The 57,671-nt window shown below is 38.7% G+C and carries 55 protein-coding genes, 2 pseudogenes and 1 riboswitch (1 of these 58 running past the window's edge); of the genes and pseudogenes, 44 read left to right on the plus strand and 13 right to left on the minus strand.

Features of this window, described 5'->3' with window-relative positions:
* The 3 genes and pseudogenes from ADH81_RS06175 to ADH81_RS06185 form a co-directional block, all read left to right on the plus strand.
* Nucleotides 1-543: pseudogene (locus tag ADH81_RS06175) on the plus strand (TIGR02206 family membrane protein); the annotation flags it as partial.
* 34 nt (nt 544-577) lie between these two features.
* Nucleotides 578-1,270, plus strand: a complete 693-nt coding sequence (locus tag ADH81_RS06180; RefSeq protein ID WP_000546389.1) for a TIGR02206 family membrane protein — start codon at nt 578-580, stop codon at nt 1,268-1,270.
* Between the two features lie 238 nt (nt 1,271-1,508).
* Nucleotides 1,509-3,053: a peptide chain release factor 3 gene (locus tag ADH81_RS06185; protein WP_049527335.1), complete on the plus strand. Its 1,545-nt coding sequence runs from the start codon at nt 1,509-1,511 to the stop codon at nt 3,051-3,053.
* Nucleotides 3,054-3,808: 755 nt separating this feature from the next.
* Here the strand turns inward: ADH81_RS06185 and ADH81_RS06190 are convergent.
* The 3 genes from ADH81_RS06190 to trkA all read right to left on the minus strand — a co-directional run bounded on the left by ADH81_RS06190 (nt 3,809) and on the right by trkA (nt 8,138).
* Nucleotides 3,809-4,501: a CPBP family intramembrane glutamic endopeptidase gene (locus ADH81_RS06190; protein ID WP_049527337.1), complete on the minus strand. Its 693-nt coding sequence runs from the start codon at nt 4,499-4,501 to the stop codon at nt 3,809-3,811.
* A gap of 844 nt (nt 4,502-5,345) precedes the next feature.
* Entirely contained in the window at nt 5,346-6,785 is a 1,440-nt protein-coding gene (locus tag ADH81_RS06200; protein ID WP_049527342.1) for a TrkH family potassium uptake protein, read from the minus strand.
* A 3-nt stretch (nt 6,786-6,788) separates the two neighbouring features.
* Nucleotides 6,789-8,138, minus strand: coding sequence for a Trk system potassium transporter TrkA (gene trkA / locus ADH81_RS06205; protein WP_049527343.1), 1,350 nt, complete (start codon nt 8,136-8,138; stop codon nt 6,789-6,791).
* A 393-nt stretch (nt 8,139-8,531) separates the two neighbouring features.
* Between trkA and ADH81_RS06210 the strand changes: the two genes are divergently transcribed.
* The 25 genes and pseudogenes from ADH81_RS06210 (at nt 8,532) to ADH81_RS06325 (ending at nt 28,698) form a co-directional block, all read left to right on the plus strand.
* The gene (locus ADH81_RS06210; protein WP_049527346.1) at nt 8,532-9,035 is read left to right on the plus strand and encodes a tRNA (cytidine(34)-2'-O)-methyltransferase; all 504 of its coding nucleotides are present in this window, start codon (nt 8,532-8,534) and stop codon (nt 9,033-9,035) included.
* Nucleotides 9,036-9,083: 48 nt separating this feature from the next.
* Nucleotides 9,084-9,302, plus strand: a riboswitch (FMN riboswitch).
* A 158-nt stretch (nt 9,303-9,460) separates the two neighbouring features.
* Nucleotides 9,461-10,024, plus strand: a complete 564-nt coding sequence (locus ADH81_RS06215) for an ECF transporter S component (protein WP_000185852.1) — start codon at nt 9,461-9,463, stop codon at nt 10,022-10,024.
* The gene (locus ADH81_RS06220) at nt 10,014-10,664 is read left to right on the plus strand and encodes a phosphatase PAP2 family protein (RefSeq protein WP_049508945.1); all 651 of its coding nucleotides are present in this window, start codon (nt 10,014-10,016) and stop codon (nt 10,662-10,664) included. The genes ADH81_RS06215 and ADH81_RS06220 overlap by 11 nt, the downstream gene beginning before the upstream one ends.
* A 27-nt stretch (nt 10,665-10,691) precedes the next feature.
* A complete protein-coding gene (locus ADH81_RS06225; RefSeq protein ID WP_049527349.1) occupies nt 10,692-11,123 on the plus strand; it encodes a ParB N-terminal domain-containing protein in 432 nt (143 codons plus the stop codon).
* Nucleotides 11,098-11,580: a GNAT family N-acetyltransferase gene (locus tag ADH81_RS06230; RefSeq protein ID WP_049527597.1), complete on the plus strand. Its 483-nt coding sequence runs from the start codon at nt 11,098-11,100 to the stop codon at nt 11,578-11,580. Before ADH81_RS06225 ends, ADH81_RS06230 begins: the two co-directional genes overlap by 26 nt.
* Nucleotides 11,581-11,773: 193 nt before the next feature.
* Nucleotides 11,774-12,199, plus strand: a complete 426-nt coding sequence (rplK, locus tag ADH81_RS06235) for a 50S ribosomal protein L11 (RefSeq protein ID WP_001085808.1) — start codon at nt 11,774-11,776, stop codon at nt 12,197-12,199.
* Nucleotides 12,200-12,295: 96 nt separating this feature from the next.
* Nucleotides 12,296-12,985, plus strand: coding sequence for a 50S ribosomal protein L1 (rplA, locus tag ADH81_RS06240; protein WP_001085672.1), 690 nt, complete (start codon nt 12,296-12,298; stop codon nt 12,983-12,985).
* A gap of 395 nt (nt 12,986-13,380) precedes the next feature.
* Nucleotides 13,381-13,695 (plus strand): YdcP family protein, encoded by a 315-nt coding sequence (locus tag ADH81_RS06245; protein ID WP_000420682.1) that lies wholly within the window; start codon nt 13,381-13,383, stop codon nt 13,693-13,695.
* A gap of 15 nt (nt 13,696-13,710) precedes the next feature.
* On the plus strand, nt 13,711-14,097 hold the full coding sequence (locus ADH81_RS06250) for a YdcP family protein (protein WP_000985015.1): 387 nt from the start codon (nt 13,711-13,713) through the stop codon (nt 14,095-14,097).
* 28 nt (nt 14,098-14,125) lie between these two features.
* The gene (locus ADH81_RS06255) at nt 14,126-15,511 is read left to right on the plus strand and encodes an FtsK/SpoIIIE domain-containing protein (protein ID WP_000813488.1); all 1,386 of its coding nucleotides are present in this window, start codon (nt 14,126-14,128) and stop codon (nt 15,509-15,511) included.
* A gap of 2 nt (nt 15,512-15,513) precedes the next feature.
* Nucleotides 15,514-15,666, plus strand: coding sequence for a hypothetical protein (locus ADH81_RS10760; protein WP_000879507.1), 153 nt, complete (start codon nt 15,514-15,516; stop codon nt 15,664-15,666).
* Nucleotides 15,667-15,688: 22 nt separating this feature from the next.
* Nucleotides 15,689-16,894, plus strand: coding sequence for a MobT family relaxase (mobT, locus tag ADH81_RS06260; protein ID WP_049527351.1), 1,206 nt, complete (start codon nt 15,689-15,691; stop codon nt 16,892-16,894).
* Between the two features lie 42 nt (nt 16,895-16,936).
* Nucleotides 16,937-17,158: a hypothetical protein gene (locus tag ADH81_RS06265; protein ID WP_001009056.1), complete on the plus strand. Its 222-nt coding sequence runs from the start codon at nt 16,937-16,939 to the stop codon at nt 17,156-17,158.
* 116 nt (nt 17,159-17,274) lie between these two features.
* A complete protein-coding gene (locus tag ADH81_RS06270) occupies nt 17,275-17,772 on the plus strand; it encodes an antirestriction protein ArdA (protein ID WP_000342539.1) in 498 nt (165 codons plus the stop codon).
* A gap of 88 nt (nt 17,773-17,860) precedes the next feature.
* Complete coding sequence (locus tag ADH81_RS06275) at nt 17,861-18,253, plus strand: conjugal transfer protein (protein WP_000723888.1); 393 nt, start codon at nt 17,861-17,863, stop codon at nt 18,251-18,253.
* Complete coding sequence (locus ADH81_RS06280; protein WP_000331160.1) at nt 18,237-20,684, plus strand: ATP-binding protein; 2,448 nt, start codon at nt 18,237-18,239, stop codon at nt 20,682-20,684. The genes ADH81_RS06275 and ADH81_RS06280 overlap by 17 nt, the downstream gene beginning before the upstream one ends.
* 2 nt (nt 20,685-20,686) lie before the next feature.
* The gene (locus ADH81_RS06285) at nt 20,687-22,864 is read left to right on the plus strand and encodes a CD3337/EF1877 family mobilome membrane protein (RefSeq protein ID WP_000804748.1); all 2,178 of its coding nucleotides are present in this window, start codon (nt 20,687-20,689) and stop codon (nt 22,862-22,864) included.
* On the plus strand, nt 22,861-23,862 hold the full coding sequence (locus tag ADH81_RS06290; protein ID WP_000769868.1) for a lysozyme family protein: 1,002 nt from the start codon (nt 22,861-22,863) through the stop codon (nt 23,860-23,862). Before ADH81_RS06285 ends, ADH81_RS06290 begins: the two co-directional genes overlap by 4 nt.
* A complete protein-coding gene (locus ADH81_RS06295) occupies nt 23,859-24,794 on the plus strand; it encodes a conjugal transfer protein (RefSeq protein WP_001224320.1) in 936 nt (311 codons plus the stop codon). The genes ADH81_RS06290 and ADH81_RS06295 overlap by 4 nt, the downstream gene beginning before the upstream one ends.
* A gap of 313 nt (nt 24,795-25,107) precedes the next feature.
* Nucleotides 25,108-25,155: pseudogene (locus ADH81_RS11640) on the plus strand (hypothetical protein); the annotation flags it as partial.
* Between the two features lie 15 nt (nt 25,156-25,170).
* The gene (gene tet(M) / locus ADH81_RS06300) at nt 25,171-27,090 is read left to right on the plus strand and encodes a tetracycline resistance ribosomal protection protein Tet(M) (RefSeq protein WP_049527354.1); all 1,920 of its coding nucleotides are present in this window, start codon (nt 25,171-25,173) and stop codon (nt 27,088-27,090) included.
* A gap of 363 nt (nt 27,091-27,453) precedes the next feature.
* The gene (locus ADH81_RS06310; RefSeq protein ID WP_001813542.1) at nt 27,454-27,699 is read left to right on the plus strand and encodes a hypothetical protein; all 246 of its coding nucleotides are present in this window, start codon (nt 27,454-27,456) and stop codon (nt 27,697-27,699) included.
* Nucleotides 27,696-28,031 carry a hypothetical protein gene (locus ADH81_RS06315; RefSeq protein ID WP_000806926.1) on the plus strand — a complete coding sequence of 112 codons (336 nt, stop codon included), beginning with the start codon at nt 27,696-27,698 and terminating at the stop codon, nt 28,029-28,031. The genes ADH81_RS06310 and ADH81_RS06315 overlap by 4 nt, the downstream gene beginning before the upstream one ends.
* Nucleotides 28,032-28,043: 12 nt before the next feature.
* Entirely contained in the window at nt 28,044-28,412 is a 369-nt protein-coding gene (locus ADH81_RS06320; RefSeq protein ID WP_000567222.1) for a hypothetical protein, read from the plus strand.
* On the plus strand, nt 28,399-28,698 hold the full coding sequence (locus tag ADH81_RS06325) for a DUF5960 family protein (protein ID WP_001072467.1): 300 nt from the start codon (nt 28,399-28,401) through the stop codon (nt 28,696-28,698). Before ADH81_RS06320 ends, ADH81_RS06325 begins: the two co-directional genes overlap by 14 nt.
* 117 nt (nt 28,699-28,815) lie before the next feature.
* Here the strand turns inward: ADH81_RS06325 and msr(D) are convergent, their stop codons facing one another.
* The 3 genes from msr(D) to ADH81_RS06340 all read right to left on the minus strand — a co-directional run bounded on the left by msr(D) (nt 28,816) and on the right by ADH81_RS06340 (nt 32,073).
* Nucleotides 28,816-30,279: an ABC-F type ribosomal protection protein Msr(D) gene (gene msr(D) / locus ADH81_RS06330; RefSeq protein ID WP_000420313.1), complete on the minus strand. Its 1,464-nt coding sequence runs from the start codon at nt 30,277-30,279 to the stop codon at nt 28,816-28,818.
* Between the two features lie 20 nt (nt 30,280-30,299).
* The gene (gene mef(A), locus ADH81_RS06335; protein WP_000417519.1) at nt 30,300-31,517 is read right to left on the minus strand and encodes a macrolide efflux MFS transporter Mef(A); all 1,218 of its coding nucleotides are present in this window, start codon (nt 31,515-31,517) and stop codon (nt 30,300-30,302) included.
* A 385-nt stretch (nt 31,518-31,902) separates the two neighbouring features.
* The gene (locus tag ADH81_RS06340) at nt 31,903-32,073 is read right to left on the minus strand and encodes a hypothetical protein (RefSeq protein WP_000873143.1); all 171 of its coding nucleotides are present in this window, start codon (nt 32,071-32,073) and stop codon (nt 31,903-31,905) included.
* A gap of 521 nt (nt 32,074-32,594) precedes the next feature.
* Between ADH81_RS06340 and ADH81_RS10770 the strand changes: the two genes are divergently transcribed.
* Nucleotides 32,595-32,786, plus strand: a complete 192-nt coding sequence (locus ADH81_RS10770; protein WP_001860868.1) for a cysteine-rich KTR domain-containing protein — start codon at nt 32,595-32,597, stop codon at nt 32,784-32,786.
* 59 nt (nt 32,787-32,845) lie between these two features.
* Here ADH81_RS10770 and ADH81_RS06345 read toward each other — a convergent pair whose 3' ends face one another.
* Nucleotides 32,846-33,199 carry a helix-turn-helix transcriptional regulator gene (locus ADH81_RS06345; RefSeq protein ID WP_001227347.1) on the minus strand — a complete coding sequence of 118 codons (354 nt, stop codon included), beginning with the start codon at nt 33,197-33,199 and terminating at the stop codon, nt 32,846-32,848.
* A gap of 504 nt (nt 33,200-33,703) precedes the next feature.
* Here ADH81_RS06345 and ADH81_RS06350 point away from each other — a divergent pair.
* Nucleotides 33,704-34,126 (plus strand): sigma-70 family RNA polymerase sigma factor, encoded by a 423-nt coding sequence (locus ADH81_RS06350; RefSeq protein WP_000804885.1) that lies wholly within the window; start codon nt 33,704-33,706, stop codon nt 34,124-34,126.
* Nucleotides 34,123-34,353 (plus strand): helix-turn-helix domain-containing protein, encoded by a 231-nt coding sequence (locus ADH81_RS06355; protein ID WP_000857133.1) that lies wholly within the window; start codon nt 34,123-34,125, stop codon nt 34,351-34,353. The genes ADH81_RS06350 and ADH81_RS06355 overlap by 4 nt, the downstream gene beginning before the upstream one ends.
* A gap of 225 nt (nt 34,354-34,578) precedes the next feature.
* On the opposite strand, the gene ADH81_RS11470 is transcribed toward ADH81_RS06355, so the two are convergent.
* Nucleotides 34,579-34,830 (minus strand): hypothetical protein, encoded by a 252-nt coding sequence (locus ADH81_RS11470; RefSeq protein WP_001845478.1) that lies wholly within the window; start codon nt 34,828-34,830, stop codon nt 34,579-34,581.
* On the opposite strand from ADH81_RS11470, the gene ADH81_RS06360 reads away from it, so the two are divergent.
* The 8 genes from ADH81_RS06360 (at nt 34,814) to ADH81_RS06395 (ending at nt 42,538) form a co-directional block, all read left to right on the plus strand.
* Complete coding sequence (locus tag ADH81_RS06360) at nt 34,814-35,017, plus strand: excisionase (RefSeq protein ID WP_000814511.1); 204 nt, start codon at nt 34,814-34,816, stop codon at nt 35,015-35,017. The genes ADH81_RS11470 and ADH81_RS06360 overlap by 17 nt on opposite strands.
* Nucleotides 35,018-35,098: 81 nt before the next feature.
* A complete protein-coding gene (locus tag ADH81_RS06365) occupies nt 35,099-36,316 on the plus strand; it encodes a tyrosine-type recombinase/integrase (protein ID WP_049527356.1) in 1,218 nt (405 codons plus the stop codon).
* Nucleotides 36,317-36,649: 333 nt separating this feature from the next.
* Nucleotides 36,650-38,350, plus strand: a complete 1,701-nt coding sequence (locus ADH81_RS06370) for an acetolactate synthase large subunit (protein ID WP_049527360.1) — start codon at nt 36,650-36,652, stop codon at nt 38,348-38,350.
* The gene (ilvN, locus tag ADH81_RS06375; protein ID WP_001253809.1) at nt 38,343-38,819 is read left to right on the plus strand and encodes an acetolactate synthase small subunit; all 477 of its coding nucleotides are present in this window, start codon (nt 38,343-38,345) and stop codon (nt 38,817-38,819) included. The genes ADH81_RS06370 and ilvN overlap by 8 nt, the downstream gene beginning before the upstream one ends.
* Before the next feature lie 65 nt (nt 38,820-38,884).
* Nucleotides 38,885-39,907: a ketol-acid reductoisomerase gene (ilvC, locus tag ADH81_RS06380; RefSeq protein ID WP_045763621.1), complete on the plus strand. Its 1,023-nt coding sequence runs from the start codon at nt 38,885-38,887 to the stop codon at nt 39,905-39,907.
* A gap of 80 nt (nt 39,908-39,987) precedes the next feature.
* Nucleotides 39,988-41,238, plus strand: coding sequence for a threonine ammonia-lyase IlvA (ilvA, locus tag ADH81_RS06385; RefSeq protein ID WP_049527363.1), 1,251 nt, complete (start codon nt 39,988-39,990; stop codon nt 41,236-41,238).
* An 82-nt stretch (nt 41,239-41,320) separates the two neighbouring features.
* Nucleotides 41,321-42,217 (plus strand): SPFH domain-containing protein, encoded by an 897-nt coding sequence (locus tag ADH81_RS06390; protein ID WP_049527367.1) that lies wholly within the window; start codon nt 41,321-41,323, stop codon nt 42,215-42,217.
* Nucleotides 42,218-42,322: 105 nt separating this feature from the next.
* On the plus strand, nt 42,323-42,538 hold the full coding sequence (locus ADH81_RS06395; RefSeq protein WP_001140700.1) for a hypothetical protein: 216 nt from the start codon (nt 42,323-42,325) through the stop codon (nt 42,536-42,538).
* A 458-nt stretch (nt 42,539-42,996) separates the two neighbouring features.
* Here the strand turns inward: ADH81_RS06395 and ADH81_RS06400 are convergent, their stop codons facing one another.
* Nucleotides 42,997-43,737, minus strand: a complete 741-nt coding sequence (locus tag ADH81_RS06400; RefSeq protein ID WP_049527369.1) for an amino acid ABC transporter ATP-binding protein — start codon at nt 43,735-43,737, stop codon at nt 42,997-42,999.
* Nucleotides 43,737-45,302, minus strand: a complete 1,566-nt coding sequence (locus ADH81_RS06405) for an ABC transporter substrate-binding protein/permease (protein ID WP_049527370.1) — start codon at nt 45,300-45,302, stop codon at nt 43,737-43,739. The genes ADH81_RS06400 and ADH81_RS06405 overlap by 1 nt, the downstream gene beginning before the upstream one ends.
* A gap of 130 nt (nt 45,303-45,432) precedes the next feature.
* Between ADH81_RS06405 and ADH81_RS06410 the strand changes: the two genes are divergently transcribed.
* Entirely contained in the window at nt 45,433-47,328 is a 1,896-nt protein-coding gene (locus tag ADH81_RS06410) for a DUF2207 domain-containing protein (RefSeq protein WP_049527372.1), read from the plus strand.
* 61 nt (nt 47,329-47,389) lie between these two features.
* On the plus strand, nt 47,390-48,235 hold the full coding sequence (locus tag ADH81_RS06415; RefSeq protein ID WP_049527374.1) for an undecaprenyl-diphosphate phosphatase: 846 nt from the start codon (nt 47,390-47,392) through the stop codon (nt 48,233-48,235).
* 34 nt (nt 48,236-48,269) lie between these two features.
* On the opposite strand, the gene dinB is transcribed toward ADH81_RS06415, so the two are convergent.
* Nucleotides 48,270-49,331 (minus strand): DNA polymerase IV, encoded by a 1,062-nt coding sequence (gene dinB / locus ADH81_RS06420; RefSeq protein WP_049527377.1) that lies wholly within the window; start codon nt 49,329-49,331, stop codon nt 48,270-48,272.
* Nucleotides 49,332-49,568: 237 nt separating this feature from the next.
* Here dinB and pflB point away from each other — a divergent pair, with 237 nt between their 5' ends.
* On the plus strand, nt 49,569-51,884 hold the full coding sequence (gene pflB / locus ADH81_RS06425) for a formate C-acetyltransferase (protein WP_049527379.1): 2,316 nt from the start codon (nt 49,569-49,571) through the stop codon (nt 51,882-51,884).
* Between the two features lie 403 nt (nt 51,885-52,287).
* Nucleotides 52,288-54,390, plus strand: a complete 2,103-nt coding sequence (locus tag ADH81_RS06430; RefSeq protein ID WP_049527381.1) for an AAA family ATPase — start codon at nt 52,288-52,290, stop codon at nt 54,388-54,390.
* A 55-nt stretch (nt 54,391-54,445) separates the two neighbouring features.
* Here the strand turns inward: ADH81_RS06430 and ADH81_RS06435 are convergent, their stop codons facing one another.
* Nucleotides 54,446-54,928, minus strand: coding sequence for an S-ribosylhomocysteine lyase (locus ADH81_RS06435; protein WP_000032544.1), 483 nt, complete (start codon nt 54,926-54,928; stop codon nt 54,446-54,448).
* A gap of 223 nt (nt 54,929-55,151) precedes the next feature.
* On the opposite strand from ADH81_RS06435, the gene ADH81_RS06440 reads away from it, so the two are divergent.
* Nucleotides 55,152-57,134 carry a peptide ABC transporter substrate-binding protein gene (locus tag ADH81_RS06440; RefSeq protein WP_049527383.1) on the plus strand — a complete coding sequence of 661 codons (1,983 nt, stop codon included), beginning with the start codon at nt 55,152-55,154 and terminating at the stop codon, nt 57,132-57,134.
* Nucleotides 57,135-57,500: 366 nt separating this feature from the next.
* On the opposite strand, the gene pbp1a is transcribed toward ADH81_RS06440, so the two are convergent.
* Nucleotides 57,501-57,671, minus strand: partial view of a penicillin-binding protein PBP1A gene (gene pbp1a / locus ADH81_RS06445; RefSeq protein WP_049527386.1) — the end only. 1,995 nt of this gene lie beyond the right edge of the window; the window shows 171 of its 2,166 coding nt (coding positions 1,996-2,166); its start codon lies off the right edge, out of view; its stop codon occupies nt 57,501-57,503.

Genomic DNA, 57,671 nt, shown 5'->3' on the forward strand with positions numbered 1-57,671 from the left:
TATCGAGATTTTTGGTATTGGGGTCAATTGATTCAATTACTGATTATCAACGCTTGGTATATTGCTGTGCGCCTGCCCCTGTCTGAGGCTCTCCCTTTTTACCATAGTCGCATGGCTATGTGGATGATTCTTTTTGCCCCTAATAAGACCTTTTTCAAACAATACTTTGCCTTGGTTGGAGTATTTGGTTCTATTATGGCTTTAGTTTATCCAGTTTTTTATCCGTTTCCTTTCCCTCATGTTTCCTCGGTCAACAATGTTTTCGGACACTGAGCCCTCTTGGCTAACTGCTTGATTTATCTTATTAGATATTATAAAGTTGAAAAAGGAGATGCTTGGAAAATATGTCAGATGACCTTTGGTGTCAATGCAATTATCTTTCTAGCCAACCTCTTGACAGGAGGGAATTATGGCTTTTTGAGTAATCCCCCTGTGATTGGGGATCATAGCGCCTTGGTTAATTATTTGATAGTAACCAGTCTGATGACAGGGATTCTCGTCCTCATCAATCAATTTGTTAAATACAAACATCAGAATAGTTAGCGAACAACTGAATTTATTGTTTTAAGGAGATTTTATGCATCATTTTATTACAAGAACCCAAACCACACCGCCTCCTATTCCCATTTTTTGGTACGGTGTCATGATAGGCCTTCTTGCCTTGTCTATTTATGCTTCTCTTACTTACTACAAAAATCCCAAATTTGTTCGATTGTTTAAGTGGATTCAAATTGCGCAACTGCTAGCTCTTTACGCTTGGTATATAGGTTTTAGCATTCCATTTTCAAATAGTCTGCCTCTTTACCATTGCCGCTTGGCCATGTTTGCAGTAGTATTCTTGCCAGACAAATGGAAAACCAAACAGTATTTTGCCCTTATGGGAGCTAGTGGAGCAGTATTTGCCTTGGGTTATCCGGTTTTTGATCCATATGACTTTCCGCATATTACTAGTTTTTCATTCCTGATTGGACATTATGCTCTCCTGGTAAATTCACTTGTCTATCTCATGAATCACTACGATAAGACTCTGCTTAAAAAGTATCGCATTATCGCCTACACTTTTATTCTTAATCTTTTCCTAGTTGGAGTCAATCAAGTGACAGGTGGGAATTACGGGCTTTTGAATACTACGCCTTTTATCCCAGATGCTCCTATTTGGATCAAGTATCTTCTGGTTTCAATCATTCTTTCTTCAGCCTTGGTGCTCTTTGATATTTTGTTTAAGAAACGCTGGCAAAAGAAAATGGCACTAGAATCAACTCTTTCATGATTTAGATTGTAAGCTAAAAGAAGATATAGAATTTGAGTCGACCAATCACAAAATACAAATTGCAATATCTGTTATTTAAAAGCAAGTCTACTATAGAGACCTGCTTTTTCTTGTGTAAGCAATTGAAAAACTCTCTAAAATCCGATATAATGGAGTGTTGAAAGGAATTTTAGAGTCCGATGTAACAAAGAATGCTTATAAATTGAAATTATTAAAAAAGTAGAAAGAAAGAGAACTTATGAACATTCAAGAAGAAATTAAAAAACGCCGTACCTTTGCCATCATCTCTCACCCGGACGCGGGGAAAACAACCATCACTGAGCAATTGCTCTATTTTGGGGGAGAGATTCGTGAGGCAGGTACTGTAAAAGGGAAGAAAACAGGAAACTTTGCCAAGTCTGACTGGATGGATATCGAGAAACAACGTGGGATTTCGGTAACGTCATCTGTGATGCAATTTGACTACGATGGTAAGCGTGTCAATATCCTCGACACTCCAGGGCACGAGGATTTCTCAGAAGATACCTATCGTACATTGATGGCGGTGGATGCGGCTGTCATGGTTGTGGACTCTGCCAAGGGTATCGAGGCCCAAACCAAAAAGTTATTTGAGGTTGTTAAACACCGTGGCATTCCAGTCTTTACCTTTATGAACAAGCTGGACCGTGACGGTCGTGAACCACTAGATCTCTTGCAAGAACTAGAAGAAGTCTTGGGCATAGCTAGCTACCCGATGAACTGGCCAATCGGGATGGGGAAAGCCTTTGAAGGCTTGTATGACCTCTATAACCAACGCTTGGAACTTTACAAAGGGGATGAACGCTTTGCTAGTCTGGAAGATGGGGACAAGCTATTTGCTAGCAACCCATTCTACGAGCAAGTCAAGGATGACATCGAGCTCTTGCAAGAAGCTGGAAATGAATTCTCAGAAGAAGCCATCCTTGCGGGTGAATTGACTCCGGTATTCTTCGGTTCAGCACTTACTAACTTTGGAGTACAGACCTTCCTTGAAACCTTCCTCAAGTTTGCTCCAGAACCTCATGGACACAAGAAAACAGACGGAGAAATTGTTGATCCTTATGACAAAGACTTCTCAGGATTTGTCTTTAAAATTCAAGCCAACATGGACCCTCGTCACCGTGACCGTATCGCCTTTGTCCGTATCGTATCGGGTGAATTCGAGCGTGGTATGAGTGTTAATCTTTCTCGTACTGGTAAGAGTGCTAAACTATCAAATGTTACCCAGTTTATGGCAGAAAGTCGTGAGAATGTCACCAATGCCGTAGCAGGAGATATTATCGGGGTTTACGATACTGGTACTTATCAGGTGGGAGATACTTTGACAGTTGGGAAAAACAAATTTGAATTTGAACCACTGCCAACCTTTACCCCTGAAATCTTCATGAAAGTTTCTGCTAAGAACGTTATGAAGCAAAAATCCTTCCACAAAGGGATTGAGCAATTGGTTCAAGAAGGAGCTATTCAGCTTTATACAAACTACCAAACGGGTGAATACATGCTTGGGGCCGTTGGTCAATTGCAGTTTGAAGTCTTCAAACACCGTATGGAAAATGAGTACAATGCAGAAGTGGTTATGAGCCCAATGGGTAAAAAGACCGTTCGCTGGATCAAACCAGAAGACTTAGATGAGCGCATGTCTTCAAGTCGAAATATCTTGGCGAAGGATCGCTTTGACCAACCTGTCTTCCTCTTTGAAAACGACTTTGCCCTCCGCTGGTTTGCGGACAAGTATCCGGATGTAGAGTTAGAAGAGAAGATGTGATTCAGTAAGCCTACTTGATTGCAAGCAATCTAAGTAGACTACGGCAAGTCCTATTAGACTTGCCTAACTGCCTCACTAACTACGTTTTACAAATGGAATCGATTTGTGGGTTTTGCCGTCGTAACAGAAAGGAAGTGAACTAGCCGACAGCCTTACTAACTTCTTTTGGCAAATTAAATCGATTTGCCAAACTCCGTGTCGTAGTTCAGTAAATTTATGTGGTTGTATAACAATCTAAGTAACTAACGCCAAGTTTCTATGGGACTTGGCTAGGCGCTCCACTAGTAAAGTTTTACGAATATTATCGATTCGTAAAACTCAGTGTCGTAATCTAATAATTGGTAACCGTTAGAAAGTAGTCTAGCTGCCTGCTATTGCCATACTAATTGCGTGTTGTAGCGGGAAATGAGTACCTTAGGTGGTCACTTACCTTAAATCTATTGTAAAAAAGCCAAGAAGATATTTTTCTTGGCTTTTCTTGTAGCTTGCTATTCAAAATTTCCCTAAAACTCCGCTTTGGTGTTGGACGGAGTTTAGGAGGTCTTTTAGGTCTCTAATCGGTAAATAGATTCAGTATAGATATCCATTTTTACATTCTATAAAATTTATGCATAAAAATATTTTTAAAATTTTTTAAAAAAATATTGAGATTGTAGAAAAAGGTGGATTTTCTGAGGTGAAAAGTTTCTTGAAACAAAAAAAATCCCTTAGACTGGAACGAAACATTCTAGTCTAAGGAAATGGATAGTTGGGTATTAGATACCGAAATTTTTCATAAAAATTGTAAAGAGTGCCAGTAAGATGAAGCTGATACTATTAAGTAGCATATGGACCGAGATAGACATTTCCAAACGTCTAGTACGATAAGCAGTCCAAGTGAGGACAGTAGACATCCAACCATAAATCAAGAAGGAAGGGAGATTAGAAGGCGTATGTGCAAGGAGGAAGATTAGCCAACCAATAATATATCCAAACTTTTCATAGCCTTGGAAGAGTTTGGTAGGAATAATCCCGCGACAGATGATTTCTTCACAAATAGGTGCGATTAAAACGATGAGGAAGAAACTGCTAATCAGAGAACTTTCAGAAATAAGGTTGTTAATTACTTGTTGATTAGAAGTTGTTGTTTGCTTCATGAGTTGTAACCAGATTCCACCTACAAGATTTCCAACATAAATAGCTAGGTAGCTAAAGACAATTCGAGGAACATCGTTAACGGTAAAAAGTTTAGATTTTAAATCCAGCAACTTGCTCTTATGGGCTCCGTATAAAAAGATAGCAAGTACAAGAATCGAAATAAGGGACACAAGAATTGTTGACCAAATTGGATTAAACTGAATTTTAGTTAGTATAGCTAGAGTTAGCATAGGAGTCTGAGATAGAAAGATAGCTACTAACAAAATCCCAAACCACGCGAGTCGCTTACGAAAATCTTTAAAAAAGTTCATTGATGTATCTCCTAAAAAATTTTTATTAATTATAACATAATTATTGCAAGGATTCTATTTGTTACCATAAGAGGAACGTACAGACGACAAATAGAATATCCCGAATCAAATGACTGTAGAATGATACCTCCTGTCTCAAATTTTTTGGGAATAAAAAACTGAGAAATAGAGCACCAAGACCAATATAAAAAGCAATTGATAAAATGGTGATTGGATTACGTAGGAAGATTAAAATGAAAATGATGATGATGGAAAATCTCACTTCCTTGCTACTGGAATTTTTTTGTAACCTTCTCCATTTTTTCAAGGGGAGAAAGGTAACGAGATCAACTCCAAAGAGAAAAAAGAAGGAGGGTAGGATGAGTTCCACGGCTTCTTTTTGAAGTAAGTTGACAGTAACGATAGTCTCTGATAGAACCAGCCCAACCCCGCAGAGGTTGACCACAATCATCATACTATAAAATAAAAAGATAAAGCGACTCCTGTCAATCAGTCTATCTCTTTTTAAGTTGTGACTAGATAAATAATGCATAAAGGCACAAGACCCAGATAAGCCCAATAAAGCCAGTAGAAAATAAAAACAGGATTGTTTGAGGGCCAGAGAGGTTCCAGACCAAAAGATACAACTACAAAGTGCCAGTTGGATTAAGGCAAAGAACAAGAGTAGTCGAATTGATTTTATGACTTTTTCCATAAAGTATCCCCTATATTTTTTTCTTATTATAGCTAAAAGATAGGAGAGAAAAGTCCTTAAATTCCCAATTGTCGATTTTTAGGGCTGTCTTGTCTTTTGAAACTAAAAAATCCCCCTTCAAGGGTTCCTTGAAGAGAGGAGATAGGTGATCTAACGTTTAGACCAAGTGCGCTTCATAAAGAGCAGTATGATTGGATAGATTTCAAGACGTCCTGCAATCATTGCAAATGATAGTAGAAGTTTTGAAAATGGACTAAAAATTGAGAAACTTGCAGTTGTTCCTAAAATAGGACCGATATTGTTAAAGCAACTGAAAACAGCACTCGCGACAACCATTAAATTATTGGTATCTAAACTGACGATGAAAATCAAACTGAGTAGAATCATGATATAAACCACAAAGTACTTCAGAATCTTGTGCTGAGTATCCTTATCAATAACCGTTTGATTAACCTGAAGGGTTAACACACGGTGAGGTGATATGGTAGACAAGACTTGATTTTTAGCAATTTTAGATAGGATGACTCCGCGAATAACCTTGAGACCACCTGCAGTGGAGCCAGCAGAACCACCGATTGCCATCAGCATTAGCAAGATGTATTGAGAAAACAAAGGCCAGTTCGTGATATCCCCATATCCAAAACCGGTAGTGGTAATGATGTTAGATACTTGGAAGAAGGCCATCTCAAAGCTTTGTGAAACTCCGCTGTAGAGGTGAAGTGTGTTTAGCGTGATTAAGCCAGTTGATATGGCTACAATCAAGAGATAGGCTCGGAGTTCTTCATCAAAAAAGAATTCCTTGATACGACGGAGCATGAGGTAGTAGTAGAGGTTGAAATTGACACCAAACATCAAAACCCCGATACTTGTCAGATAGGTAATGAGAGAACTATGATAGTGGGCAATTCCATCATTATAAACAGTAAAGCCACCAGTACCAGCAGTACCCATAGCGATAACAAAACTATCGTAGAGAGGCATTCCAGCAAGGTAATAAATAACCACAAAAAGGGCGAACATAGCCAGGTAGAGGATATAGAGGATTTGGGCTGTATTTTTTAGTTTAGATACAACCTTGCCAAATACTGGTCCTGGAACCTCAGCCTTCATAACCTCTAAGTGACTGTTTTTAGCATTATCCATGATAGCTAGGGCAAAAACCAGCACCCCCATCCCTCCGATAAGGTGAGTAAAACTCCTCCAAAATAGAAGGGAACGGCTTAAGACAGAAACATCATTTAAAATAGTTGCTCCCGTTGTTGTGAAGCCAGAACTAATCTCAAAGAAGGCGTCTATCATATTGGGAATTTGTCCTGAAAAGACAAAGGGAAGGGCACCAAAGAATGACCAGAGAATCCAACAGAGAGCCACAATTAAGACCCCTTCTTTTGCATAGATTCGCTGTTTTTTAGGCTTACTGATAATTCCCAGAAGACCTAGAACAACAAGGATTCCGATGGTAGAGAAAAGAGCTGTAAAAACTTGACTCGATTCTCGATAATAAAGAGCAATGCTAACTGGAACTAAGAGTAGACCAGCCTCGATCAAGAGTAGCTTTGCAAGAAGAAATCGTACCATACTTCTATTCATAGCTTACCTCTCTAACAGATCATAGATCTTGGTGATATTTGATAGTAGTGTGATGACAACTAACTTATCACCGACTTGAAGGCTATCTTCACCTGTGGGGAAGATTGTTTTTCCATTGCGAATAATAGCAGCAATTAAAATATCTTTTTTGAGTTTCAATTGAGATAAAGGTTTACCAGTCATCTTGTTAGCTTCCTTGATAAGGAATTGAAGAGTTTCAACCTGTCCATTTGCTAGGTGGTGCATCGCTTGAAGATCTGAATATTGGGCATTGGCACGACCATGGATAAAGTGCATAATCGTATCAACAGCGATAGTTTTTGGTGTGATGATACTAGAAAACTCAGGTGCATGGATAATCTCTAGGAGACTAGTTCGATTGACCTTAGTGATGTTTTTCTGAACACCCACACTATCCAAGAACATAGATGTAATAATGTTTTCTTCGTCAACTCCAGTAAGGGTTGCGACCGCATCGTAGTGTTGGGCACTTTCTTCTAGGAGAATATCTTTTGCAGTTCCATCCCCTTGTACAATATAGAGTTTTGGATATTTTTGACTGAAAAATGCTGCGCGATCTGGATTGAGTTCAATGACCTTGGTATCAATACGGCTATCTTTCAAAATACCAACAAGGTAGTAGGCGATTTTTCCGGCTCCGATAATGAGTAAACTCTTAACGACACGAGATTTGACATAGTTATGAAAAAGCATCATATCGACACGATGACCTGTTACAAAGATACGGTCTTTATCTTCTAAAATAAGGTCGCCACTAGGGATCATGAGTTTATGATCGCGCTCAATAGCACAGACAATCACATTGCCAAACTTTTTCCGGAAGTCTGCGATAGACATCTGACAGATATTGCTATCCTTACGGACAACAAATTCCATCAAACTAACCAAACCACCTACAAAACGCTCAACAGAAAGAGCGTTTGGGAAGTCGATGATGTTAGCAATAGCACGAGCCGCTAGGAGTTCTGGATTGACAATGAGAGAAAATCCGAGAATATTTTTTTCTTTAAAGTAAGGGTTGGAATACTCAGGATTGCGGACACGGACGATGGTTTCTTTAGCCCCCATCTTTTTAGCTAAGACAGCAGAGACCATATTGACCTCGTCATATTGAGTCATAGCAATGAAAATATCGCAGTCTTGAACATTGGCTGCTTCTAGCATAGCAAAGTCAGCCCCATTACCTGCAATTCCAATAATATCAAAACGGCTTGTCATGTAATTAAGAACTGTTTCGTTCTGTTCAATTAAGACAACATCATGATTGTCAGCGACAAGTGAACGACAAAGGGCAGAACCAACTTTTCCCCCTCCGACAAGAATAATCTTCATGTTATACAACCTACTTTTTCAATATGTATCTATCATACTCTTTTTTAGAATAAAATGCACTCGGCAACTGACTCTTTTCATTATCAGGGTGGGAAATTGTCCTATTGATAATCTTCCTTATTAAAAATTTAAGATATAAATCAGCTATTTTCGTGTAAATCTAATGAATACAGAAGTATTTTTAACTAGTGTAAATATGTTTGTAAAAAAATTGAAAAAATCAAGTCATTTCTATTGACAATCAAGCTGAAAGTGATATACTAAAACAGTAGTTTCGCTGATTTACTTCAAACCTGTTGTGAGGTAAGTTAACGATGCCTTAACCACGCTGTTTGCTGAGCTAGACTCCGGGCAGTGTGGCTATTTTTTTGCACTAGTGAGAGGAAACAAGGCATGGCAAATCACATTGTATTATTTGAACCCCAAATTCCACAAAATACGGGTAATATTGCTCGTACCTGCGCAGCAACGAATGCGCCCCTTCATATTATTAAACCGATGGGCTTTCCTATCGATGACCGTAAGATGAAGCGGGCAGGTCTAGATTATTGGGACAAGCTTGAGATTCATTTTTATGAGAGTTTGGCTGATTTTATGGAAAAAATGGATGGTCAGCTCTACTTGATTTCCAAGTTTGCAGAAAGAGTCTATTCAGATGCAGATTTCACGACAGAAGGAGATCATTATTTTCTTTTTGGGAGAGAAGATAAGGGTTTGCCTGAGGAATTTATGCGTGAGCATCCAGAAAAAGCTCTCCGCATTCCCATGAATGATGAGCATGTTCGTAGTCTCAATGTTTCAAATACAGTTTGTATGATTGTCTATGAAGCACTTCGTCAACAAAACTTTGCGGGTCTCGAACTGGTTCACACTTACGAAACAGATAAGTTGAAATAAACACTTAGATAAAATGCTTGCGCTTGCAAGCTTTTTTTGTTATCATAAAGGGGTCTTCAGGGCAGGGTGAAATTCCCGACCGGCGGTAAATTTGACTAGCTATTTTAGCTTTCTCGTCGTTGTCTTGTCTCGATATACTTTAAGTATTATCTTCGACTACGACGCCTAGATAAATCTAAAATATCTTAGCCAAATAAGTCCGCGAGCGCAAGCTGATGTGGTGAGATTCCACAACCGACAGTATAGTCTGGATGGGAGAAGACGAAAGAATGGCTTTGTCTATTCTAATTAATTTTTTATAGGTAAATTGCAACCGCTTGCTAAAAAAAGAGTGAGGGGGAACTTTTGGAATATAAAAATAAAGGATAGATAGAGGAATCCTTTCCAACTTCTTCTGATTTTATAGAAAATTGGAGGAACCTGTTATGACAAACACACGTCGACTTTCGACCATTGCAATTTTATCAGCACTTTCATTTGTGTTGATGTACTTTGACTTTCCGCTTTTGCCAGCGGCATCCTTCTTGAGGATTGAGTTCAGTATTTTACCGGTCCTTGTGGGCTTGGTGGTCTTGGATTTACCAGCAGCTTTTGGAGTGCTTTTCCTTCGGTCCTTGTTGAAAATCCTTCTGAACAATCAAGGGGTTAGTACCTATATTGGTTTACCGATGAATATTGTTGCCTTGGGAGTCTTTGTACTTGCTTTTGGTTTGATTTGGAAAAAAGAGCGAACAACCATGCGTTTCGTCCTAGCTTCACTAGCTGGTACGCTTGGTTTGACTCTAGCTATGCTAGTTCTAAACTATGTTTATGCTGTTCCTTTGTACGCTAAGTTTGCTAATTTTGATATTGAGAAAATCTTAGGATTGAGCAACTACCTGATGACTATGGTCTTGCCTTTTAATCTGATTGAAGGTATTATATTTGCCATCTCTTTCTGGTTGTTGTTTGTCCTTTTGAAACCAACTTTAAAATACTATGAAAGATAAACAAACATTTATGATGAAGGGCTCTTTTGCCCTTTTACTTTTTATGATTATTGGCTATATTGTCAAATTTTATCCAGAAATGCTGGTCAGTTTTGATCAGCCGATTCAGACTGCCATTAGAGGTGATTTACCTGAGACCTTAACGCTTCTTTTTCGGGCAATTACGCACTTAATTGACATCCCAGTCATTATTAGCTGGGTTTTAATTGTAGCTTTTATATTTTATCGAAAGCAATGGAAGATGGAAAGTTATCTCATGCTGGGGAATTTGACTTTAGCTGGAATCTTAATCGTAACTTTTAAAAATATCTACCAAAGACCACGACCAGAAATTCTACACTTGGTAGAAGAAAAAGGTTTTTCTTTTCCAAGCGGACATTCTCTGGCAGTAACGATTATGGTTGGAACTTTGATTGTGATTTTGAGCCAAAGGATTAAGAATACAGTCTGGAGAAAAATCGTTCAAATCTTGCTAAGTTTATACATCGTCAGTGTATTGGTATCAAGAATTTATCTGGGAGTTCACTACCCATCAGATGTGATTGCCAGCCTTTGTGTAGGCCTAGGAGTTTTGTTTATGGAGTTTCCTTTCTATGATAAACTGCGTTTTCAATGGCGCTTCAAAGGAAAGCAGAAGTAGGCATTGACCCTTCTTGAGGAGGAAGAAATGGAAGTCAACATAAAAGATCTTCATCCGAGTCAACTATATTTATCAGAAAAGAAATTACAAGATATCCAGATGCTTTATCAATCGGTAGAAAAGCACAATATTAATCCAATTAGTGTTCTTGCATTTGGAGATTATTTGTTGATTACAGATGGGCATCACAGGGCTTATCAGGCTTTATTGATAGGCCAGAATACGATTTCTGCTGAGTGGGATAGAGATGGAGGTGATGAACTCTATCATCTCTATGCGCAAGCTTGTGAGAAAAGAAAGATATACTCTGTTCTGGATTTAAAAGATCATATCTTACCTCAAGATGAGTATGAAGCAAAATGGTATAACTGGTGTGATGGTTTTAATCAAGCAGCGGAGCTAGTATTAGGATTAGAAAATGATGACAAAAATCATGACAAAAATCATTCAGATAGATGATTCCTTGCGTCTAGTTCCCTATTTTTTAGCGGATCATCATGATGCAGCTTTGGCCTGGTATCAAGATGTGGATTTGGTGGAACTTGTAGACGGTATTAGAATACCTTATAGTCCGGAAAAATTAAATGCCATGTATTCCTATTTAGAAAGACACGGGGATTTGTTCTGGATTGAGTTTCGAGAAAAGGGAGAGTGGCTTCCAATTGGGGATGTCACCTTATCTCAGGAGAATCTTCCTATTGTGATTGGCAATCCAACTTATCAACATCAGGGACTTGGACGCAAGGTTTTGAAGGCTTTGATTGATCTAGCTCGGCAAAAGGGTTGGAAACAATTGAAAGTTCAAGAAATCTACACTTTTAATCGTATCTCTAGAAGATGTTTTGAGTCTCTTGGATTTGTGGAAAGTGGTACTACTGAAAATGGAGTGAGTTTTGTACTGACTTTGAGCGAATGAATTCTTTCCATCGTGGTAGAAGATTCTGAAGATTGATTTCACCAAAAAATTGTAACAGAAAGAAATATCAAAAATAAAAATTTCTCTTGCATTTTTTAAAAAATAGTGTATAATAGATGGGTATGTGTAAAGCATACTTGTGGGAGGTAAAAATCTCTAAATTACCGCCAAAACCACAAAGGAGGATTTAAAAATGGCTAAAAAAGTCGAAAAACTTGTAAAATTGCAAATCCCTGCTGGTAAAGCTACACCAGCTCCACCGGTTGGACCTGCTCTTGGTCAAGCTGGTATCAACATCATGGGATTCACAAAAGAGTTCAACGCTCGTACTGCTGACCAAGCTGGTATGATCATTCCAGTTGTTATCTCAGTATACGAAGACAAATCATTTACTTTCGTTACAAAAACACCACCAGCTGCTGTTCTTTTGAAAAAAGCTGCAGGTGTTGAAAAAGGATCAGGTACACCTAACAAAACTAAAGTTGCTACAGTTACTCGTGCGCAAGTACAAGAAATTGCAGAAACTAAGATGCCAGATTTGAACGCTGCAAACATTGAGTCTGCAATGCGTATGATCGAAGGTACTGCTCGTTCTATGGGATTCACTGTTGTTGACTAATCAATAACATCCCTATATAACCCGCAAGACTTCATCATTTCGAGAAGTGACGTGGGAGATGAAAATCGATTGAACCACTTACAAGGAGAATAGAAAATGGCTAAAAAAAGCAAACAACTTCGTGCTGCTCTTGAGAAGATCGACAGCACAAAAGCATACAGCGTAGAAGAAGCTGTAGCTCTTGCAAAAGAAACTAACTTCGCAAAATTTGACGCAACTGTAGAAGTTGCTTACAACTTGAACATCGACGTTAAAAAAGCTGACCAACAAATCCGTGGAGCAATGGTATTGCCAAACGGTACTGGTAAAACAGCTCGCGTTCTTGTATTTGCACGTGGTGCAAAAGCTGAAGAAGCTAAAGCTGCTGGTGCAGACTTTGTTGGTGAAGACGACCTTGTTGCTAAAATCAACGACGGTTGGTTGGACTTCGACGTAGTTATCGCTACACCTGACATGATGGCTCTTGTTGGACGCCTTGGACGTGTCCTTGGACCACGTAACTTGATGCCAAACCCTAAAACTGGTACTGTAACAATGGATGTTGCTAAAGCAGTTGAAGAGTCTAAAGGTGGTAAAATCACTTACCGTGCAGACCGTGCAGGTATCGTACAAGCGATCATCGGTAAAGTTTCATTTGAAGCTGACAAGTTGGTTGAAAACTTCAAAGCATTCAACGAAACAATCCAAAAAGCTAAACCAGCTACTGCTAAAGGAACTTACGTAACAAGCTTGACAATCACAACTACTCAAGGTGTTGGTATCAAGGTTGACGTTAACTCACTTTAATTAGTAATAATTTAACATGAAAGGTTGAAGACAAGTTTGTCTCAACCTTTTTTCAAATAAAAATAGCATAAAAATCTAGTTATCCGCATAAAAACTGGACTTATCACACTTTATCAAGGTCAAAACCACTCAATTTACTACTAATTTACTACTTATGAATGAGCTTTGATACGACGATTTATCCTTGAAAAGTGAAGATATAAAGATACTTCCAATAAAATTTGAATATTTAATAGGTAGACACTTCAAAAAATGAGGTGTCTATTTTTTTTACCCGATTTTGAAAGGAAGTGAACTTATGAAAACAAAAAATCAAGAATCAAAAGGTCGTTCCCCACTCTTTAAGACCATCAAACATTCATTCAGCCAATAAAAAAGAAAGGATAGGTAAAAATATGGAACTTAAATTTGTGATTCCCAACATGGAAAAAACATTCGGCAATTTAGAATTTGCTGGCGAGGATAAAGTCGTTCAGCGAAGAATCAACGGACGGCTAACTGTCTTATCAAGAAGCTATAATCTCTATTCTGATGTTCAAAGAGCAGATGATATTGTGGTGGTGCTTCCTGCTGAAGCTGGCGAAAAACATTTCGGCTTTGAGGAACGTGTGAAGTTAGTCAATCCACGTATTACCGCAGAGGGCTACAAAATCGGCACTCGTGGTTTTACAAATTACCTTTTACATGCTGACGACATGATAAAAGAATAAAGAAAGAGAGGAAAAATGATGAGATTAGCAAATGGCATTGTATTAGATAAAGACACGACTTTTGGAGAATTGAAATTCTCTGCTCTACGTCGTGAAGTGAGAATCCAAAATGAAGACGGGTCGGTTTCAGATGAAATCAAGGAACGTACCTATGACTTAAAATCCAAAGGACAAGGACGCATGATTCAAGTAAGTATTCCTGCCAGCGTGCCTTTGAAAGAGTTTGATTATAACGCACGGGTGGAACTTATCAATCCCATTGCGGACACCGTTGCTACTGCCACCTATCAAGGAGCAGATGTTGACTGGTATATCAAGGCAGACGATATTGTGCTGACAAAGGATTCTAGTTCATTCAAAGCTCAACCACAAGCAAAGAAAGAACCGACACAAGACAAATAGTCGCTAGGTAGAAAGGAGACTTTTTCGCATGAAACAGCGTGGTAAAAGGATTCGCCCATCTGGTAAAGATTTAGTCTTTCATTTTACGATAGCGTCACTCCTGCCTGTTTTCCTGCTGGTTGTCGGACTGTTTCATGTGAAGACAATCCAGCAGATCAACTGGCAGGATTTTAACCTATCACAAGCAGATAAGATTGACATTCCCTATTTAATTATCAGTTTCAGTGTCGCAATTCTTATCTGCTTGCTGGTAGCGTTTGTATTCAAACGGGTTCGCTATGATACGGTTAAACAACTTTACCACCGTCAAAAACTGGCAAAGATGATACTTGAAAACAAGTGGTATGAATCTGAACAGGTCAAAACAGAGGGTTTCTTTAAAGATAGTGCTGGTCGTACAAAGGAAAAGATAACCTACTTCCCTAAAATGTATTATCGACTTAAAAATGGCTTGATACAGATACGGGTGGAAATCACGCTGGGAAAATATCAAGACCAACTCTTACACTTGGAAAAGAAATTAGAGAGTGGCTTGTACTGTGAGCTGACGGATAAAGAGTTAAAGGATTCCTATGTGGAATATACTTTGCTCTATGACACCATAGCCAGTCGTATTTCTATTGATGAAGTAGAAGCTAAAGATGGTAAACTTCGCTTAATGAAAAACGTATGGTGGGAATATGATAAGCTCCCTCATATGTTGATTGCTGGTGGTACAGGTGGCGGTAAAACTTACTTTATACTGACACTGATTGAAGCCTTGCTTCATACAGATTCAAAACTGTATATTCTTGACCCGAAAAATGCTGACCTTGCGGACTTAGGTTCTGTGATGGCAAATGTCTACTATAGAAAAGAAGACTTGCTTTCTTGCATTGAAACATTCTATGAAGAAATGATGAAACGTAGTGAGGAAATGAAGCAGATGAAGAACTATAAGACTGGCAAAAATTATGCTTACTTAGGTCTCCCGGCACACTTCTTAATCTTTGATGAATACGTCGCTTTCATGGAAATGCTGGGAACAAAAGAAAACACCGCAGTTATGAATAAGCTGAAACAGATTGTCATGTTAGGTCGTCAAGCTGGCTTCTTTCTAATACTGGCTTGTCAACGTCCAGACGCAAAATATTTAGGCGACGGAATCCGTGATCAGTTTAATTTCAGAGTGGCTTTAGGTCGTATGTCTGAAATGGGCTATGGCATGATGTTTGGCAGTGACGTACAAAAGGATTTCTTCTTAAAGCGAATCAAAGGTCGTGGCTATGTTGATGTAGGAACAAGTGTCATATCAGAGTTTTATACTCCCCTTGTACCAAAAGGATATGATTTCTTGGAGGAAATTAAAAAATTATCCAACAGCAGACAGTCCACGCAGGCGACGTGCGAAGCGGAAGTCGCAGGTGTGGACTGATCTTGCTGGCTGGTGTGGCAATAGCCACGCCAGCACTTAACCCCCCGTATCTAACAGGGGGGTACAAATCGACAGGAAACAGTCAAAAAAACATTAGAAAATCCTTTGGTTACAAGGGATTTACAAAATTTCAGCGTATGTCAAATGGGCTTTAAAAGTTGACATACGCCTTTTTGATTGGAGGGATTTTTACTGAATGAACAAACTTGGTTACAGCATTTAAAAGAAAAACGCTTGGCTTATGGACTATCTCAAAACCGTTTAGCTGTTGCGACTGGTATTACAAGGCAGTATCTAAGCGATATTGAAACAGGAAAAGTCAAGCCATCAGAGGATTTACAGCAGTCCCTTTGGGAAGCTCTGGAACGCTTCAATCCCGACGCTCCCCTTGAAATGCTGTTTGATTATGTAAGGATTCGCTTTCCGACAACAGACGTACAGCAGGTGGTCGAAAACATCTTACAACTGAAACTGTCCTATTTTCTTCATGAGGACTATGGTTTCTATTCTTATTCAGAGCATTATGCTTTAGGCGACATATTCGTCCTTTGCTCCCATGAACTGGACAAAGGAGTTCTGGTGGAATTGAAAGGTCGTGGGTGCAGACAATTTGAAAGCTATCTTCTGGCACAACAAAGAAGCTGGTATGAGTTCTTTATGGACGTTTTGGTGGCTGGCGGTGTGATGAAACGCCTTGACCTTGCCATTAACGATAAGACAGGGATTTTGAATATCCCTGTACTCACTGAAAAGTGCCAACAGGAAGAATGTATCTCCGTCTTCCACAGTTTTAAAAGCTATCGCAGTGGCGAACTGGTACGCAAAGAGGAAAAGGAATGTATGGGAAACACCCTCTATATCGGTTCATTACAAAGTGAAGTTTATTTCTGTATCTATGAAAAGGACTACGAGCAGTACAAGAAAAATGATATTCCCATTGAAGACGCAGAAGTAAAAAACCGTTTTGAGATTCGATTGAAAAATGAGCGTGCCTATTATGCAGTCCGTGATTTACTCGTCTATGACAATCCAGAGCATACCGCCTTTAAAATTATCAATCGGTATATCCGTTTTGTAGATAAAGACGATTCCAAACCTCGTTCTGATTGGAAACTGAATGAAGAATGGGCTTGGTTTATTGGGAACAATCGTGAACGATTAAAACTAACCACAAAACCAGAGCCTTACTCCTTCCAAAGGACGCTGAACTGGCTATCTCATCAAGTTGCCCCGACCTTAAAGGTTGCGATTAAACTTGATGAAATCAACCAGACGCAGGTTGTAAAAGACATTCTCGACCATGCGAAACTGACAGACCGACACAAGCATATTTTGAAGCAACAGTCAGTAAAAGAACAGGACGTGATAACAACAAAAAAATAACTCAAATACAAATTCATTGAATATAGAGAGGAGAACATTTTTATGAATTTTGGACAAAACCTTTATAACTGGTTTCTATCAAACGCTCAATCACTGGTGCTTTTAGCAATCGTTGTGATTGGCTTGTATCTTGGCTTCAAGCGTGAGTTTAGCAAACTGATTGGCTTTTTAATTATTGCGATTATTGCGGTTGGCTTAGTCTTCAACGCTGCTGGAGTAAAAGACATTTTACTAGAGCTATTCAATCGCATTATTGGTGCTTAAATAAAACCGTTCTTTTGTGGAATATAAGTGGTTTTCTTATGTTCCGCAAAGGAATGGTACACCAAACGAAGTGCGGTAGGGATTTTTGAATCTCTACAAAGAAAGGACGTGAATATATGGACGATATGCAAGTCTATATTGCGAATTTAGGCAAATACAATGAGGGCGAATTGGTCGGTGCGTGGTTTACCTTTCCCATTGACTTTGAGGAAGTCAAAGAGAAAATCGGCTTGAATGATGAATATGAGGAATACGCCATTCATGACTACGAGTTACCCTTTACGGTTGACGAATACACTTCCATTGGCGAACTCAATCGACTATGGGAAATGGTATCGGAATTACCCGAAGAATTACAATCGGAGCTATCTGCTCTGCTCACTCATTTTTCAAGCATTGAAGAACTAAGCGAACATCAAGAGGATATTATCATTCATTCCGATTGTGATGATATGTATGACGTGGCACGCTACTACATTGAAGAAACGGGTGCTTTAGGCGAAGTACCAGCTAGTCTTCAAAACTATATTGATTATCAAGCCTATGGTCGGGATTTAGACCTTTCAGGAACGTTTATCTCAACCAATCATGGGATTTTTGAAATCGTCTATTAAATCTGTCGGTACATTACTACTGGCAGATTTTCTATTTTACGGGGTGGCTCAATCAGCTACCCCTATTTTTTATGAAAGGATTGATTACATGAAGAAAATACGAAGCTATACCAGTATCTGGTCTGTGGAAAAGGTACTGTATTCTATCAATGATTTTAGACTTCCGTTTCCCATAACCTTTACGCAAATGACATGGTTTGTCGTGTCACTCTTTGCAGTGATGATACTTGGCAACTTGCCCCCTCTTTCCATGATAGAGGGAGCATTTCTCAAATACTTTGGGATTCCTGTGGCTTTCACATGGTTTATGTCTACAAAAACTTTTGATGGTAAAAAGCCTTATGGATTTTTGAAGTCTGTCATTGCTTATGCACTGCGACCAAAGCTGACCTATGCAGGAAAAAAAGTAACGCTTGGCAGAAACCAGCCACAAGAAGCCATTACAGCAGTTAGGAGTGAATTTTATGGCATATCCAATTAAATACATTGAAAACAATCTCGTCTGGAATAAAGACGGGGAATGTTATGCTTACTATGAGCTTGTTCCTTACAATTACTCATTTCTAAGTCCAGAACAGAAAATACAAGTGCATGATTCTTTCAGACAGCTTATCGCACAAAATCGTGATGGCAAAATTCATGCTTTACAAATCAGTACAGAATCCAGCATACGTTCTGCACAAGAGCGTTCCAAAAATGAAGTCACTGGCAAGCTCAAAGCGGTTGCCTATGACAAAATCGACCAACAGACAGACGCTTTAATATCCATGATTGGCGAAAATCAAGTGAACTACCGTTTCTTTATCGGCTTTAAGTTGCTTCTCAACGATCAGGAGTTTTCTATGAAAAGTCTTACCGTTGAAGCAAAAAATGCTTTGTCTGATTTTGTCTATGATGTGAACCATAAGCTGATGGGCGATTTTGTTAGTATGAGTAATGATGAAATCCTGCGTTTTCAGAAGATGGAAAAGCTCTTAGAAAATAAAATCTCTCGTCGTTTCAAAATCCGCAGGTTAGATAAGGACGACTTCGGCTATCTGATTGAACACCTTTACGGACAGACAGGCACTGCCTATGAAGAGTATGAGTACCATCTATCAAAGAAAAAGCTGGATAATGAAACGCTGATTAAATACTATGACTTGATTAAGCCTACTCGCTGTTTGGTGGAAGAAAAACAGCGATATTTGAAAATCCAGCAGGAAGATGAAACCGTCTATGTAGCTTACTTTACCATTAACAGCATTGTCGGAGAACTGGACTTCCCGTCCTCTGAAATCTTCTACTACCAGCAACAGCAATTTACATTCCCGATTGATACGTCAATGAATGTGGAAATTGTAGCGAATCGTAAAGCCCTATCTACTGTCCGCAATAAAAAGAAAGAACTGAAAGACTTGGATAACCACGCTTGGCAAAGTGATAATGAAACCAGCTCCAATGTGGCGGAAGCTCTGGAAAGTGTGAATGAGCTGGAAACCAATTTAGACCAAAGCAAGGAATCTATGTACAAGCTGTCTTATGTGGTAAGGGTATCAGCAAATGATCTTGACGAACTCAAACGTCGTTGTAATGAAGTGAAAGATTTTTATGACGATTTAAGCGTAAAACTGGTACGACCATTTGGGGATATGCTCGGCTTACATGAAGAATTTTTACCTGCCAGCAAGCGTTATATGAATGATTATATTCAATACGTGACCTCTGATTTCCTCGCTGGTTTAGGTTTTGGTGCTACTCAAATGCTGGGGGAAAATGAGGGGATTTATGTTGGCTACAGCTTAGATACTGGACGCAATGTCTATCTGAAACCTGCTCTTGCCAGTCAAGGGGTTAAGGGTTCAGTAACCAATGCGTTAGCGTCGGCTTTTGTTGGTTCGCTGGGTGGTGGTAAATCCTTTGCGAATAACCTTATCGTCTATTATGCGGTGCTTTATGGGGCACAAGCAGTGATTGTAGACCCAAAAGCAGAACGTGGCAGATGGAAAGAAACCTTGCCAGAGATTTCCCATGAAATCAATATCGTCACTCTGACTTCTGATGAGAAAAACAAAGGCTTACTTGACCCTTATGTGATTATGAAAAATCCCAAAGATTCTGAATCACTGGCTATTGATATTCTGACATTCCTTACGGGGATTTCCTCTCGTGATGGGGAACGCTTCCCAATCCTTAGAAAAGCCATTCGTGCAGTAACCAATAGTGAAGTACGAGGGTTGATGAAAGTGATTGAGGAATTACGGGTTGAGAATACGCCACTAAGTACCAGTATAGCCGACCATATCGAAAGTTTTACAGACTATGACTTTGCACATTTATTATTCAGTAATGGTTATGTGGAGCAGTCTATCAGCTTAGAAAAACAACTGAACATTATACAGGTTGCGGACTTGGTACTTCCCGACAAGGAAACTTCCTTTGAGGAATATACCACTATGGAGCTTTTATCCGTTGCTATGCTGATTGTCATTAGTACCTTTGCTTTAGACTTTATCCATACAGACCGAAGCATTTTCAAGATTGTAGATTTAGACGAAGCATGGAGCTTTTTACAGGTAGCACAAGGAAAAACACTATCTATGAAGCTGGTTCGGGCTGGTCGTGCTATGAACGCTGGGGTATATTTCGTGACCCAAAATACAGACGACCTCTTAGATGAAAAACTGAAAAATAACCTCGGCTTAAAATTTGCATTTCGTTCCACTGACCTTAACGAGATTAAAAAGACCTTAGCCTTTTTTGGTGTAGACCCAGAGGACGAAAACAATCAGAAGCGATTGCGTGATTTGGAAAACGGGCAATGCCTTATCAGTGATTTATATGGTCGTGTCGGTGTGATACAGTTCCACCCTGTATTTGAAGAACTGCTCCATGCCTTTGATACCAGACCACCTGTGCGAAAAGAGGTGTAAATGTGAAACCATCAATAGTAAACAGAATAAAATCAAACTGGACGCTGAAACGTCTAGGTAAAGTGGCAATGACAGTGGCTTTCACACTTGTGATTGCCATTTTTCTTTTAGCCATGCTGGGAACGGTGGTTCAAGCTGCGGGCTTGGTAGATGATACGGTCAATGTGGCAAATGAATACAGCCGATACCCACTTGAAAACTATCAACTGGATTTTTATGTGGATAATAGCTGGGGCTGGCTTCCGTGGAACTGGTCGGACGGGATTGGAAAACAGGTCATGTATGGACTATATGCCATTACCAATTTTATTTGGACAATCAGTTTGTATGTTTCCAATGCGACAGGTTACTTAGTACAGGAAGCCTATTCCTTAGACTTCATTTCCGCTACAGCAGATTCCATTGGTAAGAATATGCAGACCTTAGCTGGTGTGAGTGCAAACGGATTTTCAACAGAGGGTTTCTATGTTGGATTCCTCTTACTCTTGATTTTGGTTCTTGGGGTTTATGTTGCCTATACGGGACTGATAAAGAGAGAAACCACAAAGGCAATTCATGCCATTATGAATTTTGTGCTGGTGTTTATCCTATCGGCTTCCTTTATTGCCTACGCTCCCGACTACATTAAAAAAATCAATGACTTTTCATCAGACATCAGTAATGCCAGTTTATCACTTGGCACGAAGATTGTCATGCCCCATTCCGATAGTCAAGGCAAGGACAGCGTGGACTTAATCAGAGATAGCCTGTTTTCCATACAGGTTCAGCAACCGTGGCTACTGCTTCAATACAACAGTTCAGACATTGAAAGTATCGGTATTGACCGTGTGGAAAGCCTGCTCTCCACCAGCCCAGATTCCAACAATGGCGAAGACAGAGAAAAAATTGTTGCGGAAGAAATTGAAGACAGAAGCAATACCAATCTAACCATTACAAAGACCATTAACCGTTTAGGTACAGTCTTCTTCCTATTTGTCTTCAATATTGGGATTTCCATATTTGTATTCCTATTAACAGGAATCATGATTTTCTCGCAGGTACTTTTTATCATCTATGCTATGTTTCTGCCTGTGAGCTTTATTTTAAGCATGATTCCATCATTTGATGGTATGTCAAAACGAGCCATAACAAAGCTCTTTAATACCATTTTGACACGAGCTGGAATCACATTGATTATTACGACAGCATTTAGTATTTCAACCATGCTCTATACCTTATCGGCTGGTTATCCGTTCTTTTTGATTGCTTTTCTACAGATTGTGACCTTTGCAGGAATCTACTTCAAGCTGGGCGATTTAATGAGTATGTTTTCTCTACAGAGTAACGATTCTCAAAGTGTGGGAAGTCGTGTGATGAGAAAACCTCGTATGCTTATGCACGCTCACATGCACCGTCTACAGCGGAAACTTGGACGTTCCATGACTACTCTAGGGGCTGGGTCTGCCATTGTTACAGGTAAAAAAGGACAGTCGGGTTCGGGGAGTTCTGCAAGGACACAAGCAGATCACTCCCGACCAGACGGAAAGGAAAAATCAACACTTGGAAAACGTATCGGTCAAACCATCGGTACAGTAGCTGATACCAAAGACAGAATGGTAGACACTGCTAGTGGTTTGAAAGAACAGGTTAAAGATTTGCCGACCAATGCAAGATATGCAGTATATCAAGGAAAATCCAAAGTAAAAGAGAATGTCCGTGATTTAACCAGTAGTATTTCTCAAACCAAAGCGGACAGAGCCAGTGGACGCAAGGAACAGCAGGAACAAAGGCGAAAAACCATTGCGAAGCGTCGCTCTGAAATGGAACAGGTCAAACAGAAAAAACAGCCTGCTTCTTCTGTTCATGAAAGACCGACTACAAGACAAGAACAATATCATGATGAACAGACCTCAAAACAGTCTAATATTCAGACTTCATATAAGGAATCTCAACAAGCCAAACAAGAGCGTCCAGCAGTTAAGTCCGATTTTTCAAGTCCAAAAGTGGAACGCCAAGGCAATACCGTTCAAGAAAAAACCGTTCAAAAGCCAGCAACTTCAACCACTACAGCAGATAGAACTTCACAACGTCCAATCACAAAAGAACGTCCGTCTACTGTTCAAAGAGTACCACTACAAAATACAAGAAGTAGACCACCAATCAAAACCGCCACCATTAAGAAAGTCGGTAAGAAACCATGAAGTTGAAAACTTTAGTGATTGGTGGTTCTGGATTATTCTTGATGGTCTTCTCACTGCTTCTGTTTGTTGCCATTTTATTTTCAGATGAACAGGACAGCGGAATTTCCAATATTCATTATGGAGGTGTGAATGTTTCCGCAGAAGTGCTGGCTCATAAGCCTATGGTAGAAAAATATGCCAAAGAATATGGCGTTGAAGAATATGTCAACATACTTCTTGCGATTATACAGGTGGAATCGGGCGGTACTGCGGAAGATGTTATGCAGTCCTCGGAATCCCTCGGTCTTCCACCTAATTCATTGAGTACAGAAGAATCCATTAAGCAAGGTGTGAAGTATTTCAGTGAATTATTAGCCAGTAGCGAAAGGCTCAGTGTAGATTTAGAATCGGTTATCCAGTCCTACAATTATGGTGGTGGTTTCTTAGGGTATGTGGCTAATCGTGGAAATAAATATACCTTTGAACTGGCTCAAAGTTTCTCAAAAGAGTATTCAGGTGGCGAAAAAGTGTCTTACCCCAATCCCATAGCCATACCTATCAATGGGGGCTGGCGATACAACTATGGCAATATGTTTTATGTGCAACTGGTAACGCAGTATCTTGTCACAACAGAGTTTGATGATGATACGGTACAAGCCATCATGGACGAAGCACTGAAATATGAGGGCTGGCGATACGTTTACGGTGGAGCTTCCCCGACTACTTCTTTTGATTGTAGCGGACTGACACAATGGACGTATGGAAAAGCTGGAATTAACTTACCACGAACCGCACAACAGCAATATGATGTGACCCAGCATATCCCACTATCGGAAGCACAAGCTGGCGATTTGGTTTTCTTTCATTCTACCTATAACGCTGGCTCTTATATTACTCATGTTGGGATATACCTTGGCAATAACCGTATGTTTCATGCAGGCGACCCAATCGGTTATGCCGACTTAACAAGCCCCTACTGGCAACAGCATTTAGTGGGAGCAGGACGAATCAAACAATGAGAAAGGAAGATTTAATGATGAAATTTAGAAAAAATCAGAATAAAGAAAAACAGATACCAAAGGAAAAGAAACCTCGTGTCTACTATAAGGTCAATCCTCATAAAAAGGTTGTGATTGCCTTGTGGGTACTTTTAGGGCTTAGTTTCAGCTTTGCGATATTCAAGCACTTTACAGCTATAGATACTCATACTATTCACGAAACAACTATCATAGAAAAGGAATACGTTGATACTCATCATGTAGAAAATTTTGTAGAGAACTTTGCGAAAGTCTACTATTCATGGGAGCAATCCGATAAGTCCATTGATAATCGAATGGAAAGTCTAAAAGGCTATCTGACAGATGAACTTCAAGCTCTCAATGTTGATACAGTACGCAAAGATATTCCTGTATCGTCTTCTGTAAGAGGATTTCAGATATGGACGGTAGAGCCAACTGGCGACAATGAGTTTAATGTAACCTACAGTGTAGACCAGCTCATTACAGAGGGAGAAAATACAAAGACCGTCCACTCTGCTTATATAGTGAGTGTCTATGTAGATGGTTCTGGAAATATGGTACTGGTTAAGAATCCGACCATTACCAACATACCTAAGAAATCAAGTTATAAACCAAAAGCCATTGAAAGTGAGGGGACGGTTGATTCCATTACAACCAATGAAATCAATGAGTTTTTAACGACGTTCTTCAAGCTCTATCCTACAGCGACAGCCAGTGAACTTTCCTACTATGTGAATGACGGGATATTAAAACCAATCGGAAAAGAGTACATCTTTCAAGAACTGGTAAATCCTATTCACAATCGTAAGGATAATCAAGTCACGGTATCGCTGACAGTGGAGTATATCGACCAGCAGACCAAAGCAACGCAGGTATCTCAATTTGATTTGGTACTTGAAAAGAACGGGAGTAATTGGAAGATTATAGAATAACAAATATTGGTACATTATTACAGCTATTTTGTAATCACGTACTCTCTTTGATAAAAAATTGGAGATTCCTTTACAAATATGCTCTTACGTGCTATAATTTAAGTATCTATTTAAAAGGAGTTAATAAATATGCGGCAAGGTATTCTTAAATAAACTGTCAATTTGATAGTGGGAACAAATAATTGGATGTCCTTTTTTAGGAGGGCTTAGTTTTTTGTACCCAGTTTAAGAATACCTTTATCATGTGATTCTAAAGTATCCGGAGAATATCTGTATGCTTTGTATGCCTATAGTTATGCATAAAAATCCCAGTGATAAGAGTATTTATCACTGGGATTTTTATGCCCTTTTGGGCTTTTGAATGGAGGAAAATCACATGAAAATTATTAATATTGGAGTTTTAGCTCATGTTGATGCGGGAAAAACTACCTTAACAGAAAGCTTATTATATAACAGTGGAGCGATTACAGAATTAGGAAGCGTGGACAAAGGTACAACGAGGACGGATAATACGCTTTTAGAACGTCAGAGAGGAATTACAATTCAGACAGGAATAACCTCTTTTCAGTGGGAAAATACGAAGGTGAACATCATAGACACGCCAGGACATATGGATTTCTTAGCAGAAGTATATCGTTCATTATCAGTTTTAGATGGGGCAATTCTACTGATTTCTGCAAAAGATGGCGTACAAGCACAAACTCGTATATTATTTCATGCACTTAGGAAAATGGGGATTCCCACAATCTTTTTTATCAATAAGATTGACCAAAATGGAATTGATTTATCAACGGTTTATCAGGATATTAAAGAGAAACTTTCTGCCGAAATTGTAATCAAACAGAAGGTAGAACTGTATCCTAATATGTGTGTGACGAACTTTACCGAATCTGAACAATGGGATACGGTAATAGAGGGAAACGATGACCTTTTAGAGAAATATATGTCCGGTAAATCATTAGAAGCATTGGAACTCGAACAAGAGGAAAGCATAAGATTTCAGAATTGTTCTCTGTTCCCTCTTTATCATGGAAGTGCAAAAAGTAATATAGGGATTGATAACCTTATAGAAGTTATTACTAATAAATTTTATTCATCAACACATCGAGGTCAGTCTGAACTTTGCGGAAAAGTTTTCAAAATTGAGTATTCGGAAAAAAGACAGCGTCTTGCATATATACGTCTTTATAGTGGCGTACTGCATTTGCGAGATTCGGTTAGAATATCGGAAAAGGAAAAAATAAAAATTACAGAAATGTATACTTCAATAAATGGTGAATTATGTAAAATCGATAAGGCTTATTCCGGGGAAATTGTTATTTTGCAGAATGAGTTTTTGAAGTTAAATAGTGTTCTTGGAGATACAAAACTATTGCCACAGAGAAAAAAGATTGAAAATCCGCACCCTCTACTACAAACAACTGTTGAACCGAGTAAACCTGAACAGAGAGAAATGTTGCTTGATGCCCTTTTGGAAATCTCAGATAGTGATCCGCTTCTACGATATTACGTGGATTCTACGACACATGAAATTATACTTTCTTTCTTAGGGAAAGTACAAATGGAAGTGATTAGTGCACTGTTGCAAGAAAAGTATCATGTGGAGATAGAACTAAAAGAGCCTACAGTCATTTATATGGAGAGACCGTTAAAAAATGCAGAATATACCATTCACATCGAAGTGCCGCCAAATCCTTTCTGGGCTTCCATTGGTTTATCTGTATCACCGCTTCCGTTGGGAAGTGGAATGCAGTATGAGAGCTCGGTTTCTCTTGGATACTTAAATCAATCATTTCAAAATGCAGTTATGGAAGGGATACGCTATGGTTGCGAACAAGGATTATATGGTTGGAATGTGACGGACTGTAAAATCTGTTTTAAGTATGGCTTATACTATAGCCCTGTTAGTACCCCAGCAGATTTTCGGATGCTTGCTCCTATTGTATTGGAACAAGTCTTAAAAAAAGCTGGAACAGAATTGTTAGAGCCATATCTTAGTTTTAAAATTTATGCGCCACAGGAATATCTTTCACGAGCATACAACGATGCTCCTAAATATTGTGCGAACATCGTAGACACTCAATTGAAAAATAATGAGGTCATTCTTAGTGGAGAAATCCCTGCTCGGTGTATTCAAGAATATCGTAGTGATTTAACTTTCTTTACAAATGGACGTAGTGTTTGTTTAACAGAGTTAAAAGGGTACCATGTTACTACCGGTGAACCTGTTTGCCAGCCCCGTCGTCCAAATAGTCGGATAGATAAAGTACGATATATGTTCAATAAAATAACTTAGTGTATTTTATGTTGTTATATAAATATGGTTTCTTGTTAAATAAGATGAAATATTTTTTAATAAAGATTTGAATTAAAGTGTAAAGGAGGAGATAGTTATTATAAACTACAAGTGGATATTGTGTGCTGAGAGCTTTCTTCTATACTAATAGACGAAAGGGTGTGAAAATGATTTTTAAATGATACTGTGGAACGGAACAGTAGCCCTAGTATTGACTACTGTCGTTTCTATTCATATTGGCTATTCTAGGACTGAGATGAAAAAATCTATAAATGCTCAGAATAAAATTGAACCCGCAAATCTCCCCAAAACAATGGTGAGTCATGTACTTGTATTATTCCGAAAAAATACACCTCTGGTGCAGTGAGACAAATTGGTGTATCTTATAGTGGCTTCGTAGATGAAAGCTATACTCTACTATCACTCTTTGATGATGTAGAACAAATTGAAAAAGATAATAGACTTCAGACAGCTATTGATGTTGTCAGAGAACAGTTTGGTTTTTTAGCCATACAAAAAGGAACCGTCCTAACTGAAGGTTCCAGAAATATTGAACGCAGTAAACTTATCGGTGGTCATTCCGCGGGTGGATTGGAGGGATTAAAATGAAACAAGAAAAAAATACAGTACAATTTTCAGAAATCCGTAGCAAAGGATGTAATGATATTGAAATGCTTGAAAGATTTTTACATGGAATCGTTGAAACAGCAACTTCAAAACTTCGTCAGAGAAAACTCAAAACAACTGAAATATCGATACGACTAGTACATGCTAAATCTGAAAACCGATTACCATTGGAATTTACATTTAGCATTAAGCCAACAAGCTCATCTGTGATAATCTATACTGAGGTAATCAATCGCTTTAAAGAATGTTACACAGGTGGGGGAATTCAAGGTTTTACGATTCAATTTGATAAAAATACCCTTGCCTCTGCATAGAAAGGATTTGATATGATTGACCGTTCATATTTACCATTTCAATCAGCAAGAGAGTACCAGGATACAAAGATGCAAAAATGGATGGGCTTTTTCCTATCTGAACATGCATCAGCACTCTCTGATGATACAAACAAAGTAACGTACATGTCTGACTTATCACTAGAGAAGAAATTATTACTCCTCAGTCAAGTATACGCCGGGCAGCTACGCACACGCATTCAAGTGATTGAAAAAAACAAGCGTGTTTCCTACACTGGAACAATACCAAGTCTGACCAAAGATTTCATTTTGATAAAAACTACAACAGGTCACATCAATTTGAAATTAAAAGACATTATTAGTATTGAACTTGTCGAGGAGGTGCTCTATGAATCAGCTTGAGTTTCAGCGTAATCACCTACAAATGGACTATTATAGCGAGAGCTACCAAGATTTTGAACGTGACTTCTACCGCTACTCTAACATGAATATTCCATTGACCTTCCTAACTGATGATATCCTAAAAACAATGGCGACTTCACGTAAGAATTACTTTGTCCTCAATAAGGAAAAGTCCAGAGATAACCGCGATCACTTCTTCATATTTGAAGTAAGTACCGTAGATGAGAATCCGCTAATCTATCATTATACATATAAGAAAACTACAATATATTTAGCAGAAAAATAGGAGCAGTTCAATTGACTGTTCCTATTTTTAATATTCATAAAATCTAAAGTCTTTATACTCTTTAACAATGGAGTCGCCAACCAGAACAGACTATACTGACCAGCGACTACCTTAAATTTAATGTTTCAGATTTATTTTCTTATCTCTAATTTCATAAACTACATCTGCTACATTTTCGAGTAATCGTTTATCGTGGGTGATAAACACGATAGTTCCGGTGTACTCCTTCATTAGTATTTCCAAAGCCTCTAAACTTGGTATGTCAAGGAAGTTACTGGGTTCATCCATTATTAGGATGTTATATCTACCCATGAGCATTTTAGCAAGCAACAATTTTATAATTTCTCCACCGCTTAAAACAGATAAACTTTTTCCAATATCGTTCTGTTTGAACCCCATAGATGCTAGCACTGAACGAATTTCTGATATATTGTAGTCACAATCCTTCTGCATAAACTCCATAACATTCTGATTACTGTTGTACTTGTAACCATTCTGTGCAAAGTAACCTATTTTTGCCTTAGGCGAAATAGAAATTCCTTCTTCATGGTTTAAGATCATTTGGATTAAAGTTGTTTTTCCGATTCCATTACCACCAGTTAACGCCACTTTTGCTCCTAACGGAATTTGAAAAGATGCATTTTCAAACAGAGCCTTATCCCCAAATACTTTATTAATTTCTGCACCGACTATAGGGTATGGATTATGGAGCTCCAATGCTTTACTTTGCCTGAAACGAATTCTGCGAATGCCTTCCGGAGCTTCTACTTTTCCTAAGGCCGCAATCCTGTGCTCTAGGGTTTTAGCAGCATTATACATCTTTTTTTCCTTACTTCCTATTGATTTTTGATGAGCTAAACGCCCTCCGTCTTCAGTACTTTTTTTCTTTGAAGAACCTTTTGCCTTCTGTTCTATTTTACGAGCCTGTTTTCGCTTTTCCTCCGCAGCCCTTTCCAATCGGGCACGTTCCGCAATAAATTGTTCGTATTCTGCAGCTTGGCTCTTACGTTCTTCCTCTTTCTGACGAAGATAATCAGAATAGTTTCCCCAATACTCAGTGATTTTGCCATCTTTCAGTTCCCATATTTTATCTACTATTTCATCAAGAAAATAGCGGTCATGGCTAATAACTAACAGTGCACCTGTAAAATATTTTAGCTGTCCTATTAGAAAATCAATTCCTTCACGGTCTAAATGGCTCGTAGGTTCATCCGCTAAAATACCATGAACCTGTGCCGATAAGGCCTGTGCTATTTTAAGCCTTGTTTCTTCACCACCGCTCATAGTCTGTATATTTAATTGCTCAACACCTAGCTTGCCTACAAGTGCAAAATCTTTTTCCTCCTGCAGAGTTACTTCGTCCAACTGGGGAATATAGGCAAGTTCACCCAGACGATTCATTTTACATCCTGGGGGAGTTAATTCTCCTAAAAGTACCCTGAGTAAAGTGCTTTTTCCAGCACCATTTGCTCCTACTAAACCAATACGGTCATAATCATATACTTCTAATTCATTTATATCTAAAACATCGCGTCCTTTGAATTCCACACGAATGTCTTTTGCTTTTAATATTAATTCCATAACATTTCCTCCAATATTGTTTATTTTAAATCTAATTTTCTAACCTCAGTTATCATTTGGCAAACTATAGCAATGCCAATAATTAAAATACCTGATAGTAAAAACCAATGATTTACACCGATTTTATCAGCAAAGAATCCAGAAAGAATTAACCCAATTGGCATAGCAAGTGACATGATACTTCCGATCAAAGAAAATACACGTCCTAAATATTCAGGCTTAATTTTCTCCTGAAAAAGAGCTGTTTGCACACCGCTATAAAATGGCACCGAAAGCCCCATTATTGCACAGCAAACTACGAATATTACAAATCCATTTGGAGGAAGTATTCCCGAAACGGCTAAACTGGTCCCCATTATAAAAAATGAACTTGTTATTAGTAATACATGCTTTTCGAAGCCCCCTAATCTTCCTAATAATAAGCCTCCTGCTAGCATCCCAAATGCAAAGGAAATTTCCGTAATAGAAATATGCACAGGTGTTCCATTAAAGTGTTCCATGCTTATTAAAGGAAATAGTGCATTGATTGGCATATAAACAAAAGTATATAGTGTTCCTAAGAGTAATAAGGCAAACAATCCTTTGTTTTGTCTCAGAACCACAACTCCTTCTTTCATCTCCCTTATGAAATTTGGTTCTAAACTTTGCACTTGATTACCCAGCTTAGGTATACGTACAATTGCTACCGTAATAGATGCAATCACAGCACCCAATACGTCGATGGCAATAATAGCATTTAAATCCCAAACGGAGTATAAGAGTGCTGCAACTGCCGGACTAACAATATAGCTTATAGACTGCAAAGACTGACTATAGCCTGCGCATTTCGTTAGCTGTTCTTCTGGTACTAAAAGTGGTGTAACCGCATTGAGTGCTGGGGTATGAAAAGCTGTTCCAATGCTACGGATAAACAATACTATCATAATCATCCAGACAGGTAGCTCCATACAGAATGCAACAATAGCAAGCACTGCACCAGCTGCTGCGATAATTAAATCGGCACCAATCATTATCTTCTTCCTATCATGACGATCCACTAGCACACCAATGGCAGGTCCCAAAATCGCATAGGGTAAAAAACCTACTAATGAAGCCATAGACAAGACCATCGCAGATCCTGTTTTTTCTGTAAGGTAAAAAATAATCGCCATTTGCAGGATGGCACTAGTGATTAATGATACTGCTTGCCCTGCCCATATTGCATAAAATTTTCGTTTCCAATTGTTGTATTTTTCCATTTATATTATCTCCTGCATATTATTTTGCTTGAATTTCTATTTTGAATAGCATTCTAGGCAATAAAAAATGCAGGCCAAACCCCACAATGTGGCTTTTGGTCTGCATACATACAATTTGGAAACATTCATATTAAAGACATAGTTAAATAAAGGTATAGTTAAATAACCAATATCCTCACCGTAACTAATGAATGCTCAATATCGTATAAATAAGCACAACAAAAAAGCCTATCATCGGGTATAGATTCTGCTTTTTTTATTGCCAGCTTATCTTAAACGCATTGAGGCTGTCATAGTTTCGGTTCCTCCTACATCTTTGTTTATATCAATTTATAGTATAACACAACAAGATGATATGTTCAATATAAAAGTTATGGAATGAGACTCATACTTCCAATTCGATGCCAGATTTAAAGGATATGACGAAGTTTTCTTCATAGACTGTAACGCTCTGGATTATCTTCCTTAGTAGCAAGCGATTAGCTTTCACAAAATCTTCTGTTTGTAGTTTTAAAAATTCATCAGGATTTTCTAACTCAACCTCAAAATATTTCATTTTACATTCCCTCATTTCATTTATTGATAAATTGAGTTTGCAAAAAAGAGTGGACAATTTTTGTCTACTCTTAACCTTTAAAATAGTTTTTTTTAATCGATTTGAAGTTGCCTAAATTATTACTTATTCGGTAAAATGAAGTATTGCTTTCAACAGATTTCCTTCAACTACACTTCACTTGATTCAAACAAGGTGGGTACATTTCTATTCCCACAAACTCCTTGTCAATGGAAACAAACACGTACCCACAGGGTAAATGGAAATAGAAACTGATAATTTCTAGCTATCACTTCTACTCATTCCAAAAATTTTCTCACTCTGATACTTACCCACCATAAAGCAAAAAGCCTTGCAATCAAGGCTTTCATTATCCCTTTCGTTCAAAGGTTTCTAAGCTTTTACGAGCAGAGCGACACACTCAGCGGTTCGCTATCTCCGTTCTGTCTGCGTGCTAGCACTTGTCAATCACGGACAGCTATCGCATGGGCGGAAGTAAATGCTAATCTTCGTCGTTTTACTCCTTGACTAGCAAACTTACCGCCTCAACATGTCCTGTATGTGGAAATAAAACACGATTAAAGATAAGGGAAGATACTGAATTAAAAAAATTCCCCCTCTATTGTCCGAAATGCAGACAAGAAAATTTAATTGAAATAAAGCAGTTCAAAGTAACTGTGATTACAGAGCCAGACGCAAAGACGCAGAGCCGATAAAATGAGATTAATACAATCTCATTTTATCGGCTCTTTCCGTTATGTATGGATTCTTTTAATTAGTCTTCGATGTTTCTTGCTTCGTTGATACCGCTGGCTAAAGATTCCATTAAGGATAGTTCTTTGTCTGTAAAGCTATCCATGTATTTCTCTATCTGTAATCGTCGGGTGCTTTTTACCAAGTTATTAGCAGGTAAGAAAAATTCATCAACGGAAACATGAAGTAACGATACAAGGTCATAAAGAACTTGTATGCTGGGGTGTTGCCCTTTATTTTCAATATTAGTTAAGTACCGTGGGTCAATTTCAATCAATGCTCCCACTTGTTCACGAGTTAAACCTCGTTTCAATCGAGCTTCTTTAATGGCTAAACCAAAGGCTCTAAAATCATATTTATCTTCTTTTTTACGCATAGTAGACCACCTCTATACATTTTATTGTTCCTACTGAATTAAAAACAGGTATAGAAAAACGTGTTATATGGTTTATAGGTTTATATTTAATAAAAAGCACTACTAAACGCCAATAAAAAAAACCGTTATATGGTAGTGCTATTTACGCTGTTAAAATATTGTATATTACTTCCAAATGGCGGTTTGTTGGAGGTCAACGTCGCCATGAAGTACATCATATACAATAAATTTCCTTACATTGGGTTCTTGTCAAAAAAAGTCGTCTATCTGCAATAGATAAGTACGTCCACCAATGTGGTTTTATAAATCATATAGATAGAATAACAGAAGCATGTAAACAGAGAAATAAATCTGTTTATATGCTTTTTTGGCTATTCAGAACTTTTTTACAAAGTTTATTTATCAGTAATGCAACAAATCCCCCTTTCACATTGGGACTAAGAGTGAAAGGAGATAAACGAGCAAGGCTCACTTCCTTTCCTAGACAGAAAGGGGGTGAGAAACATGAAACCATCTTCTTTTCAGACCACAATAGAAAATCAGTTTGACTATATCTGTAAACGTGCTATGGAAGACGAGCGAAAGAATTATATGCTTTATCTTTCAAGGATTGCAAAGCGTGAGGTGTCCTTTTCGGATGTTGGCGATTATCTTGTTAGCCAGTTTGCGACAACAGATAACTATTCAACTGACTTTCAGATTTTTACACTCAATGGGTTATCAGTAGGCGTTGAAAATGATTTGTTGAGTGAAGCATTACGTGAGTTGCCAGACAAGAAACGTGAAATTCTACTGCTGTTTTACTTTATGGACATGAGCGATTCAGAAATTGCAGACCTGTTGAAATTGAACCGTTCTACTGTCTATCGGCATAGAACCAGTGGACTAGCCTTAATTAAAAAGTTTATGGAGGAATTTGAAGAATGAAAACACAATATCCTATGATTCCCTTTCCTCTCATTGTAAAGGCAACAGATGGCGATACCGAAGCGATTAACCAGATTCTACATCATTACAGAGGGTACATAACGAAGCGTTCCCTACGACTTATGAAAGATGAATATGGCAATCAAAGTATGGTCGTTGATGAAGTCTTACGTGGAAGAATGGAAACCAGACTGATTACAAAGATTTTGTCATTTGAAATTAAGTAATATCCTCTCTCCTTTCGTGGAAGCGTGCTAAACCATTCCACGCTTCCCGAACAGGGAGGTTTGTTATTCCACCAAAGCATATTGAGCTTTCAATGTGTTTTGATAGGCTAACGAGCCATTGTTCTTTGAAAACTGAATAAAAGTAATCGAATACGTTTCGATAAGAAAAGAGCCAACGGAACTAACCGCCATGACCTATCTTATAAAGATAGCGAGCGATTCATGTTAGTGATCCGAGAAGCAATCTTTAGCAGGATTGCCTGCAACGACATTCTTATCGTGATAATGATACTCCCATACAGTCAATAGTCCGAGCGTGATAAAACCGTCGCAGGCAATGAGTATGGCTACATGAGAACCATGCAGGGGTGGAACTCCCGTGAGCTTTGCTAAAGCTGTTCGATTGCTGGTAAAACAACTTTTATGAAATCCAAATAAGTGATTTGGAAAGGAGGATTTTATGAAGCAGACTGACATTCCTATTTGGGAACGTTATACCCTAACCATTGAAGAAGCGTCAAAATATTTTCGTATTGGCGAAAACAAGCTACGACGCTTGGCAGAGGAAAATAAAAATGCAAATTGGCTGATTATGAATGGCAATCGTATTCAGATTAAACGAAAACAATTTGAAAAAATTATAGATACATTGGACGCAATCTAGCGTCGCCAAAGGGTCTTGTATATGATAAAATAGTATTAAGTCGTATCAAGGCTCTTTCCATAAAGGAAAGGAGCAAATGCCATGTCAGAAAAAAGACGTGACAATAAAGGTCGAATCTTAAAGACTGGAGAGAGCCAACGAAAAGACGGAAGATACTTATACAAATATATAGATTCATTTGGAGAACCGCAATTTGTTTACTCGTGGAAACTTGTGGCTACAGACCGAGTACCAGCAGGAAAGCGTGATTGTATCTCACTTAGAGAGAAAATCGCAGAGTTACAGAAAGACATTCATGATGGTATTGATGTTGTAGGAAAGAAAATGACACTCTGCCAGCTTTACGCAAAACAGAACGCTCAAAGACCAAAGGTTAGAAAAAACACTGAAACTGGACGCAAATATCTTATGGATATTTTGAAGAAAGACAAGTTAGGTGTAAGAAGTATTGACAGTATTAAGCCATCAGACGCTAAAGAATGGGCTATTAGAATGAGTGAAAATGGTTATGCTTATCAAACCATCAATAACTACAAACGTTCTTTAAAGGCTTCATTCCATATTGCTATACAAGATGATTGTGTTCGGAAGAATCCATTTGACTTTCAACTGAAAGCAGTTCTTGATGATGATACTGTCCCTAAGACCGTACTAACAGAAGAACAGGAAGAAAAACTGTTAGCCTTTGCAAAAGCTGATAAAACCTACAGCAAAAATTATGATGAAATTCTGATACTCTTAAAAACAGGTCTTCGTATTTCAGAGTTTGGTGGTTTGACACTTCCAGATTTAGATTTTGAGAATCGTCTTGTCAATATAGACCATCAGCTATTGAGAGATACTGAAATTGGGTACTACATTGAAACACCAAAGACCAAAAGTGGCGAACGTCAAGTTCCTATGGTTGAAGAAGCCTATCAAGCATTTAAGCGAGTGTTAGCGAATCGAAAGAATGATAAGCGTGTTGAGATTGATGGATATAGTGATTTCCTCTTTCTTAATAGAAAGAACTATCCAAAAGTGGCAAGTGATTACAACGGCATGATGAAAGGTCTTGTTAAGAAATACAATAAGTATAACGAGGATAAATTGCCACACATCACTCCACATAGTTTGCGACATACATTCTGTACCAACTATGCAAATGCAGGAATGAATCCAAAGGCATTACAGTACATTATGGGACATGCTAATATAGCCATGACGCTGAACTATTACGCACATGCAACATTCGATTCTGCAATGGCAGAAATGAAACGCTTGAATAAAGAGAAGCAACAGGAGCGTCTTGTTGCTTAGTAGTACAAATGAATTTACTACTTATTTACCACTTCTGACAGCTAAGACATGAGGAAATATGCAAAGAAACGTGAAGTATCTTCCTACAGTAAAAATACTCGAAAGCACATAGAATAAGGCTTTACGAGCATTTAAGAAAATATAAAAAGATAATTAGAAATTTATACTTTGTTTCTATTAAAAAAATAAAAATACGTATAAACTTTCTAATCTATTTGATATTGTAAAGTATCTAGATAGAAAATTCAGAAAATTTGCTCTTTTCCCTTGAAAATTTTTGAAAAAATGGTATCATAGTAACAAGCTATTTTTAAGAGAAGAGAAAGGGGAACGATGGAGAAAATCATTTTAGACTCACCTAAGTCGGGATCGGATCTTGTTTTGGAAACACTTCGTGACTTAGGAATCGATACGATTTTTGGTTATCCTGGTGGGGCGGTACTTCCTTTATATGATGCTATTTATAATTTTAAGGGAATCCGCCATATTCTAGGTCGCCATGAGCAGGGCTGTCTTCACGAAGCTGAAGGTTATGCTAAGTCAACAGGAAAACTGGGTGTTGCAGTCGTCACAAGCGGACCAGGAGCTACAAATGCCATTACAGGGATCGCAGATGCTATGAGCGATAGTGTTCCCCTTTTGGTCTTCACAGGACAAGTTGCAAGAGCGGGAATCGGTAAGGATGCTTTTCAAGAAGCTGATATCGTTGGTATCACCATGCCAATCACTAAGTACAATTATCAGGTTCGAGAAACTGCGGATATTCCGCGAATTATTACAGAAGCTGTGCATATTGCGACTACAGGTCGTCCAGGACCAGTCGTCATTGACCTACCAAAAGATGTTTCTGCGCTTGAGACAGACTTCATTTACTCTCCAGAGATAGATTTACCAAGTTATCAGCCAACACTTGAGCCAAATGATATGCAAATCAAGAAAATCTTGAAGCAATTGTCTAAGGCTAAAAAACCAGTCTTGCTAGCTGGGGGTGGGATTAGTTACGCTGAGGCTGCAGCAGAGTTAAATGAATTTGCAGAGCGTTATCAAATTCCAGTTGTGACAAGTCTTTTGGGACAGGGGACAATTGCAACTAGCCATCCACTGTTTTTGGGAATGGGTGGAATGCATGGTTCCTTTGCAGCAAATATTGCCATGACTGAGGCTGATTTTATGATTTCTATTGGTTGCCGCTTTGATGACCGTTTGACTGGAAATCCTAAAACCTTTGCTAAGAATGCAAAAGTAGCGCATATTGATATCGATCCTGCAGAGATTGGTAAGATTATCGCAGTTGATATTCCGGTTGTTGGTGATGCGAAAAAGGCTTTGCAGCAGTTACTAGCTGAGCCAATCGTTCGTAACAATACTGAAAAGTGGATTGAGAAAGTTACCAAAGATAAGAATCGTGTTCGTTCTTATGATAAGAAAGAACGTGTGGTTCAACCTCAAGCAGTTATTGAACGCGTTGGTGAGTTGACCAATGGCGATGCCATTGTCGTAACAGACGTTGGACAACACCAAATGTGGACGGCTCAATACTATCCTTACCAAAACGAGCGTCAATTGGTAACATCAGGTGGTCTAGGAACCATGGGATTCGGAGTCCCAGCAGCTATTGGTGCTAAGATTGCTAATCCAGATAAAGAAGTTGTTCTCTTTGTCGGAGATGGCGGTTTCCAGATGACCAATCAGGAATTGGCAATCTTAAATATTTACAAGATTCCAATCAAGGTCATCATGCTTAATAACCATTCACTCGGGATGGTTCGCCAGTGGCAAGAAGCCTTCTATGATGGTCGAACTTCAGAGTCGGTCTTTGATAGCCTTCCAGATTTCCAATTGATGGCTCAAGCCTATGGAATTAAGAATTATAAGTTTGATAATCCTGAAACTCTTGAGAAGGATTTGGAAGTCATCATGGAAGATGAACCAATGTTTATTGAAGTAGACATTTCTCGGAAAGAACATGTTTTACCGATGGTCCCAGCTGGTAAGAGTAATCATGAGATGTTGGGGGTGAAGTTTAATGCGTAGAATGTTAACAGCCAAACTTCAAAACCGTTCAGGTGTTCTCAATCGCTTCACAGGAGTTTTATCGAGACGTCAAGTCAATATCGAAAGCATTTCTGTTGGCGCAACGGAAAATCCTAACGTATCACGAATTACCATTATCATCGATGTTGCCTCACATGATGAGGTGGAGCAAATCATCAAACAACTTAATCGTCAGATTGATGTAATTCGTATTCGTGATATTACGGATCAGCCCCACTTAGAACGAGAAGTAATTCTTATAAAGGTTTCAGCGCCTGCTGAAAAACGTGCAGAAATTTTGGCTATTATCCAACCTTTCCGTGCAACAGTAGTCGATGTAGCTCCAAGTTCCATTACCATTCAGATGACTGGGAATGCAGAAAAGAGTGAAGCTTTGATTCGAGTCATTCGACCTTATGGTATTAAGAATATCGCTCGTACGGGTGCAACTGGATTTACCCGCGACTAAAAATCCAACCTAAATTTGTTAAATTAGCCTAACAGGCAATAAAAATAGAAAAGAGAGAAAAAACTATGGCAGTTCAAATGGAATACGAAAAAGATGTAAAAGTAGCAGCACTTGACGGTAAAAAAATCGCCGTTATTGGTTATGGTTCACAAGGACATGCGCACGCTCAAAACTTGCGTGATTCAGGTCGCGATGTGATCATCGGTGTACGTCCAGGTAAATCTTTTGATAAAGCAAAAGAAGATGGTTTTGACACTTACACAGTAGCAGAAGCAACTAAATTGGCTGATGTTATCATGATCTTGGCACCAGATGAAATCCAACAAGAATTGTACGAAGCAGAAATTGCTCCAAACTTGGAAGCTGGAAATGCTGTTGGATTTGCACATGGTTTCAACATCCACTTCGAATTCATCAAAGTTCCTGCAGATGTTGATGTCTTCATGTGTGCTCCTAAAGGACCAGGACACTTGGTACGTCGTACTTACGAAGAAGGATTTGGTGTTCCAGCGCTTTACGCTGTCTACCAAGATGCAACAGGAAATGCTAAAGACATCGCTATGGACTGGTGTAAAGGTGTTGGTGCAGCTCGTGTAGGTCTTCTTGAAACAACATACAAAGAAGAAACTGAAGAAGACTTGTTTGGTGAACAAGCAGTTCTTTGTGGTGGTTTGACTGCTCTTATCGAAGCTGGTTTCGAAGTCTTGACAGAAGCTGGTTATGCTCCAGAATTGGCTTACTTTGAAGTTCTTCACGAAATGAAATTGATCGTTGACTTGATCTACGAAGGTGGATTCAAGAAAATGCGTCAATCAATTTCAAACACTGCTGAATATGGTGACTATGTTTCAGGTCCACGTGTAATCACTGAACAAGTCAAAGAAAATATGAAAGCAGTTCTTGCGGACATCCAAAATGGTAAATTTGCCAATGACTTTGTAAATGACTACAAAGCTGGACGTCCAAAATTGACTGCTTACCGTGAACAAGCAGCTAACCTTGAAATTGAAAAAGTTGGTGCAGAATTGCGTAAAGCAATGCCATTTGTCGGTAAAAACGACGATGATGCATTCAAGATCTACAACTAATTTTTAAGAATATAAACAGAAGGCGAGTTGGGGGGAACCTAACTCGTTTTTTATCTTGAAAACTCATCGAGGAGGAGATTATGCTAAGTGCAAAAGATGTGGTGAAAGCCCACAAGGTTTTGAGTGGTGTAGTAGCCAATACGCCACTTGACTACGATCATTATTTATCCGAAAAATACGGAGCGAAAATTTATCTTAAAAAGGAAAATGCTCAACGTGTCCGTTCTTTTAAAATTCGTGGGGCTTATTACGCAATTTCCCAATTGACAAAAGAGGAGCGTGAACGTGGTGTAGTGTGTGCTTCAGCGGGCAATCACGCTCAAGGAGTTGCCTACACATGTAATGAGATGAAGATTCCTGCAACAATCTTTATGCCAATTACGACACCTCAACAGAAAATTGGTCAGGTTCGTTTCTTTGGAGGAGATTTTGTTACTATCAAATTAGTAGGGGATACTTTTGATGCTTCAGCCAAGGCTGCTCAAGACTTTACTGTAGCTGAAAATCGTACTTTTATTGATCCCTTTGATGATCCCTATGTTCAAGCTGGTCAGGGTACGGTAGCCTATGAAATTTTAGAAGAAGCTCGTAAAGAATCTATTGATTTTGATACTGTCTTGGTACCTGTTGGAGGTGGAGGTCTCATTTCAGGTGTTTCTACTTATATTAAAGAAACAAATCCTCAAATTGAGGTCATTGGAGTCGAGGCTGAAGGTGCTCGTTCTATGAAAGCTGCCTTTGAAGCTGGGGGACCGGTTAAACTTAAAGAAATTGATAAATTTGCGGATGGGATTGCAGTGCAAAAAGTAGGGCAGTTGACCTATGAAGCAACACGCAAACATGTAGAAACTCTTATCGGTGTAGATGAAGGCTTGATTTCTGAGACCTTAATTGATCTTTATTCTAAACAAGGGATTGTAGCTGAGCCTGCGGGTGCTGCTAGTGTTGCAGCCTTGGAAGTATTATCCGATTATATTAAGGGCAAGACCATTTGTTGTATCATTTCTGGAGGGAATAATGACATCAACCGTATGCCAGAGATGGAAGAACGTGCCTTGATTTATGATGGTATCAAGCATTACTTTGTAGTGAATTTCCCACAACGTCCGGGAGCACTTCGAGAGTTTGTAAATGATATCTTAGGACCTCATGATGATATTACTCGTTTTGAATATATCAAACGAGCTAGCAAGGGAACTGGTCCAGTACTAATAGGGGTCGCACTTGCTGATAAACATGATTATGCGGGATTGATTCACCGGATGGAAAAATTCGACCCGTCTTATATTAACTTGAATGGGAATGAGACCCTATATAATATGCTTGTTTAATATGCTATGAAATTTTTATCATATTATTTGCCTAACCTATTTACTAGTGCTATAATGTAAGTGAAGAAAGGGGGAGATTCCCATGGTTTTAAAAGTTATACTTGTTCTAATTATTCTAATGCTTATTGTAGGAGCTATATTAATGAGCTCAATCTATGTTGTTCGACAACAATCAGTAGCTATCATTGAACGATTTGGTAAGTATCAAAAATTGAGCAATAGTGGTATTCACCTAAGAGCACCATTTGGGATTGATAAAATTGCAGCTCGTGTACAACTGCGTCTCTTGCAAAGTGAAATCGTTGTGGAAACCAAGACTCAAGATAACGTATTTGTGACGATGAATGTTGCGACACAGTACCGAGTAAATGAACAAAATGTTACAGATGCTTACTATAAACTAATGAGACCTGAGGCTCAAATCAAATCTTATATTGAAGACGCATTGCGCTCATCAGTTCCTAAGTTAACTTTGGATGAATTGTTTGAGAAAAAGGATGAAATTGCATTAGAAGTTCAAAAACAAGTAGCGGAAGAAATGTCAACGTATGGGTACATTATCGTCAAAACGCTCATTACCAAAGTAGAGCCGGATGCGGAAGTCAAGCAATCGATGAATGAAATCAATGCTGCTCAACGTAAGAGAGTAGCAGCACAAGAATTGGCCGAAGCAGATAAAATTAAGATCGTAACAGCGGCCGAAGCAGAGGCAGAAAAGGATCGCCTACATGGTGTGGGGATCGCAGAGCAACGAAAAGCAATTGTTGATGGACTTGCTGATTCTATTAAAGAGTTAAAAGGAGCCAATGTTGAATTAACTGAAGAGCAAATCATGTCAATCTTGTTAACTAACCAGTATTTAGATACATTGAATAATTTTGCAGAAAAAGAAGGTAATAATACAATTTTCTTACCAGCAAATCCTAACGGAGTTGAAGATATACGAACCCATATATTATCGGCTTTAAAAGCCAAGTAAACTAAATCTTAACGTCTTATTTGATTGGATATATGTTTTTTTATTGACAAATGCCATAAAAACGTATACAATTAAATATCGTAAAGAATAAAATAGGAGAAAAACATGGCTAAGACTAACTTTGAAAAAGTAGAATCAGTTGTTAGCTGGGTTCGTGATAAGAAGATCACTGGTTATCGTATTTCTAAAGAAACGAATGCACGTGAAATGTCTATCATTGCTCTAGCTCAAGGACGTGCAAAAGTTAAAAATATTTCCTTTGAAACAGCCCTTGGATTAATTGATTTCTATGAAAAAAATCATGAAAAATTTGAAGATTAATCTTTGGATACAAGCAGACTCTAATTAGGGTCTGCTTTTATTTTTGGAACGGCGAAATAGCCATGCTATGACCTACTCAACAAATCTATTTGTCAGGATGAACTAGGTTGATAGGGAGCTGAGTGATCTCATACTCTTCGAAAATCAAATTCAAACCACGTCAGCTTCGCCTTACCGTACTCAAGTACAGCCTGCGGCTCGCTTCCTAGTTTGCTCTTTGATTTTCATTGAGTATCACTCATGAAAATCAAATAAAAGATTAGGAATATAGCTACAAGCAATACTTGCTCAGGAAACAGAAGAAGGGATAAAAGTGATTTTTAAAGTATATAAAAAGAGGTCGGGATAAAAAACTCCGACCTTGATTTTTATGTTTATAAGCCTTTGACTCAATGTTGATTGGGGTTTGAATAGGAAAACAACTCTTGGTTTAAGAGGTTTATCCAATCGCTTTTATCTTATCCTAAATAGCGTTGTAAAAATTCTCTTGTACGTTCCTCTTTAGGATTTGTAAATAAATCTTCAGGTTTGCCTTCTTCTGCAATCACACCTTTGTCCATAAAGATGACACGGTGTGAGACGTCACGAGCAAATTCCATTTCGTGGGTAACAACGATCATTGTCAAGCCTTCTTGAGCTAGTTCTTGCATGATTTTTAGAACTTCACCGACCATTTCAGGGTCAAGGGCTGAAGTAGGCTCGTCAAAGAGAATGGCATCAGGATTCATAGAAAGCGCGCGAGCAATGGCTACACGTTGCTTTTGACCACCAGAAAGTTGTTTTGGTTTAGCTTGCCAGTAGCGCTCTCCCATTCCAACCTTTTCAAGGTTTTCTTTAGCAATTTTCTCTGCTTCTGATCGTTCACGTTTGAGGACAGTAGTCTGTGCAACAATCGTATTTTCAAGAACATTGAGATTTTCAAAGAGGTTAAAGGATTGGAAAACCATGCCTAGTTTTTCACGATAGTGAGTGAGGTTATACCCTTTTTCAAGTACGTTTTCACCGTGATAAAGGATCTCACCTTCAGTTGGTGTTTCGAGAAGGTTGATAGAACGTAGGAAGGTTGATTTACCACTACCGGAACTACCGATGATAGAAATCACTTCACCTTTGTGAATAGTGAGAGAGATGTCTTTTAGGACCTCGTTTTGCCCGTAGGATTTTTTGAGGTGTTTGATTTCAAGGATTGGTTGAGTCATTATTTCAAATCCTCCGTTTGCATTTGGTTAGCACCTGTCGTGTAGGTATCCATATCCATACGTTTTTCGATGAAGCGTAGGATACGCGTTACTGTGAAGGTGAGGACAAAGTAGATAACTGCGATGATGGTAAAGGTTTGGAAGTACTGGTAGGTTTGTGTTGCTACTGTATTTCCTGAGAAGTAAAGTTCTACAACAGAGATAACGTTCAATACAGAAGTATCCTTGATGTTGATGACGAACTCATTACCAGTTGCTGGTAGAATATTTCGAACAACTTGAGGGAGAACAATCTTACGCATGGTCTGGTTATGAGTCATGCCAAGTGCAGTTGCTGCTTCAAATTGTCCCTTATCAACAGCCAGAATACCACCACGGACGATTTCAGTCATGTAGGCACCAGTGTTGATCGAAACGATAAAGATAGCAGCTAGCGTACGGTCTAGGTTGATCCCGAAAGCTTGAGCAGTTCCATAGTAGATAACCATAGATTGTACAATCATAGGTGTTCCACGGAAAATTTCGATATAGATATTGAGAATCCAACCGATTAGTTTTTGAATGCCAAAGATAAATTGGTTTTCAGATAGAGGTGCTGTACGGAAGACACCGATAGCAAGACCGATAGCGAGACCAACGATAGTACCGATAATTGAAATGAGAAGTGTAATACCAGCACCACGCAAGAGTTGTTGCCAGTTTTCAGTCAGAATTTTAGCGACTTGGCCAAAGAAATTACTGTTGCTTTCCTCTGTCGTTGTAGATTCTGCTGGTTGCTCTTTGATCATACGATCCATGAGCGCAACTTGTTCATCTTTAGAAATGGTTTCAATACTGGCATTGATTTGGCTGATACGGTTATCATCTTTACGAAGTCCAATAGCGATAGATGTATCTTCTTCACCAGTTTTAAAACCAGGTTCAGGCTGAATCATTTTGAACTTAGCGTTTGCTGATTCGGCAGTTAGGGCTTCAGGACGTTCAGAAACATAGGCATCAATGACACCAGCTTCAAGGGCTTGACGCATTTGGGCGAAATCTCCCATGGCAGTTTCCTTCTGAGCGCCTGAGATTTGTGAAATTAAATCATAAAGGTAAACACCTTGTTGAGAAGTGATTTTTGCTCCGCTAAAGTCCTCTAGTGATTTGGCGTTTGCATAGGCAGAATCCTTTTTGACCAAAAGTACTGGTTCGCTAGTATAGTAGCTGCTTGAAAATGCAATTTCTTGTTTGCGTTCAGCAGTTGGGCTCATACCTGCAATGATCATATCAATCTTACCAGAAGTAAGGGCTGGAACAAGTCCTTCCCACTTGGTTTTAACAACCAAGGGCTCTTTGCCTAGGTCCTTAGCAATCTTTTTAGCTATTTGGACGTCGTAACCATTAGCATATTGGTTGGTTCCATCGATTTTGACAGCGCCGTTACTGTCGTCATCTTGAGTCCAGTTAAAGGGTGCGTAGGCTGCCTCCATACCGATGCGTAAATATTCATCGGCTTGGACCTGGCTAACTAGTCCTAAAGTAAGGGCCAGGCTAGCAAGGATAGTTAAGCATAATTTTTTCATGATTTCTCCTATTTCTAGTCTAAAATTGCTTCTCTCTATTGTATCGAAAAAGCTGAACTTTTTCAATCTTAGTAAATCCTTACTTGTGAAAAATGATATAATAGTGAAAAAACTTGAAAGGGAGTATACGATGAAAAAAAGATGGCTATTTACTTTGGTGTTTGCCTGTTTGCTATTGATACCACGCCTGGTTTTTGCTGTAGACTTTGATATTCTATCTTATAAGGGAGATTTGAATATTCATGCAGATAATACAGCAGTTTTCCAACAAACAATCACCTATCGTTTTAAAGATGATTTTAATGGTCAATCGGTTGGACTAGGAAAAGCAGGGAAAATGCCAGAAGGCTTTGAGATTGATGATGATCCAACTGTGCTAGTATCAAAGAATGGGGAAATTATAGAAGATGCCCTTTCCTACACAAAGGAAAATGGGAAAGGCTATCAAGTAATAATTTTAAATCCAGGAAAAGCTGGAGATACTGTACGTGTAACCATTACCTGGCAATTGAAAAATCTTCTTTTCTTATATCAGGATATAGCTGAGCTGAATTGGCAACCACTGACAGATAGTTCAGGAGACATCAAAGACTTAGAATTCCGAGTAACTTCAGATAGTCCGGCAGAGAAAGTCTTTTTTCATACTGGAAAACTCCTCAATGAGGGTAGTGTCGAAAAAGTAAATGATATTTATCGGGTGAAGATGAAAAATCTTCCTAGAAAACGTCAAGTTGAGCTACATGCCTATTGGCCCAGGGAGGCTTTCTCGGTAGCTCCAAGCCAAGGACTGGAAGAAGAGCGTTTAAGAGATTTTAAAAAAATTGAGATAGAAATAAAAGCTAGCAAAGTGCAAGCTAGTCTCATGATAAAGTGGATTTTCCCAATAGTCTTTATCGTGTTATTGATGATGACCATCATGTATTATCGAGCATTTCGTAAACATACGACCCTCAAAAAGGTATATCCCAAGGATCATCGACTCTACGAACCTCCAATGGACCTACCTCCAATGGTTTTGGCGGAGGCTATTTACTCTACCTCCTTGGAGGAAATCAGTCCCTTGAATAAGAAGAAGTTTGGTAAATTCTCTTTTGAACGATTGATTCAGGCGACTTTGCTAGACTTAGTTGATCGGGGGCATTTATCCATTTTTCAGGGTGAGGAGGAACCCTGTTTGAAAATCAATAGTGAAAAAGGCTTGTCGAATTTTGAAAAAGAATGCTTGCGGATGACTCTCTCAACTAATAAAGAACTGGCTCTTTCAGACCTTTTTCCAGAGTATCAAGTTTCTTCAGGACTATTCCATGGAGCTAAGGAAGCTGATGAGCAGCATATTCGCGAATTCGGCTTGCACCTCAAGCGTTCCTTCGAGAGACGTCTTGAACGCATGCAAAGTTGTGTTCGAGACAAGGTAAAAATTCTACGTCTTCCAAGCTATTATCGTCCTTTGACTGATAAAGAAAGTAGTCTTGTGAATGGGATGAAAGTCTGTTCAGCTATAACAGGTTTAATAGGCCTTCTTGTCTTTTATTATAGTCTGCGAACACGTGGTTATTTCTCACTTCCTTTACTTTCCCTAGGTTTAATAGGCTTACTTGCCAGTGCCTTAGTTTATTTTGTGACTCGAGGTCCATCTCGTGATGGAGTCTTAAACGAAGAAGGGGCAGAAGCCTATTACCTTTGGACAAGTTTTGAAAATATGCTTCGTGATATTGCTCATCTTGATAAGGCTGAACTAGAGAGCATTGTACTTTGGAATCGTCTTTTGGTTTATGCAACTCTGTATGGATACGCAAAGAAAGTGAATAAGATCATGAAGCTCCACAATATTCAACTTGAAAACGAAACTATGAATCTTTATGTATCTTGTGGCTGGGATAAACAGTTTCATACATCTGCTGCTCACATTAATCAATACACTTCGGTCGCAAATACAGCAAGTACCTTCTCTGTATCATCTGGAAGCGGTAGCTCTGGTGGAGGTTTCTCAGGCGGTGGCGGTGGTGGAAGTATTGGTGCTTTCTAAAGAAAACTCAACACAGCCTTTAAAAGTATGATATAATGGAGGATAGAAAAAGGAGTTATCTATGTATCTTATTGAAATTTTAAAATCTATCTTTTTTGGGATTGTTGAAGGAATTACGGAATGGTTGCCGATTTCAAGTACTGGTCACTTGATTTTGGCAGAAGAGTTTATCCAGTATAAAGATCAAAATGAAGCTTTTATGTCTATGTTTAACGTAGTCATTCAACTGGGTGCTATCCTAGCCGTTATGGTTATCTACTTTAACAAACTGAATCCTTTCAAACCAGGCAAGGATAAAGTCGAAGTTCGTAGAACTTGGCAATTATGGTCCAAAGTATTTGTTGCAACCCTCCCTCTTCTTTTAGTCTTTAAGTTTGATGATTGGTTTGATACTCATTTCCATAATATGGTTTCAGTAGCTATTATGCTGATTGTTTATGGGGTTGCCTTTATTTATCTTGAAAAACGTAACAAAGCGCAAGCGATTGAGCCAACAGTCACAGAGCTAGACAAGTTGCCTTATAAAACGGCCCTCTATATCGGACTTTTCCAAGTCTTGGCTCTTTTACCTGGGACTAGCCGTTCGGGCGCCACTATCGTTGGTGGTTTGTTAAATGGAACTAGTCGTTCGGTGGTAACTGAGTTTACCTTCTACCTAGGAATTCCAGTTATGTTTGGAGCCAGTGCTTTGAAGATTTTTAAATTTATTAAAGCAGGAGAAGTATTGAGCTTTGGTCAATTTTTCTTACTTCTAGTTGCTATGGTAGTCGCTTTTGCAGTCAGCATGGTTGCCATTCGTTTCTTGACCAGCTATGTTAAAAAACACGACTTTACAGTCTTCGGTAAATACCGTATTGTCCTTGGTAGTGTCTTGTTACTTTATAGCTTTGTTCGATTATTTGTATAAGAAAAAAACCTTGAGGGAAGATTCCTTCAAGGTTTTAAAATCCAGTCACAGTGACTCCCAATAAACGGACGCCTTTATCCTTATCACTGAGTGTTTCGTAGAGTTGAATAATGCATTGAGCGATTTGGTCTGAATTTTGTGTTTGCTGATCTAGGGTTTTTCGCTTAGTCAAAGTAGAAAAATCAGCGTAGCGAATTTTTAAGATGACAATCTTACCACTTTTTTCATATTTTTGAAGACTAAGGGCAACTCTTTCCGAAAGGAGAGTTAGCTCTTTTTTGATATCTTCTTCCAGACTAAGAATTTTACTATAGGTTTTTTCTTTACCGATAGACTTACGAATGCGATTGGATTTGACGGGAGAATTATCAATGCCACGAGCCTTACGATACAGGTCAAAACCGAGTCTACCAAAACGGTCAATGAGACTAATTTCAGAAATTTTTAAAAGATCAGCTCCTGTGAATACGCCCATTTGATGCAATTTCTCAACTGTTTTCTTACCTACACCGTGGAATTTAGCGACATCCATTTGCTTGAGGAAACTTTCAGCTTCATCAGGAAGAATGACTGTCAAACCACGAGGTTTTTGATAGTCACTTGCCATTTTAGCCAAAAATTTATTGTATGATACACCAGCAGAAGCTGTTAATTGTAATTCGTTCCAGATATCCTGCTGAATTAAACGAGCGATTTTAACAGCGGACTTGATGCCGAGTTTGTTTTCAGTCACGTCTAGATAAGCTTCATCGATACTCATAGGCTCGATATTATCCGTATAACGTTTGAAAATAGCTCGAATCTGTTGACCGACAGCAGTATATTTTTCGTAGTTTCCAGAAATGAAAACAGCTTGAGGGCAACGTTCATAGGCCTCTTTGGAACTCATAGCTGAGTGTATGCCAAAGACTCTCGCTTCATAGCTACAGGTAGAAACAACTCCTCGACCACCAGTTTTTCTAGGATCACTACCAATCACAACGGGCTTTCCTTTAAGTTTGGGATTATCTCGAATTTCAACAGCAGCAAAAAAGGCATCCATGTCAATATGGATGATTTTACGAGATAAATCATTCATTAGTGGAAAAATCAACATGGAGAAACCTCTCAGTGCTAGTTTGTTTATTTTTATTATACTCTTTTTCTGAAAAAATGAAAATCAAATAACCTCTTTCAAAAATATAATACAGTTTGTGGAATATTTTGAACTGTATTAGAAAAGAAAGTGTTAAAAAAGTGAGTTTTTAGTTGTTGAAATCGTTTACTGTGTGTTATACTGAATACATGAATGTAACAGATGACTGTTACTAGAAAGAAAAAAGAGGACATTAACATGGTTGTTAAGACAGTTGTTGAAGCACAAGATATTTTTGACAAAGCCTGGGAAGGCTTTAAAGGTGTTGACTGGAAAGAAAAAGCAAGTGTATCACGCTTTGTACAAGCTAACTACACACCTTACGATGGAGACGAAAGCTTCCTTGCAGGACCAACAGAGCGCTCACTTCACATCAAAAAAATCGTAGAAGAAACTAAAGCACACTACGAAGAAACTCGTTTCCCAATGGACACTCGTCCAACTTCTATTGCTGATATTCCTGCTGGATTTATCGACAAAGAAAACGAATTGATTTATGGTATCCAAAACGATGAACTCTTCAAATTGAACTTCATGCCAAAAGGTGGTATCCGTATGGCTGAAACTACTTTGAAAGAAAATGGATACGAACCAGATCCAGCTGTTCACGAAATTTTCACTAAATACGTAACAACTGTTAACGATGGTATCTTCCGTGCTTACACTTCAAACATCCGTCGTGCTCGTCACGCTCACACTGTAACTGGTCTTCCAGATGCATACTCACGTGGACGTATCATCGGTGTTTATGCACGTCTTGCTCTTTACGGTGCAGACTACTTGATGCAAGAAAAAGTAAACGATTGGAACTCAATCGAAGAAATCGATGAAGAAACAATCCGTCTTCGTGAAGAAATCAACCTTCAATATCAAGCATTGCAACAAGTTGTACGCTTAGGTGACCTTTACGGAGTAGATGTTCGCAAACCAGCGATGAACGTTAAAGAAGCTATCCAATGGGTAAACATTGCCTTCATGGCTGTCTGCCGTGTTATCAACGGTGCTGCTACATCTCTAGGACGTGTGCCAATCGTATTGGATATCTTTGCAGAACGTGACCTTGCTCGTGGTACATTTACTGAATCAGAAATCCAAGAATTTGTTGATGATTTCGTTATGAAACTTCGTACAGTTAAATTTGCTCGTACAAAAGCTTATGACCAATTGTACTCAGGTGACCCAACCTTCATCACAACTTCAATGGCTGGTATGGGTAACGACGGTCGTCACCGTGTTACTAAGATGGACTACCGTTTCTTGAACACTCTTGACAACATTGGTAACTCTCCAGAACCAAACTTGACAGTTCTTTGGACTGACAAATTGCCATACAACTTCCGTCGCTACTGTATGCACATGAGCCACAAACACTCTTCAATCCAATACGAAGGTGTAACAACAATGGCTAAAGATGGATACGGTGAAATGAGCTGTATCTCATGTTGTGTGTCTCCACTTGACCCAGAAAACGAAGAACAACGTCACAACATCCAGTACTTCGGTGCTCGCGTTAACGTTCTTAAAGCTCTTCTTACTGGTTTGAACGGTGGTTACGACGATGTTCATAAAGACTACAAAGTATTTGATATCGAACCAATCCGTGACGAAGTTCTTGAATTCGAATCAGTTAAAGCTAACTTTGAAAAATCTCTTGACTGGTTGACTGATACTTACGTAGATGCTTTGAACATCATCCACTACATGACTGACAAGTACAACTACGAAGCTGTTCAAATGGCCTTCTTGCCAACTAAACAACGTGCTAACATGGGATTCGGTATCTGTGGATTCGCTAACACTGTTGACACATTGTCAGCTATCAAGTACGCTACAGTAAAACCAATCCGTGACGAAAATGGCTACATCTACGATTACGAAACAATCGGTGAATACCCACGTTGGGGTGAAGATGACCCACGTTCAAACGAATTGGCAGAATGGTTGATCGAAGCTTACACAACTCGTCTACGTAGCCACAAACTTTACAAAGACGCAGAAGCTACAGTATCACTTTTGACAATCACATCTAACGTTGCTTACTCTAAACAAACTGGTAACTCACCAGTCCACAAAGGTGTATACCTCAACGAAGATGGTTCAGTGAACTTGTCTAAATTGGAATTCTTCTCACCAGGTGCTAACCCATCTAACAAAGCTAAAGGTGGATGGTTGCAAAACTTGAACTCACTTGCTAGCCTTGACTTTGGTTACGCAGCTGATGGTATCTCATTGACAACTCAAGTTTCACCTCGTGCTCTTGGTAAGACTCGTGACGAACAAGTTGATAACTTGGTAACAATCCTTGATGGTTACTTCGAAAACGGTGGACAACACGTTAACTTGAACGTTATGGACTTGAACGATGTTTACGAAAAGATCATGTCAGGTGAAGACGTAATCGTACGTATCTCAGGATACTGTGTAAATACTAAGTACCTCACTCCAGAACAAAAAACTGAATTGACACAACGTGTCTTCCACGAAGTTCTTTCAATGGATGATGCATTGAGCTAAGATTCATAAATAGTAAATAAAAACCAGTCATTATGACTGGTTTTTTGCTATAAAAAAATATTTAAAAAAAGTTGGTCAAAATTGGTCAAATTTCTTGACTAATACTGACCAAAGTGATATACTAAGAACATAAGGATAAGGAAATCCTTAGAAAACCTTGATTTTAAGGTGATTGTGTAATTTATCTTAAGGTCAAAGTATGGGTAAAACCTAGAAAAGAGGTACAACCTATGATGAACATTAGTATTTTTAGAAGTCCAATCACAAAACCTTTATTGGATAAAGAAAAACCTGAAATTATACGTAGAGTAGCAAATAGCTAGTCTAAATTTTTTAAAACAAAGGTCAGATAAAGTCAAATTAATTTGACTAACTAATTTTGAAAACAAACGAGGTATGAAATATGAACAACAACTTTAATAACTTTAACAACATGGATGATTTGTTTAACCAATTGATGGGTGGTATGCGTGGATATAGTTCTGAAAATCGTCGTTACTTGATTAACGGTCGTGAAGTAACTCCAGAAGAATTCGCTATTTACCGTCAAACTGGTCAACTTCCAGGCGAAGGAAGTGACCAAGCTCAGTATGTTCAAGGTAAAGCTATGAAACAAGATGGTATTCTTGCTAAACTTGGACGTAACTTAACTGCTGAAGCTCGTGAAGGGAAGCTGGATCCGGTTATTGGACGTAACAAGGAAATTCAAGAAACATCTGAAATCCTTTCTCGTCGTACAAAGAATAACCCAGTTCTAGTCGGTGATGCTGGTGTTGGTAAAACAGCAGTGGTTGAAGGATTGGCTCAAGCTATTGTGAACGGGGATGTCCCAGCTGCTATCAAGAATAAAGAAATCATCTCTATTGATATTTCTGGACTTGAAGCTGGTACTCAATACCGTGGTAGCTTTGAAGAAAACATTCAAAACTTGGTAAACGAAGTTAAAGAAGCTGGAAATATTATCCTCTTCTTCGATGAAATCCACCAAATCCTTGGTGCAGGTAGCACAGGGGATGGTCAAGGATCTAAAGGTCTTGCTGATATTTTGAAACCAGCTCTTTCACGTGGTGAATTGACAGTGATTGGTGCAACAACTCAAGATGAATACCGTAATACAATCTTGAAAAACGCTGCCCTTGCTCGTCGTTTCAACGAAGTAAAAGTTAATGCACCATCTGCTGAAGATACTTTCAAGATTCTCCAAGGGATCCGTGATCTTTATCAACAACACCACAATGTTATCTTGCCAGATGAAGTATTGAAAGCTGCTGTTGATTACTCTGTTCAATATATTCCACAACGTAGCTTGCCAGATAAGGCTATCGACTTGGTCGATGTGACAGCTGCTCACTTGGCAGCACAACACCCAGTGACAGATGTACATGCTGTGGAACATGAAATTGAAGAAGAAAAAGCTAAACAAGAAGCTGCAGCAGCCAAAGAAGATTACGAAGCAGCCCTTAATGCAAAAATTCGTATCGAAGAACTTGAAAAACAAATTGCCAACCATACTGAAGATCATAAGGTTACAGCAACAGTTAATGATGTAGCTGAGTCTGTTGAACGTATGACAGGTATTCCTGTTTCACAAATGGGTGCAACTGATATCGAACGTTTGAAAGACATGGGTCACCGTTTGCAAACTAAGGTTATCGGTCAAGATAAAGCCGTTGAAGCAGTGGCACGTGCTATCCGTCGTAACCGTGCAGGTTTTGATGAAGGAAATCGCCCAATCGGTAGCTTCCTCTTTGTAGGACCTACTGGCGTTGGTAAGACTGAGTTGGCCAAACAATTGGCTCTTGATATGTTCGGAACTAAGGATGCTATCATCCGTTTGGATATGTCAGAATACAGCGATCGTACAGCCGTTTCTAAATTGATTGGTACAACAGCAGGTTATGTTGGTTACGACGACAACAACAATACTTTGACTGAACGTGTTCGCCGTAACCCTTACTCAATCGTCCTTCTCGACGAAATTGAAAAGGCAGATCCTCAAGTGATTACTCTTCTTCTTCAAGTATTGGATGATGGTCGTTTAACAGACGGTCAAGGTAACACTGTAAACTTCAAGAATACGGTGATTATCGCAACTTCAAATGCTGGCTTTGGTTATGAAGCCAACTTGACAGAAGATGCGGATAAACCAGAACTCATGGATCGTTTGAAACCTTACTTCCGTCCAGAGTTCCTCAACCGTTTCAACGCTGTGATCGAATTCTCACACTTGAGCAAGGAAGATCTTTCTAAGATTGTGGATTTGATGTTGATTGATGTCAATAAGACTCTTTCTAAGAAAGAAATCGACTTGGCAGTGAGCGAAGCAGCTAAAGAATACATGACTGAAGAAGGTTATGATGAAGTCATGGGTGTTCGTCCACTCCGTCGTGTAGTTGAACAACAAATCCGTGATAAAGTAACAGACTTCCATTTGGATAATCTTGATGCTAAACACCTTGAAGCTGACATGGAAGATGGTATCTTGGTCATTCGTGAAAAAGCTTAAATCAAGGTTTTGAGAATAAAAAAAGGAACCAGTTGAAAAAATTGGTTCCTTTTTGTTAAATGACATGACGCTCAAAGGCATCGTCTGAAATTCCTTGTTCAAGAATCAATTTTGCCCATTCCTTAGCAGAGAAAAGGCTATGATCCTTGTAGTTGCCACAAGATTCAATGGTAGTCCCTGGGACATCTTCCCAAGTTGTAGTCTCTGCGATTTCCTTCAGTGAATCCTTGATGACAGCAGCGATTTCTGCGCTAGTATGACGTCCCCACATAATCATATGGAAGCCTGTACGACATCCAAATGGTGAACAATCAATCATCCCGTCAATGCGAGTACGGATGAGTTTGGCCAAGAGGTGCTCGATTGTATGAAGACCAGCAGTAGGGATAGAGTCTTCATTTGGTTGAACCAAGCGAATATCAAAGTTAGAAATGATATCTCCCTTAGGACCTGTTTCTTCTCCGATTAAACGGACATACGGTGCTTTAACAATGGTGTGATCCAGTTCAAAACTTTCAACAATAACTTCTTTTGACATGGTATTTCCTTTCAATTTTCTCCTTTCATTATATCATAAAGATTTACTTGAAAACTGCTAACAAAGAGATTTTTCAAATATGAATGCCAAAAAAGTGACTGACTGTAAAAAATAATTTTAAAATGGTAATTGTTTTCAAATCAATTTGAAAAATTCTGAAAATTGTATTGACACTTAGCAAAAAAGGGACTATAATGTATAAAAAGTCATAAAGGAGTTTATTATGAAATTTTCAAAAGTAATGGCCCTAGCAGGAGTGACTCTGTTAGCGTCAGGTGTTTTGGCAGCTTGTTCAGGTTCAGGCTCTAGTGCAAAAGGTGAGAAAACTTTTTCTTACGTTTATGAAACTGACCCAGACAGCCTAAACTATTTGACAACTGGTAAGGCTGCGGTTGCTAATATCACAAGTAATGTTATTGACGGTTTGATGGAGAATGACCGCTACGGTAACTTCGTGCCATCTTTGGCAGAAGATTGGTCAGTGTCTAAAGACGGGTTAACTTACACTTACACAATCCGTAAGGATGCTAAGTGGTATACTTCTGAAGGCGAAGAGTATGCGCCAGTGAAAGCGCAAGACTTTGTAACAGGTCTTAAATATGCGGCTGATAATAAGTCAGAAGCCCTTTATCTTGTTCAAGAATCTATTAAAGGTCTTGATGCTTATGTAAAAGGTGAAGTTAAAGACTTCTCAGAAGTTGGAATCAAGGCTGTAGATGATCAAACAGTTCAATACACTTTGAACAAACCAGAAAGCTTCTGGAACTCTAAGACAACCATGGGAATTCTTGCACCAGTCAATGAAGAATTCCTTACTTCTAAAGGAAGTGACTTTGCTAAAGCAACTGATCCAAGCAGTATTCTTTATAATGGTCCTTTCTTGTTGAAATCATTGGTAGCTAAATCTTCAGTAGAATTTGAAAAGAATCCAAACTACTGGGATAAGGACAATGTTCATATTGATAAAGTAAAACTTTCATTCTGGGATGGTCAAGACAATAATAAACTTGCAGAAACCTTTAAAGATGGTGGTTTCTCAATGGCTCGTCTCTTCCCAACAAGTGGAAGCTACTCTGAACTTGAAAAAGAGTTTAAAGACAATATCGTTTATACACCACAAGATTCTTCAACCTTCTTAGTTGGTACAAATATTGACCGTCAGTCTTACAAATATACTTCTAAGACTACAGACGAGCAAAAGACTTCAACTAAGAAAGCTCTTCTTAACAAAGACTTCCGTCAGGCTATTGCTTTTGGTTTTGATAGAACAGCTTATGCTTCTCAAGTTAATGGAGAAAGTGGAGCAAGCAAACTCCTTCGTAACTTGTTCGTACCACCAACATTTGTTCAAGCAGATGGTAAAAACTTTGGTGACTTAGTTAAGGAAAAATTGGTGACCTATGGTGATGAGTGGAAAGATGTTAATCTAGACGACGCTCAAGACGGTCTTTACAATCCTGAAAAAGCAAAAGCAGAATTTGCTAAGGCTAAGACAGCTCTCCAAGCGGAAGGAGTTCAATTCCCAATCCATTTGGATATGCCTGTTGACCAAACCAATACTACAAAAGTTCAACGTGTTCAATCATTGAAACAATCGCTTGAAGCAACATTAGGAACTGACAATGTCGTTATTGATATCCAACAACTACAAAAAGATGAAGTCCTCAATGTTACTTACTTTGCTGAAACGGCTGCCGGTGAAGATTGGGATCTTTCAGATAACGTTGGTTGGTCTCCAGACTACATCGACCCATCTACATACCTTGATATCATCAAACCATCAGTAGGTGAAAATACTAAGACTTACCTAGGATTTGATTCAGGTACAAATAACGCTGCTGCCAAACAAGTTGGTTTGGAAGATTACGAAAAGATGGTTGTTGAAGCTGGAAATGAAGACACTGACGTTTCAAAACGTTATGATAAATATGCTGCAGCCCAAGCTTGGTTGACAGATAGTGCATTGATTATTCCAACAACTTCTCAAACTGGACGTCCAATGTTGTCTAAGATGGTACCATTCACACTTCCATTTGCTTACTCAGGTAACAAGGGTATGAGTGAAGCCCTCTTGTACAAATACCTTGAACTTCAAGATAAACCAGTAACTGCTGATGATTATCAAAAAGCTCAAGATAAATGGAAGAAAGAAAAAGAAGAATCTAATAAAAAAGCGCAAGAAGATCTTGCAAATCATGTCAAATAAGAAAAAAGAGGCCGGACAAAAGGTCTGGCCTTTTGATATCATTCCTGAGACATCAGTTTGACATTTTGGTTATTGGTTCAAGCACTGCATTGAAGTAGTAGAACAGACTTTCTAAGTCACGCCCCAGTTCATAGATAAACTACATAAACACAAGGTAACTTTTATCTATAATTTTAAACAGTTTTCCCGACTATTTAACTTGTGTTTGGGATAAGGTTGCGATTGAGATAGCTTTGACAGTTTTTTAGTCTGTTCAGTTGTTTCTCTTCCTATTTTTAAGAAGTTTGACTTTATAAAAATTAAGATTCTACCATAAAAAACTGCATATAAAAAACTGAGAATAAATCCTCAGTTTTTTTATATATTTTATTGTTGTCTTCGTGGATTTTGTTGGGGTTGATTTTGTTGTTGAGAATTTGCAGATGAGTTTGGTTGCGTTGCATTTGGATTAGGAGTACCATTCGTATTTTCGTTTGAAGAGCTTTCACTTTCAGTTGTTGAAGTTGAACTTGAGCTAGAGCTCTCTGTAGTCGAACT

The organism is Streptococcus pseudopneumoniae (genome assembly GCF_001072925.1).
In the GTDB taxonomy this organism is placed as follows: Bacteria; Bacillota; Bacilli; order Lactobacillales; family Streptococcaceae; genus Streptococcus; species Streptococcus pseudopneumoniae_Q.

Coding starts and splice junctions, on each gene's coding strand:
- ADH81_RS06355 (WP_000857133.1), top strand. CDS start 34,123: ATGAAAACACAATATCCTATGATTCCCTTTCCTCTCATTGTAAAGGCA.
- ADH81_RS06320 (WP_000567222.1), top strand. CDS start 28,044: ATGATTGACCGTTCATATTTACCATTTCAATCAGCAAGAGAGTACCAG.
- ADH81_RS06245 (WP_000420682.1), top strand. CDS start 13,381: ATGGAACTTAAATTTGTGATTCCCAACATGGAAAAAACATTCGGCAAT.
- ADH81_RS06345 (WP_001227347.1), bottom strand. CDS start 33,199: ATGCGTAAAAAAGAAGATAAATATGATTTTAGAGCCTTTGGTTTAGCC.
- ADH81_RS06255 (WP_000813488.1), top strand. CDS start 14,126: ATGAAACAGCGTGGTAAAAGGATTCGCCCATCTGGTAAAGATTTAGTC.
- ADH81_RS06340 (WP_000873143.1), bottom strand. CDS start 32,073: ATGAAATATTTTGAGGTTGAGTTAGAAAATCCTGATGAATTTTTAAAA.
- ADH81_RS06390 (WP_049527367.1), top strand. CDS start 41,321: ATGGTTTTAAAAGTTATACTTGTTCTAATTATTCTAATGCTTATTGTA.
- ADH81_RS06270 (WP_000342539.1), top strand. CDS start 17,275: ATGGACGATATGCAAGTCTATATTGCGAATTTAGGCAAATACAATGAG.
- ADH81_RS06365 (WP_049527356.1), top strand. CDS start 35,099: ATGTCAGAAAAAAGACGTGACAATAAAGGTCGAATCTTAAAGACTGGA.
- ADH81_RS06290 (WP_000769868.1), top strand. CDS start 22,861: ATGAAGTTGAAAACTTTAGTGATTGGTGGTTCTGGATTATTCTTGATG.
- ADH81_RS06265 (WP_001009056.1), top strand. CDS start 16,937: ATGAATTTTGGACAAAACCTTTATAACTGGTTTCTATCAAACGCTCAA.
- ADH81_RS11470 (WP_001845478.1), bottom strand. CDS start 34,830: ATGTCAGTCTGCTTCATAAAATCCTCCTTTCCAAATCACTTATTTGGA.
- rplK (WP_001085808.1), top strand. CDS start 11,774: ATGGCTAAAAAAGTCGAAAAACTTGTAAAATTGCAAATCCCTGCTGGT.
- ADH81_RS06415 (WP_049527374.1), top strand. CDS start 47,390: ATGTATCTTATTGAAATTTTAAAATCTATCTTTTTTGGGATTGTTGAA.
- ADH81_RS06280 (WP_000331160.1), top strand. CDS start 18,237: ATGGCATATCCAATTAAATACATTGAAAACAATCTCGTCTGGAATAAA.
- ADH81_RS06225 (WP_049527349.1), top strand. CDS start 10,692: ATGGAAGTCAACATAAAAGATCTTCATCCGAGTCAACTATATTTATCA.
- ADH81_RS06370 (WP_049527360.1), top strand. CDS start 36,650: ATGGAGAAAATCATTTTAGACTCACCTAAGTCGGGATCGGATCTTGTT.
- ADH81_RS06435 (WP_000032544.1), bottom strand. CDS start 54,928: ATGTCAAAAGAAGTTATTGTTGAAAGTTTTGAACTGGATCACACCATT.
- ADH81_RS06220 (WP_049508945.1), top strand. CDS start 10,014: ATGAAAGATAAACAAACATTTATGATGAAGGGCTCTTTTGCCCTTTTA.
- ADH81_RS06200 (WP_049527342.1), bottom strand. CDS start 6,785: ATGAATAGAAGTATGGTACGATTTCTTCTTGCAAAGCTACTCTTGATC.
- ADH81_RS06440 (WP_049527383.1), top strand. CDS start 55,152: ATGAAATTTTCAAAAGTAATGGCCCTAGCAGGAGTGACTCTGTTAGCG.
- ADH81_RS06190 (WP_049527337.1), bottom strand. CDS start 4,501: ATGAACTTTTTTAAAGATTTTCGTAAGCGACTCGCGTGGTTTGGGATT.
- ADH81_RS06185 (WP_049527335.1), top strand. CDS start 1,509: ATGAACATTCAAGAAGAAATTAAAAAACGCCGTACCTTTGCCATCATC.
- ADH81_RS06180 (WP_000546389.1), top strand. CDS start 578: ATGCATCATTTTATTACAAGAACCCAAACCACACCGCCTCCTATTCCC.
- ADH81_RS06430 (WP_049527381.1), top strand. CDS start 52,288: ATGAACAACAACTTTAATAACTTTAACAACATGGATGATTTGTTTAAC.
- ADH81_RS06360 (WP_000814511.1), top strand. CDS start 34,814: ATGAAGCAGACTGACATTCCTATTTGGGAACGTTATACCCTAACCATT.
- ADH81_RS06325 (WP_001072467.1), top strand. CDS start 28,399: ATGAATCAGCTTGAGTTTCAGCGTAATCACCTACAAATGGACTATTAT.
- ADH81_RS06400 (WP_049527369.1), bottom strand. CDS start 43,737: ATGACTCAACCAATCCTTGAAATCAAACACCTCAAAAAATCCTACGGG.
- dinB (WP_049527377.1), bottom strand. CDS start 49,331: ATGTTGATTTTTCCACTAATGAATGATTTATCTCGTAAAATCATCCAT.
- ADH81_RS06250 (WP_000985015.1), top strand. CDS start 13,711: ATGATGAGATTAGCAAATGGCATTGTATTAGATAAAGACACGACTTTT.
- rplA (WP_001085672.1), top strand. CDS start 12,296: ATGGCTAAAAAAAGCAAACAACTTCGTGCTGCTCTTGAGAAGATCGAC.
- ADH81_RS06405 (WP_049527370.1), bottom strand. CDS start 45,302: ATGAAAAAATTATGCTTAACTATCCTTGCTAGCCTGGCCCTTACTTTA.
- ilvA (WP_049527363.1), top strand. CDS start 39,988: ATGCTAAGTGCAAAAGATGTGGTGAAAGCCCACAAGGTTTTGAGTGGT.
- ilvC (WP_045763621.1), top strand. CDS start 38,885: ATGGCAGTTCAAATGGAATACGAAAAAGATGTAAAAGTAGCAGCACTT.
- ADH81_RS06275 (WP_000723888.1), top strand. CDS start 17,861: ATGAAGAAAATACGAAGCTATACCAGTATCTGGTCTGTGGAAAAGGTA.
- ilvN (WP_001253809.1), top strand. CDS start 38,343: ATGCGTAGAATGTTAACAGCCAAACTTCAAAACCGTTCAGGTGTTCTC.
- ADH81_RS06315 (WP_000806926.1), top strand. CDS start 27,696: ATGAAACAAGAAAAAAATACAGTACAATTTTCAGAAATCCGTAGCAAA.
- ADH81_RS06215 (WP_000185852.1), top strand. CDS start 9,461: ATGACAAACACACGTCGACTTTCGACCATTGCAATTTTATCAGCACTT.
- pflB (WP_049527379.1), top strand. CDS start 49,569: ATGGTTGTTAAGACAGTTGTTGAAGCACAAGATATTTTTGACAAAGCC.
- ADH81_RS06210 (WP_049527346.1), top strand. CDS start 8,532: ATGGCAAATCACATTGTATTATTTGAACCCCAAATTCCACAAAATACG.
- ADH81_RS06295 (WP_001224320.1), top strand. CDS start 23,859: ATGAGAAAGGAAGATTTAATGATGAAATTTAGAAAAAATCAGAATAAA.
- ADH81_RS06410 (WP_049527372.1), top strand. CDS start 45,433: ATGAAAAAAAGATGGCTATTTACTTTGGTGTTTGCCTGTTTGCTATTG.
- trkA (WP_049527343.1), bottom strand. CDS start 8,138: ATGAAGATTATTCTTGTCGGAGGGGGAAAAGTTGGTTCTGCCCTTTGT.
- ADH81_RS06350 (WP_000804885.1), top strand. CDS start 33,704: ATGAAACCATCTTCTTTTCAGACCACAATAGAAAATCAGTTTGACTAT.
- ADH81_RS06230 (WP_049527597.1), top strand. CDS start 11,098: ATGACAAAAATCATTCAGATAGATGATTCCTTGCGTCTAGTTCCCTAT.
- ADH81_RS06395 (WP_001140700.1), top strand. CDS start 42,323: ATGGCTAAGACTAACTTTGAAAAAGTAGAATCAGTTGTTAGCTGGGTT.